We start from the raw sequence: 56,169 nt of genomic DNA on the forward strand, positions 1-56,169 counted from the left end.
CCCTTGGGCGTGGAAAAACTTGGACAACAGGTCGAGAAAATCGTCTCGATCGAAGCCGTTGTCATGCTCCGCCGGGCCCAGATCGCGCTCGAACCCGGCCCAGCTGACCTCGGCGCGGATATAGGGCGTGAAGCCTTCGACCTCCTGCAGGATGCGATAGCGCGAGATCCCCGACAGCGTGATCATGTAGCGTCCGTCCTCAGTCTCGGAAAACCCGGTCAGACGGCCCGCGCAGCCAATCGTGTTGAGGTGGTTCTGCCCCTCCGGCCCCTTGATCGGCTGGATCATCCCGATCAGTCGAGACTTGGTCTTCATGCAATCTTCGATCATCTGCAGATAGCGCGGCTCGAAGATGTGCAGCGGAAGCCGCGCCCGGGGCAGCAGCAGCGCACCGGGCAGCGGAAAAAGCGGAAGGATTTCGGGCAAGTCGCCTTTCTTCATCATGCGGATGAAACTAGCGCGCCCAAGTCCTCAGGCAAATATCATCGACGACAGACGACGGCGACCTTTTGCGACGATCGGATCGTTCGGCTTGAGCGCGTCGAAAATGGTGAAAAGCTGCGTCTTCGCGGCCTCGTTGTCCCATTCGCGATCCCGCCGGAACAACTCGAGAAGTTGATCCACGGCCTCTTCGGCATTCCCGGCCGCGTAGAGCGCCTGAGCATAGTCGAAGCGGGCCTGATGATCGTTCGGATCTGCCTCGACCTTGGATTTCAGATCGTCGAGCGGACCGGCCGATTGCGCCTGTTTCGCCAGATCGAGCTGCGCGCGCGCTGCCTCTACCGGGGCACTGTCGGCGAGCTTCGGCGGCACCGCGGCCAAGGCTGCACCTGCCGCATCCAGTTGATCGAGCGCGATGCGTGCGCGGATCAGGCCGCCATGCGCCTCCGCCAGCTCGCCATCTTCTTCGAGGATCGCCGCGAAGGTTTCCGCCGCATCTTCTGCCGCGCCTTCGGCCAGCATGGCTTCCGCCGCCGCGACCGCATCGCCCAGACCGTTGCCCGCCTCACCGCCGGACGCTTCGATCAGCTTGGCCACGAAGCTTTTGATCTCGGAGGGGGGCAGCGCGCCCTGGAACCCGTCGATCGGCTGGCCCTGCCAGAAAGCGTAGACGGTGGGGATCGACTGCACGCGCATCTGGCCCGCGATCATCTGGTTTTCGTCGACATTGACCTTGGCCATCACGACCGCGCCTTTCGCGGCTTCGACCTCGGCTTCCAGCGCCGGGCCGAGCTGCTTGCACGGGCCGCACCACGGCGCCCAGAAATCCACGATGACCGGCACGGTCTGCGATTTCTCGACCACCTCGGCCATGAAGTTGGCTTCGGTCACGTCCGTGACGTATTCGCTCTTGCTTGCGGCCTTGGCGCCGCCACCCAGTTCCAGCATGTCCGTCTCCCGAAATTGCGGAGGATTTGCTTTCCTATATGGCCTCGGAAGGGCCGAACGCAAACCCGTTTGACCGCGGCGCGCTGCCGCAAGCGATTACAGATCGAAAGTCGCGAAAACCGGCGCATGATCGGAGGGCTTCTCCCAGCCCCGCGCGGCACGCAGCACCCGGCTGCCATGCGCCGCGTTCGAGATGTCCGGCGTCGCCCAGATGTGATCGAGCCTGCGGCCCTTGTCGGCGGCATCCCAGTCGCGCGCCCGGTAGGACCACCACGAATAGAGAAGTCCCTCGGGAATGTCCTGCCGGGTGATGTCCACCCATTTGCCCGCCTCCATCGCGTCATGCAGATGCTCGACTTCGATCGGGGTGTGGCTGACGATCTTCAGCAGTTGCTTGTGGCTCCAGACGTCATCCTCGCGCGGGGCGATGTTCAGATCGCCGACGAGGATCGACTTCTTCGGCCCTTCCGCTTTGAAGTGATCGCGCATCTGGGTGAGGTAATCCAGCTTTTGGCCGAACTTCTCGTTCACCTCGCGATCCGGCACGTCGCCGCCTGCGGGGACATAGAAGTTGTGGATGGTGACGCCATTCTCGAGCGTACCCGCGACATGGCGTGCATGGCCGAGATCGGCAAAATCATGGGCGCTGTTCTCTTCCATCGGAATTTTCGAGAAGATCGCGACGCCGTTATAGCCCTTCTGGCCGCGCGCGATCATGTGCGTGTAGCCCAGTTCCTTGAAACCTTCGACCGGGATCTTCTCGACCGGGCTCTTGCATTCCTGAAGGCAGAGCACGTCGGGCGCCTCTTCCTCCATCAGCTTGCGCACCAGCCCCTCGCGCAGCCGCACCGAGTTGATGTTCCAGGTCGCCAGCGTGAAGCTCATCTCATTCTCCCGTTCCAAAAGCCGCGCGATCATGTCGAAGGGCGGCCGCTTGCGCAACCGCCCCTGTTCTTCTCAATAAAAATATCGGCAGGTGAAATGGCCGATAGGCCAAGAGGGGCAGCGCCCCTTATTCCGCCCAGCCGGAGATCGACTTCACGTCGCAGAATTCCTCGATGCCCCAACGGCCACCCTCGCGCGCCCGGCCCGAGGAGCCGACGCCGCCGAACGGTGCCCCCGCCCCGCGGTCCTGACCGTTCATCTCGACCATGCCCGAGCGCAACTGACGCGCCAGCCGGTTGCGTCGCGCGCCGTCGCCCGATTGCAGGTAATTGGTCAGACCGTATGGCGTGGCGTTGGCCACCTCGATCGCCTGCTCCTCGCTGTCGAAGGGCATGATCGACAGGACTGGGCCGAAGATTTCCTCGTTCATGATCGTCATCGAGGGATCGCAGTCGGCGAAGACCGTCGGACGGACATAGAAGCCGCGATTGAGATGTTCGGGCCGTCCGGGACCGCCCGCGACGAGTTTCGCGCCTTCCGCGATGCCTGTCTCGATCAGGCCCTGGATCTTGTCGAACTGCGCCTTGTTGATGACCGGACCGATATGCTTGCCCTCCTCGCGAGGGCTGGCGACCTGCGTGGCTTCGGCGGTCTGCCGCGCGACCTCGACCGCGCGGTCATAGGCCGAACGCTCGACCAGCATCCGCGTCGGCGCGTTACAGCTTTGCCCCGAATTCTGGAAGCAATGCTTCACACCGCGCGCCACCGCATCTTCGTCCGCATCGGCGAAGATCAGGTTGGCGCCCTTGCCGCCAAGCTCCAGCGTCACGCGCTTGAGCGTATCGGCCGCCGCCTTCGAGATCGCGCGCCCGGCACGGGTCGAGCCGGTAAAGGAAATCATCTCGACATCCGGATGGGTCGAGAGCTGCGTGCCGACGCCCGCGCCGTCGCCATTCACGAGGTTGAACACGCCCTTGGGCAGCCCCGCCGCATCAAGGATTTCCGCGAAGATCAGCGAAGACAGCGGCGCTTCCTCGGACGGCTTCAACACCATCGTGCAGCCCGCGAGGATCGCCGGGATCACCTTGAGCGTCACCTGATTCATCGGCCAGTTCCACGGCGTGATCAGCCCGACGACACCCACCGGCTCATAGGCGATCATCGCGCCCGGCGTGCCGTCGCCCAAAGGATGCACCCACTCGAACGCCTTCGCCGCGTCGATGAAATTCTTGATGTGATAGGCGCCCGCGCCCCACTGGTTCTTGCGCGCGAGATCGATCGGCGCGCCCATCTCGAGGCTGATCGCCTGCGCCATGTCCTCGGCGCGCTCGGCATAGACCTTGGCGATCCGCTCGACCGCCGCGATCCGCTCTGCCGGGTCGGCCGCTTTCCAACCGGGCAGCGCCGCCTTCGCTGCCGCGACTGCCGCGTCCGTGTCGGCCTGATCGCCCAGCGAGATTACTGCACAGGGATCTTCGGTCGATGGATCAATCACCTCGTAGTCCTGCGCAGCCTTGGGTGCGACCCATTCCCCGTCGATATAGAAATTCCGCTTCTCGATCATTTCAGCCTCCCGCACACAGATATTGCGCAAGAGCGTTTCACCACTCTCGGCCCTGCGCAAGGCCTGACGATAGGTCGCAGACCCCAAGTTTGAAAAGATTCTAAACTGGCTGGAATGGACCCCGGCGAGGACTTATATCCCGCAAAGACGTAATTTTACGCAAACACAGGAGGTTTTTCATGGGCCTGCGTATCAACGACACCGCTCCCGATTTCACCGCCGACTCGACCGCTGGCGAGATCAAATTCCACGACTGGATCGGCGACGGTTACGCCATCCTGTTCTCGCACCCGAAAGACTTCACCCCGGTTTGCACCACCGAATTCGGCGCTGTGGCGCAGCTCGCCCCCGAATTCGAGAAGCGCAACACCAAGGTCATGGGCGTCTCGGTCGACAGCGTCGAAGAGCACGTGAAGTGGAAATCGGATATCGAGCAAGTCGCCGGCGCGCCCGCGAATTTCCCGATCATCGACGACACCTCGCTGGCCGTGTCGAAAGCCTATGACATGCTGCCCGCCGACGCCTACCTGCCCGACGGTCGCACCCCGGCGGACTCGGCGACCGTGCGCACCGTCTTCATCATCGGACCCGACAAGAAGGTCCGTCTGACCATGTCCTACCCGATGTCGGTCGGCCGCAACTTCGCCGAGATCATCCGCGCCCTCGATGCCGTTCAGGCCACCGACGGCAAACCCTTCGCGACCCCCGCGAACTGGGTCCCGGGCCAGGACGTCATCGTCGCCCTCTCAGTGTCGACCGAGGAAGCGAAAGAGAAATTCGGCGAAGTCGACGTCAAGCTGCCCTATCTGCGCACTGTGAAAGCGCAGGGCTGAGAGCAGTCTCGTCCGATTGCGGAAAAGCCCCGGCAACGCCCGGGGCTTTTTCATTTCCGCCCGACCCCGAAGGACCAAAAGCAAAAGGCCCCGGATCGCTCCGGGGCCTTCTTTAATCGTCTAGCGGATCAAACCGATCAGTCGGCTTTCTCTTCACGCTTTTCCGGCGCGATCTCTTCGCCGGTTTCCTGATCGACCATCTTCATGCCAAGGCGTACCTTGCCGCGATCGTCGAAGCCCAGAAGTTTTACCTTCACTTCCTGACCTTCCTTGAGCAGATCGCTCGGGTGGTTCAGGCGCTTGTTGGCGATCTGGGAGACGTGGACGAGACCGTCACGCTTGCCGAAGAAGTTCACGAAGGCGCCGAAATCGACGAGCTTCACGACCTTGCCGGTGTAGATCTGGCCTTCTTCGGGCTCAGCCACGATAGCGTGGATCATGTCATGCGCTTTCTTGATGGCCTCGGCATTGGCCGAAGCGATCTTGATCACGCCGTCGTCGTTGATGTCGACCTTGGCACCCGAGACTTCCACGATCTCGCGGATGACCTTGCCGCCCGAACCGATCACTTCGCGGATCTTGTCGGTGGGAACGGTCATCGTCTCGATGCGCGGAGCATGGGCGGAGAATTCCGAACGGCCTGCGGAGAGCGCCTTGTTCATTTCGCCAAGGATGTGCATGCGGCCAGCGCGTGCCTGCTCCAGAGCTTTCTCCATGATCTCGGCGGTGATGCCGGCGACCTTGATGTCCATCTGCAGCGAGGTGATGCCTTCCTCGGTACCTGCGACCTTGAAGTCCATGTCGCCGAGGTGATCCTCGTCGCCAAGGATGTCGGTCAGAACGGCCCAGGAGCCATCCTCTTCCAGCACCAGACCCATCGCGACACCCGCCACGGCCGACTTCAGCGGAACGCCCGCGTCCATCATTGCCAGCGAGCCACCGCAGACCGACGCCATCGAGGACGAGCCGTTCGACTCGGTGATCTCGGAGACGAGGCGGATCGTGTAGGGGAAGTCGGTCGCAGCCGGGAGAACCGCCTGAAGCGCGCGCCATGCGAGCTTGCCGTGACCGATCTCACGACGGCCGGGCGAACCGACGCGGCCCACTTCGCCGACCGAGTAGGGCGGGAAGTTGTAGTGCAGCAGGAAGTTCGAGCGCGAATTGCCGTGCAGCGCGTCGATGATCTGCTCGTCGTCGCCGGTGCCCAGCGTGGTCACGACCAGCGCCTGCGTCTCGCCGCGGGTGAACAGCGCCGAGCCGTGGGTCCGCGGCAGCAGACCGGTTTCCGCCACGATCGGGCGAACCTCGTCCAGCGCACGACCGTCGATGCGGCGACCGTTCTTCACGACGTCACCACGCAGAACAGCCGATTCCAGCTTCTTCATCGCGGTGCCGAGGGTCGGATCTTCGAGCTGCTCTTCGGTGAGCTGCGACTTGATCTCTTCCTTGGCGGCGTTGACGGCGGCCACGCGCTCCTGCTTGTCGGAGATCGCATATGCAGCACGCATCTTCTCTTCGCCCAGAGCTTTGACGGTCTCGAGCATCGCCGAGTAGTCGGGCGCCTGGAAGTCGAAGGGCTCTTTCGCGGCGGCTTCAGCGAGGTCGATGATCAGGTCGATCACCGGCTGCATCGCGTCATGGCCGAACTTGACCGCGCCCAGCATCTCCGCTTCGGACAGCTCGTAAGCTTCCGATTCCACCATCATCACGGCGTCCTTGGTGCCCGCGACGACGAGGTCCAGACGCTGCTCGGGGTTCTCCCGCAGCTTCTGCATGTCGTCGACTTCGGGGTTCAGGATGTATTCGCCATCGGCGAAACCGACGCGCGCAGCGGCGATCGGGCCCATGAACGGAACGCCCGAGATCGTCAGCGCGGCCGACGCGGCGATCATCGCGACGATGTCGGGCTCGTTGACGAGGTCGTGCGAGAGAACGGTGCACATCACGAGCACTTCGTTCTTGAAGCCTTCCGCGAAGAGCGGACGGCACGGACGGTCGATCAGGCGCGCGGTGAGCGTCTCTTTTTCGGACGGACGGGCCTCGCGCTTGAAGAAGCCGCCCGGCACTTTACCGGCGGCATAGTATTTCTCTTGGTAGTGAACCGTGAGCGGGAAGAAATCCTGACCCGGCTTCGGTTCCTTGGCGAAGGTCACGTTGGCCATGACGGAGGTTTCGCCCAGCGTGGCGATAACCGAGCCGTCAGCCTGACGTGCGACCTTGCCGGTCTCCAGCGTGAGCTCTTCTTCGCCCCACTGGATCGATTTTTTAACGGTGTTGAACATTCAGCGTATCCTTCTGGGAGCTCTCACAGGCGTATCCCGTGTCTCCCGATTTGCATGGCGGCCCCATTGCCGCCGCCCCCTTATCCTCTTGCACGCGCCCGGGGGCTCGAGGCGTCACGTCTCAGATGGGCCTGCCAATACAGGAAATGAAGGGGTTTGGGAAGCAAAGAGTCCTTGGGGAAGGAAACGGCCCGCGCCCAATTCTGGCCAGATTGGCGCGCCATCCTCAGCCCGTAGTTATTAAGATTGAACATTGTGAGACCATGAGCAAACCCACAGCCCTTTTCATCGACGGCGAGAACATCTCCGCCTGCCACGCGCCGAAGATCCTATCCTTCGCACCCGGCGCGTTCATCCGGCGCGCCTATGGCGATATCGCGCAGATCAAGAATTGGGGAGACGTGCCGTCGATCCGGCTCATACATTCGGGCACCGGCAAGAACGCGTCCGACCTGCTGCTTGCCCTCGACGCGCTGGAGATCGCTTTCGAAGGTTTGGCCGAACGTGTCGTGATCGCAAGTTCTGATGGAGACTTCACGCATCTCGCGACCCGCCTTCGCGAGAAGGGTTTTGAAGTCATCGGCATCGGCGAAAAGAAGGCGCCCGCGGGGTTTCGGAAAAGCTGCTCCGTGTTTCACGAAATCGGCCTACCGAAGAGCAAGCCGAAGGAGGTGGCCCCGCCCGAAAGCAAACCCGGCCAACTCGACCAAAAGATTCGGCAGGTCATCGCGCAGAACAGCAAGGAAGGCCGGGGAATGAAGATCAAGGACCTCGCGTGCGAGATGAAGAAGTCTCACGATGTGCTGATAAGCGAAACGCCGGAAAAGCGCTGGCGCCCCTATCTTGCCGGGCGTCCGCATCTTTACGACCTCGACCCCAAGGGCCCGGAGGCGTTCGTCCGCTACCGCGCGAAGGGCTTCGCACAGCTAGTCATCGCCGCCCAATAGTGTCCCCGCCCCGCGATCTCGGGATCAATGCGGCGCCCCTCTGGAGGGCATGCGCCGCTTGCCCTGAGGTGCTCCGGGCTACCTTAAACGGACAATCACGCCGAGAGCCGCCCCATGACCGTTCTGCAATTCGCCGCCGCCCTCATCGTGCTCGCTGGGTTGTTCGGCGTCATCAATCACTTCGTTTTGCGCCTGCCGCCGACGATCGGGATTCTGATCGTCGCTCTGATGACCTCGATCGGACTGATGATCGTCGATCGCATTTTCGGGCTGAACCTCGCGCAGCAGGTACAAGATTACGTCAAGAGCATCGACTTCTCGAAAGCGCTGCTCGACGGGATGCTGGGGCTGATGCTCTTCGCGGGGGCGCTGCATGTGAAGCTGTCGGACCTGCGGGCGGTCTGGCCGACGGTTCTGGTGATGGCGACAATCGGCGTCGTGCTGTCGACCCTCGTAGTGGGCTTCGGTTTTCACTGGCTGACCGGCGCGCCGATCATGGTCGCGCTGACCTTCGGGGCACTGATTTCGCCGACTGATCCCGTCGCCGTGCTGGGCGTACTGCGCTCGGCCAATCTGCGCCGCACGCTCGAGACCGTGATCTCGGGCGAGAGCCTGTTCAACGACGGCGTCGGCTACACGGTCTTCCTGATCCTCTCGGGCCTCGCCTTTACCAGCGGCCACTCCGAAGCCTCAAGCCTGTCCGGGGCGGGCACCCTGTTCTTCCGCGAAGCGGTGGGCGGCGCGGCGCTCGGCCTCGCGATGGGCTGGGGGCTGTTTCGCGTGATGCGCCTCATCGACGACCCCTCGTTGGAAGTACTGTTGACGCTTGGCCTCGCGTTCGGTGGCTATGAGCTGGCGCTGTTCCTGCATGTCTCCGGCCCGATCGCCGCGGTCTGCGCCGGGCTTCTGATCGGAGATGTCGGGGCGCGGTTCGGCATGTCCGAGGAGACCCGCAAGTACGTCGATGCTTTCTGGATGCTGGTGGACGAGATACTCAACGCCGTGCTTTTCCTGTTGATTGGGGTGGAGATTTTCGCGATCCGGTTCGACGCGGATATCCTGACGACGTCGGTCGCCTCGATCGGCCTAGCGCTGGTCGGCCGGCTGGTCGCGGTGGTGGTGCCGATCCTCGCGCTGCGCCCGTTCCGCAACTTCGGCCCCGGCGTGACCCGTGTGATGACATGGGGCGGGCTGAAAGGCGGCATCTCGGTCGCCCTCGCGCTGTCCCTGCCGGACTCGCAGTGGACGGATGAAATCCTCTCGGCCACCTACGTGATCGTCGTCTTCTCGATCGTGGTGCAGGGGCTGAGCGTCGGCTGGCTCGCGAGACGCGCTGCGAAGGAGTAACGCAAAAGGCCCGCCACATCGGGCGGGCCTTTCACATCTCAAGTCGCGAGGATCATTCGATCGGGCGGAACTCGCCCCGATCTTCGCTTGCGAGGCTCACCACGATGATGGCGATGAAGGCCGCGATGAAGCCCGGGATGATCTCGTAGAGGAACGAGCCCCAGCCCAGCGAAATCCAGACGATCACGGTCAGTGCGCCGACGACGAGGCCAGCCACGCCGCCGAGACCCGTCATCCGTTTCCACGTCAGCGACAGGATGATCAGCGGACCGAAGGCGGCACCGAACCCGGCCCAGGCATTCGAGACGAGGCCAAGCACTTTGCTGTCCGGGTTCGAGGCGATGATGATCGCCGCGATCCCCACGGCCAGCACCGCGAGACGACCGACATTCACCAAGGCACGGTCCGAGGCCTCCTTGTTGAAGACGATCTTGTAGAAGTCTTCGGTCAGCGACGAGGACGACACCAGGAGTTGGCTCGACACGGTCGACATGATCGCCGCCAGAAGCGCGGCATACAGGAAGCCCGTCACCAGCGGATGGAAGAGCAGGTTCGACAGGATGATGAAGATCGTCTCCGGATCCTGCACGTCGAGCCCGTTACGCTGTGCATAGGCGCGGCCGAAGATCCCGACCGAGATCGCGCCGATCAGCGAGATCGCCATCCAGCCCATGCCGATATTCCGCGCTTTCGGCACATCGGCGACCGAGCGCACGGCCATGAAGCGCACGATGATGTGCGGCTGGCCGAAATAGCCCAGCCCCCAGGCGACGGCCGAGAGCCAGCCCGCGAAGGTCAGCCCGTTCGTCATCGACAGGAAGTTCGGGTCGATATCGCTCAGTCGGCTCGCAGCCGCGTCCACGCCGTCGCCCTGACCGGTCGTGAGGATCACGATCGGCATGATGACGAGCGCGAGCATCATGATGCAGCCCTGCACGAAGTCGGTGAGCGACACGGCGAGGAAGCCGCCGATCACCGTGTAGACCAGCACGACACCAAGCGTGAGGATGACCCCGGTCATGTAGCTGCCACCGAAGGCGCTGGCAAAAAGCTTGCCGCCGCCGACGAGACCCGAGGCGGTGTAGACCGCGAAGAAGACCACGATGATCACCGCCGAAACCATCCGCAGCAATGTCGCGTGGCTCGGAAAGCGATTGGCGAGGAAGCCCGGGATCGTCAGCGCGTTGTCATAACGCTCGGTCTGCTCGCGCAGGCGCGGCGCCACGACGATCCAGTTCACGAACGCACCGACGAAAAGACCGATCCCGATCCAGCTTTGCGTCAGGCCCGACACGAAGAGCGCGCCCGGCAGACCCAGAAGCAGCCAGCCCGACATGTCCGATGCGCCTGCCGAGAGAGCTGCAACCGCGGGGGGCAGGTTGCGCCCACCCAGCATGTATTCCTCGGAACTCGACGTGGACTTGCGCCACGCGTAGACCCCAATGGCCAGCATCAGCACGAAATACAGTGCCAAGCTGATCCAGACTCCGATCTGCATTTTGTATCCTCCCTGTTACCGCATCTGCAAACTAGGGCAGATGCGCGCGTTTTCCCGTTTGGAGCGGACGATACAGGAGGACAAGAAGTCGAACCGACCAAAGTTTTTTCATTGGAAGGTCATTCGCCCAAAAATCTCGCCAATCATGGGAACAGAGCCCAATCATGTCATTTCAGGCAATTCACACGGAATTACGCAAATGAAAACGCCCGCGCGGTATGCGCGGGCGTTTCGAATTCCAATCCTAGGCGGATTAGCGACGCAGGCCGAGGCGCTCGATCAGCGACTGGTAACGTGCGACGTCTTTCGCCTTCAGGTAGTCGAGCAGCTTGCGGCGCTGCGCGACGAGCATCAGAAGACCACGACGCGAGTGGTTGTCTTTCTTGTGCTCTTTGAAGTGCTCGGTCAGGTTCGCAATGCGCTTGGTCAGGACTGCGACCTGAACTTCGGGGGAACCGGTGTCACCTTCTTTGGTGCCGTATTCCTTGATAAGCGCGTTCTTGTCTTCAACAGTGATCGACATCGGGATCTCCTTACATTGAGGGTTCGGGCGCAAGCCGGGATGTCGTCCAGCAAGGTCCATAGACTGCCCCTTTCGGAACAGATGCGCGCGTATAGACGCGAATCGGCCTGTTGAAAAGCCTTATTTCAAAGCGCCTACCGCCTGTTGCGCCGCGAATTGCTCGGGCGTGAAGAGTGCGATGTCCTGCGCGCTCAACTCCGGCGCGTCGAGCACTTCGGCCAGCCGTATCCCATCGAGCAGGATCCACGCCGCACCGGAATGAACCTCCGAGGGCTCGACACTGATCTGCGGCAAGGCCGCGCCCTGCGGATCGTAGATCACGGCCAGCCGATCCTCGCCCGCCGTGTAATCGGCGATCGTTGCGGGCGTCGCCGGGTCGATCCAGTCGCTCAGCGCAAAGCTGTCGGGATCTTCGCCACCATGCAGCCAATCGCCGGAGCCGCCAAGGAGCACATCCTCCCCTGCCCCGCCATTGAGGGTATCGGCATCGGCCGTCCCCAGATCGCGCGTCTGCAGCGTGACGCCGCGCAGCAGATCGTTTCCCGCATTGCCATTCAACTCGTCGCGCCCGGCATCCCCGGTCAGCGTGTCTGCGCCATCCGCTCCGACCAACGTATCGCCCCCAGTGCCGCCCGCAAGTGTATCGTCTCCCACGCCACCGATCAGCGTGTCGCCCCCCGCGTCACCAGAGAGCCGATCCGCCCCTGACCCACCGGAGAGGAAATCCGGATCCGCGCCACCTGCGAGCACATCCGCGCCGTCGCCGCCGATCAGCGTGTCCGCCCCCGCCTCTCCGCGCAGCGTATCGTTGCCGGCCGCCCCGAGAAGCTCGTCATCACCGCTGCCGCCAAGCAGGCTGTCATCGCCACCATATCCATCGATCTGGTCATCGCCCGCCGCCCCCGCGATCGCATCGTCGGACGCATCACCCCAGGTCATGTAATCCTCCGGGCCCGGCGCTGGGGGATCGACCGGTACCGGCGAAGCCTCTCCGGCACTGACCAAGGTAAGAAAGTTGCCCTCACTCTCCATGGACGTGCAATCCGGATCACCCTGCGGCGGCTCATCCTCCTCATTGTCGGAGGAAACCACCATGAGACCCGCCGTGGCACCCGCCATCAGCAGACCCAGCAATCCCGACAGAAACAACATTTCGAGCACCCCTGCGAAGATGCGCGGACGTTACGGTCGCGGAGAAGAAATCCCTAGGACTTAAGCGTTAAATGCTTAACGATACGCTCACCCTTCCGGGGCGAACCACAGCTCGGGCTGATGCTCGTACGCGATGTAGAGCGGATGCTTCGGCGCGCCCGCCTTGGTCAGCCCGAGATGGTGCAGCGCCCGGCCACTGGCGCGCAGCAAGTCCTCTACTGCGGCGCCCCGTTGAAGATGCGCCCCATGCGCGCCCCAGGCACAGATGATCCGGTCTTCGGGACCGCTCGCCCAATCGAGGCTCTCGCGGATCGACGCATCATTCTCCGGACCGACCGGATCTTTCTGCGCCCGCATCACCTTCGGATCGGTTGCGCGATAGGCGAAGATATTGGTCACACGGAACGCCCCGAAACCCAGCGCCCGCGCGCGGCGCTCGCAGCGCTCCACCGTGGGGTCGTTCTGCACTTCGGTCGCGGTCGAGGGGTTGAGCATGATGAAAAGCGCCCGGGGTTTGCTGTCGTCCCAGACCCGCGTCAGCAGGTAGCGGTAGTTCTCGCAATCCGAATAGACCGCGATGGAGGGGGCGTCGCCTTTAATATGCTCGCGGGTGATCATCTCTCGTCCTGACCGTTGCGTGTGTGGCAGAGGGCGGAGGCCTCCGGCGGGGATATTTGGACCAAGGGGAAGGGCGCGTCAAAGATTGAAGACGCGGCTCGGATGGACCTCGCCGGATTTGTAGATGCCGACGGCGAGCGGTTTGCCCTCATGGCTGACCCAGACTTCCTCGCCCCATTCGGCGTCACCCGGCAGCACCATGCCCGGATTGCCGTTCTTCAGCCGCACCGCGCCCTCGGGCGTGGCTTTCAGCTGCACCAGATCGTCAAGACCAAGTTCCACAGGCAGCAGTTTCGCATCGAGTTCGGGCGTCTTTGCCAGTTCGTCGATCTCCGCCAGCGTGATCCCGTCGCTCGCCTCGAAAGGCCCCGACCATTCGCGGCGCAGCCAGAGGACGTGGCCGAGACAGCCCAGCTTCTGCCCCAGATCGCGCGCGATGGAGCGCACATAGCCGCCCTTGCCGCAAACCAGTTCCAGCTCGACCGTATCGGCATCGGGCCGGCCCAGCATCACGAGGCTTTCGACATAGAGAGGCCGCGCGGCCAGTTCCATTTCCTCGCCCGCCCGGGCCAGGGCATAGGCGCGCTCGCCATCGACCTTCACCGCGGAGAATTGCGGCGGCACCTGTTCGATATCACCTTCGAAAGCGGTCAGCGCGGCGGCGATCTCTTCATCGGTGGGGCGCAGATCGGAGGTCTCGATCACCTCGCCCTCGGCATCGTCGGTCTTGGTCGCAGCCCCCAGCCGCACCTGAAACCGATAGCACTTCAGCGCATCGGTGATGAAAGGCACCGTCTTTGTGGCCTCGCCCAGCGCCACCGCCAGAACCCCGGTCGCCGCCGGGTCGAGCGTGCCCGCGTGGCCCGCCTTCTTGGCGCCCAGCGCCCAGCGCACCTTGTTCACCACCGAGGTGGAGGTGATGTCCGCGGGCTTGTCCACGATCAACCAGCCGGAAATGTCGCGACCCTTCTTGCGTGCCATGAGGCCTCCGTAGTCAACAGGGGCCGCCTGCTAGCCCAAGCGGCGCGAGCCGTCAATCTCCAGCAGCGGGGTCCGCGGGCGCGATCAGCGCCACGATCGGCCCCATCGGCAGGCCCATATCCTCGCGCCCCTGGCCGGGAATGGTCAGCCGAGATATCTTTCCGTCGAGATAGAGCGCGTTGGGCACCTGCATCTCGTCACGGAAGAAACGACCGAATTCGTGAAAGCTCACCGGCGCATCGGAGATCGCGAAATAGGCGGTCTTGCCATCGGCGGAGACACCCACCCCGTTGCGGATGTTCTTCGAGGTACCGTCGGCGAGGAATTTCGGATGCAGCGCGCCGTCGATCACCAGCATCGGCCCCGATTGCGTCGCATAGGTGCAGTCCTTCGGGTCAGCGGCGAAGGCGCGCGATTCCGTCACCGAGAATGTCTCGCCGATGCAGAAGACACCATTTGGCAGCAGGCCGAAATTGCCCGGCCCTTCGGAGGTGACGATCGAATGCAGTTCCTTGCCGTTCTCGATGAACAGGCCCACCGGCTTGCGATCGGGATGGTACATCCCCGCATTCATCGCGAAGATAACGCGGTCGCCTTTGGGGACGACTTCGGAAAGCCGCTCGGGCGTTCCGATCAGATTGCCATCGGGATCGTCGAGGAACAGCTTCAGGTCCTGCCCGAGCTGCGCTTCGCAGACCGTGTAGGTCACGCCGTCGAAGCTGCGATCCGCGCAAGGAGCGTCGGCCAGCGCAGGCGTGGCCAGCAGCATCAGCGCGGCAGCATTAGTTGCGATCGTCTTCATCGTCTTCGTCATCGTCCCGCGCAGCGATATCGCGCTGCACCGTCTCGTCCGAAAACATACGGCGCGTCTCGTCCAGCCGGTCATAAGTCTCGTCCAGCCGGAAGCGCAGATCGGGGCTGTATTTCGCGGTCATTTCTTTGCCCAGCAGACGCCGCAGCTCGCCCTTGTTGCGCGCGAGCGCCGCGATCAGCTCTTTGCCGCCTTCCCCGCCCAAGGGCGTGACATAGGCGGTCGCGACCTTCAGGTCTGGAGAGCAGCGCACTTCGCCCACCGTCACCGAGAAGCGGCTGAGATCGGGATCATGCACGTCGCCGCGCATCAGGAGGTCCGACAGCGTGCGTCGGATCAACTCGCCCATGCGAAGCTGACGTTGCGATGGGCCATCGCCCGAGGAGAAACGGTTCTTTGCCATGGCGCTCACATAGGGCGTCTGCGGGTTTTGCGCAACGGGGGCTTTGCCAAGCACGCCTGCGCAAGCTAGATAGCGCGAAACCGTGAAGGAGAAAGACATGAGCGACCTGCCGGGCATCGTGATCACCGGGGCGTCGGGCCGGATGGGCCAGATGCTGATCCGCACCGTGAGCGAGAGCGACAAGGCGCGCCTTGTGGGCGCCGTCGAACGCACGGGCCACGACTGGGTCGGACAGGATCTGGGCGAGGCGATGGGCGGCGCACCGAACGGCGTGATCGTGACCGACGATCCGCTGGAGGCGTTTTCCGGGGCGCAGGCCGTGATAGACTTCACCGCGCCTGCCGCCACCCGCGAATTCGCGAAGATTGCGGCGCAGGCACGCCTGACCCATGTGATCGGCACGACCGGCATGGACGAGGACGACATCGCGGCGCTCAAGCCATGCGCGCGCCATGCCGTGATCGTGCGGGCGGGGAACATGAGCCTCGGGGTGAACCTGCTTACGCAGCTGACGAAAAAAGTCGCACAGGCGCTCGATGCCGACTGGGATATCGAGGTGATCGAGGCGCATCACAACAAGAAGGTCGATGCACCCTCTGGCACCGCGCTGATGCTGGGCGAGGCGGCGGCGGAAGGCCGTGGCGTCTCGCTCGAAGACAATCGCGAGTCGGGCCGCGACGGTATCACCGGCGCACGCCAGCATGGCGCGATCGGCTTCTCGGCCATTCGGGGCGGCGATATCGTGGGCGAGCATGACGTGCTGTTTGCCGGCACGGGCGAGCGGATCATCCTGCGCCATGTCGCGACCGATCGGGCCATCTTCGCGCGCGGCGCGCTCAAGGCCGCGCTCTGGGGGCAGGACAAACGCCCCGGCGAATACGACATGCTGGACGTGCTGGGGCTCTGAGTCACAGCAGTTTCGGATTGGCTCAAATATCCTGGGGGTGAGGCGCAACGCGCCGAGGGGGCGACGCCCCCTGCCCCGGCATCAAAGGGCGCCGCGATCAAAAGTCGATCGCGAGGCCCTTCTTCTCCCAATCGCCGTAGCGCACGGGCTCGGGACCGTCGCGACCGCCAAGCTCGGTTGGGAGTTCCGCCGCCTGCGCGTTCTTGCGGCGCTCCTCGGCTTCGGCGAGCGCGCGCAGGGCTGCGGGCGGCAAGTCGCGCTTATCTTCGGGCTGATCGGACATGGCGCGTCCTTTCTTGTCTGTGGATCGGGGCATGATATAGGCCTGCGCTTAAGCCGCAACAAGCCAGGAAGCCGCAGCCCATGTCCAGACCCGACCCCGCGCGCCGCGCAGCCCTTGGCCTGATCGTGGGCGTTCTCGAGGATCGCGAAAGCCTCTCCGAGCAAATCGGCGCGGAAGCGCTCGACGGGCTGGAGCCTGCGCAACGCGCTCGCGCCCAGCGCCTCGCGACGACGACGCTGCGCCATCTGGGCCGCGCCGACCGGATTCTCAAACCGCATCTGCGCCGTCGCACGCCGACGGACGTGATGGCGATCCTGCGGCTGGCCACGGTCGAGCTGCTGGAAGAAAAGCAAGCCCCGCATGGCGTCGTCGATGCCGCCGTAACGCTGGTGAAATCGGCCGGGCCGAAGTTGCAGAGCTTCTCGGGACTGGTGAATGCCGTGCTGCGCAAGGTCTCCGAGGAGGGTGAGAAATGGGCCACGACGCCTGCGCCCGAAATGCCGGGCTGGCTGCGCGGGCGCGTCATGTCGTCCTTCGGCAAGAAGACCGCGCAGGCGATGGAAGTCGCGCATCTGGCCGGTGCGCCGCTCGACCTGAGCGTGAAGGACGATGCCGCAGGATGGGCCGAGACGCTGGGCGCGACGCTTCTGCCCACTGGGTCGCTGCGGCTGACCGATCCGGGCAAAGTGTCCGAGCTAGCCGGTTTCGAAAACGGCGCGTGGTGGGTGCAGGATGCCGCCGCCGCGCTGCCCGCGAAGCTGCTCGCTCCGGCATCTGGTGCGCACGTCCTCGACCTTTGTGCAGCACCCGGGGGCAAAACGCTGCAACTCGCCGCGATGGGGGCCGATGTTACCGCGCTCGATATTTCCGAGGCGCGGCTGGAGCGGCTCGCGGAAAACCTCGACCGGACGCAGATGGAGGCCGAGATCGTCGCCGCCGACGCGCTCGAATGGGAGCCGGATGCGCCTTTCGACGCGATCCTGCTCGATGCGCCCTGCTCGGCCACCGGCACGATCCGCCGCCATCCCGATCTGCCCTTCATCAAGGACGGCACCTCGATCAAGCCGCTCTTCGCGCTTCAGGAACAACTCCTCGACCGCGCGCTGCAATGGCTCAAACCCGGCGGCATGCTGGTCTATGCGACCTGCTCGCTTCTGCCCGAAGAGGGTGAGGCGCAGATCAAGGCGGCGCTCACCCGGCATCCGGACCTCACCGTGATCCGCCCCGATCTGCCCGGCGTCGATCCCGCGTGGATCACCGAGGAAGGCGGGCTGCGCCTGCGGCCCGATTTCTGGCCTGATCTCGGGGGGATGGACGGATTCTACATGGCGCGACTGCAACGCTCTGCGTGAACTGGCACCGCAGGCGGTGACAGCGCGCCTGCCTCCCAGTAACGTGACCGCATTCCCCGACAGAAGGGCATGCAAGCGGCGACGGAATGGGCAAGGACAGAACCCGATCATCGGCAAAATTCGGCATGGCGCTGAACCGGCTCGCTGCTGCGCGCGCGGGCCGTGCGCAAACCGTGACCGGCTTCGTCAGCCAGCCGGAACCGCGCACGATCGGCTCTTATGCCAAGGGGCGGCAACTCGTTCAGGGCAATTTCCTGTTCGCCGGCTTCCTGATCGAAGGCCCGGGGGTCAACATCTGGGATCTGCCGATGCCTGACCCCGCGTTCGAGGATGCGCTTCACGGTTGCGGTTGGCTGGACGATCTCGCCGCGCTGGGCACCCGCGAGGCCCGGATCCGCGCGCAGGATTGGGTCTTCGGCTGGATCGACCGCTTCGGCGACGGCAAAGGGCCGGGCTGGACGCCCGATCTGACCGGGCGCCGCCTGATCCGCTGGATCAACCACGCGGTCCTGCTTCTGAACGGGCGCGAGCGCGTGGATGCCGACCGCTTCTTCCACGCCTTGGGCAAGCAGACGATCTTCCTTTCGAAGCGCTGGTCCGGCGCGGTGCAGGGGCTGCCCCGGTTCGAGGCGCTGACCGGTCTCGTCTATGCGGGACTTGCGCTGACCGGGATGGAGCGGCACGCCGCCCCCGCGCTCGAGGCGCTGTCGCGCGATTGCGCGCAGGAAATCGACGCGGAGGGCGGGATCGCCAGCCGGAACCCCGAGGAACTGCTCGAGATCCTGACGCTTCTCAACTGGGCAGCCGAGGCATTGGAAACGGCGGGGCGCACGCCGACGGGTCCGCTCCTCGATGCGATCGCTCGGATTGCGCCCACCCTACGCGCACTGCGCCACTCCGATGGGGCGCTGGCGCGGTTTCACGGCGGCGGACGCGGCCCCGAAGGACGTCTCGACGCAGCGCTTTCGGCGACCGGCATCCGCAGCGTGCGGCGCGAACCGATCGCGATGGGCTATGTGCGAATGCAGGGGGGGCGCGGCTCTCTCATCATCGACGCGGCGCGACCTCCGCAGGGCGAGGCCTCGGCCAATGCCCATGCGTCGACGCTGGCCTTCGAGCTGACCTCCGGTCGTCGCCCGCTGATCGTCAATTGCGGCTCGGGCGCGCAGTTCGGCGCGGATTGGCACCGGGCGGGCCGGGCCACCGCCAGCCATTCGACCCTCTCGATCCGCGGCTATTCCTCGTCGCGCCTCGGCCCCGAGCGCCTCTTCGGACGGGCACCGCGCGCCTTTCTCGACAAGACGCCGAAAAACGTCTGGTTCAAGCCCGACGACCTGTCCGAGACCGGGATGATCTTCGGCCATGACGGCTATGCCGAGACCCACGGCATGTCGCATATCCGCGAGCTGGACCTCTCCGTCGACGGGCGCGAATTGCGCGGGCGCGACACGCTGGGCGCGATGACGCCTCAGGATATCGAGCGCTTCGACCAGATCTTCGAGCGTGAAGGCCTGCGCGGCATTCCCTTCGACATCCGCTTTCACCTGCATCCCGATTGCGACGCGGCACTCGATCTCGGTGGCACCGCCGTTTCGGTCGCGCTGCGCACCGGGGAAATCTGGATTTTCCGCCATGACGGGGTCGCCGATCTGGCATTGGAACCCTCGGTTTACCTGGAAAAAGGGCGCATTCGCCCGCGTCCTGCACAACAGATCGTGCTTTCCAGCAAGGTTCTGGACCGGGCCTGCCAGATTGGCTGGACCTTTTCGCAAGCACGCGATAACCCCTCGGCCATCGACGCGCCCTGACCTTGGGGCAAATCCCCCAAGGATGGCCGGGCGCCCCTGACCTGAGCCTTGCGAGGAGCTGCCCGTGACCCGCCCGATCCCCCTGACCCGTGCGCTGATTTCCGTTTCCGACAAGACCGGACTGGTCGACTTCGCCCAAGCGCTCGCTGCGCGCGGTGTGGAACTGCTATCCACCGGCGGCACCGCCAAGACCCTGCGCGAAGCTGGCCTCAGCGTGCGCGACGTGGCCGATCTGACGGGCTTCCCGGAGATGATGGACGGTCGCGTTAAGACGCTCCACCCGAAAGTGCATGGCGGCCTGCTGGCGCTGCGCGACAACGAAGAACACCTCGCCGCGATGGAAGCGCACCAGATCGAGGCGATCGACCTGCTGGTGGTGAACCTCTACCCGTTCGAGGAAACGGTCGCGACGGGCGCCGATTACGACACCTGCATCGAGAATATCGATATCGGCGGCCCGGCGATGATCCGGGCTGCGGCGAAGAACCACGCGTTTGTCTCGACCGTCGTGGATGTCGAAGATTACGCCGCCGTGCTGGAAGAGCTCGACGCGAATGATGGCGCGACCTCCTACCCGTTCCGCCAGCGCCTCGCCCAGATCGCCTATGCGCGCACCGCGGCCTATGATGCCGCCGTCTCGACTTGGATGGCCGGCGCTATCGGCGAGCAGACCCCGCGCCGCCGCGCTTTCGCGGGCACGCTCGCCCAAACGCTGCGCTATGGCGAAAACCCGCACCAGTCGGCGGCCTTCTACCTCGACGGTACGAACCGCCCCGGCGTCGCGACCGCGAAGCAGCTGCAGGGCAAGGAACTGAGCTACAACAACATCAACGACACCGATGCCGCCTACGAGCTGGTCTCGGAATTCGGTACCGAGAAGCCCGCCGTCGCGATCATCAAGCACGCCAATCCCTGTGGCGTGGCGACCGGCGAGACCGTGATCGAGGCCTATAAGCGCGCCTTCGACTGCGATCGCACCTCGGCCTTCGGCGGCATCATCGCGCTGAACCAGACGCTCGACGCGGCAACCGCCGAAGAGATCACCAAGATTTTCTCCGAAGTCATCATTGCGCCATCGGTGGACAAGGCGGCGAAAGAGGTTATCGCGAAGAAGAAGAATGTGCGCCTTCTCGAAACCGGTGGCCTGCCCGACATCACCGCACCGATCACGACCTATCGTCAGGTCGCGGGCGGTTTCCTCGTACAGGACAAGGACAACGGCGTGATCTCGCTGGACGATCTGAAAGTCGTGACCGAGCGCCAGCCCTCCGAGCAGGAGCTGAAAGACCTTCTGTTCGCGTGGAAAGTCGCGAAACACGTCAAGTCGAACGCGATCATCTACGTCAAGGACGGCGCGACCGTCGGCGTGGGCGCGGGCCAGATGAGCCGCGTCGACTCGACCCGGATCGCGGCGCGCAAAGCGGAAGACATGATGGAAGCCGCTGGTCTGAGCGAGACTCCCACCAAGGGGTCAGTCGTGGCCTCGGACGCCTTCTTCCCCTTCGCCGACGGCCTGATCACCGCGGCTGAGGCAGGCGCCACCGCGATCATCCAGCCCGGGGGCTCGATGCGCGATCAGGAAGTGATCGACGCGGCGAACGAGCGTGGTCTTGCGATGGTCTTCACCGGAATGCGCCATTTCCGCCACTGATCCGCCCGTATCTTTGCGTAGCCCGGTGGATGCCGGGCTGCACCTTCTGGCATGAAGACGTGACGAGAAACAAACGAGGGCCAGATGCGGCTAGCAGCGAAAGTGACAGCGGGCGTCCTGCTCCTCGACCAGGTGTCGAAATATATCGTGGTGCAGGGGATGCATCTCGACCAGCGCGGGGCGATCGACGTGGTGCCGCCCTACCTCAACTTTCGCATGGCATGGAATCGCGGCGTCAATTTCGGCCTGTTCTCCGGCGAAACCGACTGGATGCGCTGGGTGCTGATCATCGTGGCGCTGGTGATCTCGCTCTGGGTCTGGGTCTGGATCGCGCGTGAGCCGCATTCGCGCCGGGTGAATATCTCGGCCGGGCTGCTGGTCGGTGGCGCGCTCGGAAACGTCGTCGACCGGCTCGTTTACGGCGCGGTGGCGGATTTTCTCAACATGTCGCTACCGGGTTGGGAGAACCCCTATTCTTTCAACGTGGCAGATGTGGCAATTTTCCTTGGCGCTGTCGGTCTGGTGCTGTTCAGCGGCAAGGACCATCGCGCCAACGAAGGCTAGCCTGTTTTTCGCAGGTGACGACGCTCCAATGTTGCGTTAAGACGGGGGCGGAACTGGCAAGGGAGTGGTTCATGCAGGCGAAGATCGGCACGCTCGGACTCGCGTTTACAGCGGTACTGACGCTGGCTGCCTGCGGCAATTCCCGCGACCCCAGCCTGATGAATCTGCGGTCTTCGCACCAAGGCCCGGACGAATTCGGCGTAATTCCGACGAAGCCGTTGGAGATGCCGGAGAACCTGGATGCCCTGCCGCCGCCCACGCCGGGCGGCGCGAACATCACCGATCCCACGCCCGAAGCCGATGCCGTCGCCGCCCTTGGTGGCAATCCGCGCCGCCTCGATCGGAACGGCCAGGTGCCGACGTCGGATCGGGCGCTCGTCTCCGCGGCTTCGCGTTACGGCAGCCAGGCGGGCATCCGCCAGACCCTCGCCGCCGAAGATTACCAGTGGCGCAAGGATCACGACGGTCGCCTGCTCGAACGTCTGTTCCAGGTTTCGGTCTACTACAAAGCCTACAAGCCGATGGAGCTCGACCAGTCGGCAGAGCTCGAGCGCTGGCGCCGTCTCGGCGTCGTCACCCCGGGCGCCCCGCCCTCGGGTGAAGCGCAGCAAGCGGTCAAGTAATCCGAAAAATCATCACGAGAACGTCACCGGCGTTTGCACGCGAAGCGAGAGTGCTTATCTTCGCCGAAACTGTGTCTTGTGAGGAGTTGGGCATTGCGTGCATTCCTGTTCGCCCTGCTGACATTGGCAGGTCTGAGCCCGGCGGTGGCCGGTGACGTCTCTACTTTCGAGTTGGAAAACGGTCTGAAAGGCGTCGTGATCGAAGATCACCGCGCGCCCGTCGTGGTCCATATGGTCTGGTACAAAGCCGGATCGGCCGACGAGAAGCGCGGCAAATCCGGCATCGCGCATTACCTTGAACACCTGATGTTCAAGGGCACCGACACCATGGCCCCCGGCGAGCTGTCGAAGACGGTCGCCGCCAATGGCGGTTCGGACAACGCCTTCACCAGCTTCGATTACACCGCCTATTTCCAGCGCATCGCCGCGGACCGACTGCCGCTGGTGATGAAGATGGAAGCGGACCGGATGCGCAATCTGCGTATCTCGCCCGACGACGCGAAGACCGAGCTGCAGGTGATCCTGGAAGAGCGTGCGCAGCGTACCGATTCCAACCCGCAGGCTCTGTTCAACGAACAGGAACGCGCCGCCCAGTTCCTCAACTCGCCCTATGGCACGCCGGTCATCGGCTGGCGCAAGGAAATGGAAGGCCTGACCCGGCAGGACGCGCTCAAGTGGTATCACGAATATTACGCGCCCAATAACGCGGTACTCGTGGTCGCGGGCGATGTGAAGCCCGACGAGGTGAAGGCGCTGGCCGAGAAGTATTACGGCAAGCTGAAACCGACCGAGGACCTGTCGCCCCGCGCCCGCCCGCAAGAGCCGCCGCAACGCGCCGCGCGCCACCTGACCTTCGAGGACGCCCGCGTCGCCCAGCCCTATCTGGTCCGCACCTATCTCGCCCCCGAGCGCAATCCGGGCGATCAGAAGCGCGCGGCCGCCCTGACCGTTCTGTCGGAGATTCTCGGCGGCAATCAGGCGACCTCCGTACTTGGCCGAAAGCTGATCTACGGCGACGGCACCGCGATCTACGCGTCGAGCTATTATGACGGCATGTCGATCGACCCGACGACGTTCAACCTCTCGGTCATGCCCGCCAAGGATGTGAGCCTCCCCGAGGCTGAAAAAGCACTCGACAAGGCGCTGGCGCAATTTCTGAAGGAAGGCATCGACCCGGAGCAATTTGCCCGCATCAAGACGCAGGTGAAGGCCTCCGAGATCTATTCGCGCGACAACACGCAGGGCCTCGCACGGCGCTATGGCGAAGCACTGGCCTCGGGCTTCACGGTGAAGGATGTCGAGGACTGGCCGGACGTTCTGATGTCGGTGACCGAGGAGGACGTGATGGCCGCGGCCCGCGATCTGTTCCAGAACAAGTCCTCGGTGACGGGTTATGCCAAGCGTCCCGATGACGCCCCCGCCGAGACTGCGGCCCCCGCCGCGCCGCCCGTGACCGCGCAGGAGATCACGCAATGATCCATACCCGTTTCCCGATCACCGCGCGCCTCGTGATGGCGTCGCTCTTTGCCTTCGTGCTGGCCCTGCCCGCCCGTGCGATCGACATTCAGCAGGTCACCTCGCCCGGCGGCATCAAGGCGTGGCTAGTGGAGAACCACGACATCCCCTTCACCGCGCTCGACATCGCCTTCCGGGGCGGCGCGAGCCTCGACGCCAAGGGCAAACGCGGCGCGATCAACCTGATGACCGCCACGCTCGAAGAAGGCGCGGGCGAGAAGAACTCGCAGCAATTCGCCGAGGCCGAGGAAGCACTGGCCGCACAGTTCGGCTTCGATGTGGGCGACGACTCGCTCGACATCTCGGCCCGGATGCTGACCGAGAACCGCGACAAATCCGTGGACCTTCTGCGCGAGGCGCTGGTCAATCCGCGTTTCGATCAAAGCGCAATCGAACGCGTGCGCCAGCAGGTGCTCGCCGTGATCGCGTCGAGCAAACAGGACCCGAACGACATCGCGGGCGAGAAATTCCGCGAGATCACCTATGGCGATCATCCCTATGGTAGCTCGCTCAACGGCACCACCGAGAGCGTGAAGGGCCTGACGCGCGAGGACCTGTTCGAGGCCAAGGACCGTGTGATGACCCGCGATCACATGGTGGTCTCCGCAGTGGGCGACATCACCCCGGAAGAACTCGGCCCGATGCTCGACAAGCTTCTGGGCGATCTGCCCGCCAAGGGCGCCGACATGCCACCCCCCGCGGATCCGAGCTTCAAGGGCGGCGTGACCACGGTCGATTTCGACAGCCCGCAATCGGTGGTGATGTTCGGCCAGAAGGGGATCGGGCTGAAAGACCCCGATTTCTTCGCGGCCTATGTGCTCAACCAGATCCTCGGCGCGGGCGGGTTCTCGTCGCGCCTGATGGACGAGGTGCGCGAGAAACGCGGCCTGACCTATGGCATCGCCTCCTATATCGTCGACAAGGATCTGGCGAAGACTTGGCAGGGCAGCTTTGCCTCCGCCAATGAGAAGGTCGCAGAGGCGATCTCGGTCGTGAAAGAACAGTGGAAGAAAGCGGCGACCGGCAAGGTCACCGACAAGGAGCTGGAGGACGCCAAGACCTACCTCACCGGTGCCTATCCGCTGCGTTTCGACGGCAATGGCACGATCGCGGGCATTCTCACGGGGATGCAGCTCAACGACATGGCGCCGAGCTATATCGACACCCGCAACGACAAAGTGAACGCGGTCACGAAGGAGGATATCCAGCGCGTGGCCAAGCGCATCCTGAACCCCGACAACCTGACCTTCGTCGTCGTCGGACGCCCGCAGGGCCTGAACTGATTTCGCTGGGGATAGCTGGCGCGAATCTCTTTAGATGAGCGTCGCGCCATGCTATCCCTAGTGGAATGAACCAGCACAACCGCAATATCGGCGCGTCTGAGCGTCCCGTGATCCGTCAGCTCGATGACGCTGCGGCAAACCGCATCGCGGCAGGCGAAGTGGTCGAACGCCCGGCCTCTGCCGTGAAAGAGCTGGTGGAGAACGCGCTGGATGCAGGCGCCTCGCGGGTCGCGGTGGAATATTGCGATGGCGGCAAGACGCTGATCCGCGTGACCGACGACGGCTGCGGGATGACCGCCGAGGATCTGCCGCTGGCGCTCTCGCGCCATGCCACCTCGAAGATCGACGGCTCGGATCTTCTGAACATCCACACTTTCGGCTTTCGCGGCGAGGCGTTGCCCTCGCTCGGCGCGGTCGGACGGCTGACGATCACCTCGCGCGTCGATGGTCTCGACGCCTTCCAGATCAGCGTGGCGGGCGGCCAGATCGGCCCGGTGAAACCGGCGGCGCTGAACCGGGGCACCGTGGTCGAGCTGCGCGACCTGTTCTTCGCCACGCCCGCACGTCTGAAATTCATGCGCACCGACCGTGCCGAGGCGCAGGCGATCGCCGATGTGATGAAACGGCTGGCGATGGCGGAGCCCTATGTCAGCTTCACCCTCACCGATGTGTCCAACGGCAAATCGCGCGAGATTTTCCGCGCCGATGGCGAGCAGGGCGAATTGTTCGACGCGCTCGCGGAACGACTGGCTCGGGTGATCGGGCGGGCCTTTTCGGACAACGCGGTGAAGATCGACGCTGAGCGCGAAGATATCCGTCTGACCGGTTATGCCGCGCTGCCCACCTATTCGCGCGGCGCGGCGGTGGAGCAGTTCCTCTTCGTCAATGGCCGCCCCGTGCGCGACAAGCAGCTGACCGGGGCACTGCGCGCGGCTTACATGGATTTCCTCAGCCGCGAGCGTCACCCCGCCGCCTGCCTGTTCCTGACCTGCGAGCCCGAGCGCGTCGACGTCAACGTCCACCCCGCAAAGGCCGAGGTCCGCTTCCGCGAGGCCGCGACCGTGCGCGGGCTGATCGTGACGGGGCTACGCCATGCGCTGGCGCAAGCGGGGCATCGGGCGTCCTCGACCGTCTCGGATGCGACGCTCGGCGCGATGCGCCCCGAACCGACCGCCGATCAGCCGCCGCGCATTTACCAGATGGATCGCCCGAGCCTTGGCGCGATGCGGTCGTCCTACTCCGCACAGGCGCCGCTGCCCGATCCGGCCTATCAGCCCCCATCCTACCCGCAGCCGTCCTTCCAGGAGGCCCCTGCGCCCAGCTTCGACTATGCGCCCTCAGCGCGGGCCGAGGCCCCGGCCCCCGCTGAGCCCGCGCTGACCGAAAAGCCCTTGGGGGCTGCCCGCGCGCAGGTGCATGAGAATTACATCATCGCCCAGACCGAGCGCGGCATCGTCATCGTCGATCAGCACGCGGCGCATGAGCGGCTGGTCTATGAGAAGCTGAAGGGCCAGATGGCCGAGAACGGCGTGCCCGCGCAGGCGCTGTTGATCCCCGAGATTGTGGAGCTTTCTCAAGGCGACGCCGCGCTGCTCCTGGAACATGCCGACGCGCTTTCCCGCCTTGGGCTGACCATCGAACCCTTCGGCGGCAGCGCGATTGCGGTGCGCGAGACCCCTGCCGTTCTGGGCGAAATCAATGCCGAGGGGCTGCTGCGCGACGTGCTCGACGAGTTGTCCGATCTGGGCGACAGCCAGTTGGTGCAGGCCAAGATCGAAGCGGTACTCAGCCGCATGGCGTGCCACGGCTCGATCCGCTCGGGCCGCCAGATGCGCGCCGACGAGATGAATGCGCTGCTGCGCCAGATGGAGGCCACCCCCCATTCCGGCCAATGCAACCATGGGCGTCCGACATATGTCGAACTGAAGCTCAGCGATATTGAAAGACTGTTTGGCCGCACATGATCCAGCTCGGTTCCCTCACTCTCGACCTCAACGATCCCGTGGTTCAGGCTCTGATCGGCGCAGTCGTCGTCGCGCTGATCTTCGCCGGGCTGTGGCTGTCTGCGCGCAAGCGCGCGGCGGAACTGGATGCCGATCTGGCCGCGGCCGAACCTTATCGCGAAGAGGCCCAGAACCTGCGCGAGGCGCTCGCTGCCTCTGAAGCTGCGGCAGAACGTCTGCACGAGGTCGAGGCCACGCTGGAGCGTACGCGAAACGCGCTCAACGACGAATACCGGGCGCGCGTTGCCAAGTCCGAGGCTTATGAGAGCCTGCAGCGCGAACATGCGGCGCGCCTCGAAGAATTGCGCGGCATGAAGAAGGAGATCGAGGATCGGTTCTCCTCGGTCGCCTCCGGCGTGCTGCAGAAGAACTCCGAGGCTTTCCTGTCGCTCGTCTCGGAACGGTTCAAGACCCATGAGAAGACCGCGCAGGAGGAACTCGACCGCCGCCGCGACGCGATCGAGCATCTGGTGAAGCCGCTCAACACCCGGCTCAACGAGTTCGGCGAGCAGATTCAGTCGATCGAGAAGGCCCGCAACGAGGCTTACGGCGCGATCCATGCGCAGGTGAAGACGCTGGCCCAAGGGCAAGCGCATCTGGGGCAGGAGACCCGCAAGCTTGTGCAGGCGCTGCGGGCGCCGAAGACGCGGGGGCGGTGGGGCGAAATGCAGCTGCGGCAGGTCTTCGAGATGGCGGGGATGTCCGAGAACGTGGATTTCCACCTCGAGCAGCATTTCGAGACCGATGCAGGCGCGCGCCGCCCCGATGCGATCGTCCATATCCCCGGCGGCAAGAGCATCGTGATCGACGCCAAGACCCCGCTCGAGGCTTATCTCGATGCGCTGGAGGCGGAGACCCCGGAACTGCAGAACGCGGCCATCACCCGCCACGCGCAGCAGGTGCGTCAGCATGTGAAGCTGCTGTCCTCGAAATCCTATCAGGACCAGCTGCACGAGACGCCCGATTTCGTCGTCATGTTCATCCCCGGCGAGACCTTCGTGGCCGCCGCCGCCGAGGCCGATCCGGGCCTTATCGAATACGCGTTCGAGAACAAGGTGCTGATCGCCTCGCCGACGACGCTGATGGCGCTGGTGAAAGCCATCGCCTATGGCTGGCAGCAGGAGAAGATGGCCCGCAACGCCATTGAAGTGCAGAAGACCGCCAAGGATCTCTACGAGCGGATCAAGACCTTCGGCGGCCATGTCGAATCCGTCGGCAAGGCGCTGACCCGCTCGGTCGAGAGCTACAACAAGGCGGTGGGCTCGCTGGAAAGCCGCGTGCTGCCTTCCGCCCGCCGCTTCGAACAGATGGGCGTCGTGCCCGATGGCGGCACGCTGGAGACGCCCGCGCTGGTCGACAGCCATCCGCGCGCGGTCTCCGCCCCGGCGCTCGTGCAAGAGGAAGACTGACACCTATTGCCGCTTGCGCAAGAGAGGGCGGAGGCGCAAACTCAAGCCTCAGGAGGGATACATGCTCACCATCAGCCCCGCCAAAATCGCCCATGTCATCATCCGCGCCCGCAAGTTCGACGCGGGCGTGCCCGGCTCCGGCCAAGCCCGTGAGCTGCGTGCCTTCATCGCCGCGCTGAACGAGGATGAGCAAGCAGGTCTGACTGCGGTGATGTGGGTCGGGCGCGACACTTATGACGCGTCGGAACTCGATGAGGCGATCGCCACCGCCAAGGCCGAAGCCACCGCGCCCACCGAAGATTACCTGCTGGGCAATCCGATGCTGGCCGATCATCTCGAAGACGGGCTGAATGCGCTTGGTATCTCGCTCGAAGAGGCCGAGGAAGACATCTACCCCACGGTCTGAGCCGCGCATCCCAAGCGCCGCATAAGGAAAAGGCGGCCCCCGCAGGAGCCGCCTTCCTCATTTCCAACCTTGGCGCGCGTCACGCAGCCCATGCCGCGCGAAACGCTTCAGTTCAGGCCACCAGACGATAGCCGCCCGATTCCGTCACCAGCAGGCGTGCATTCGAGGGATCGGGCTCGATCTTCTGACGCAGGCGATAGATATGCGTCTCGAGCGTGTGGGTGGTGACACCCGCATTATAGCCCCAGACCTCGTGCAGCAGCACGTCGCGCGGCACCACGCCGTCGGTCGCGCGATAGAGGAACTTGAGAATATTGGTTTCCTTCTCGGTCAGACGCACCTTGCGGTCCTTGTCGTCGACCAGCATCTTCATCGCGGGCTTGAACGTATACGGGCCGAGCTGGAAGACGGCGTCTTCGGACTGTTCATGGGTGCGAAGCTGGGCGCGCAGACGGGCCAGAAGCACCGGGAACTTGAAAGGCTTGGTGACGTAGTCGTTGGCGCCGGAGTCGAGGCCGAGGATCGTATCGGCGTCGGTGTCATGCCCGGTGAGCATCACGATCGGACATTTCACACCGCTTTTGCGCAGCTTCTTGCACAGTTCACGGCCATCGGTGTCGGGAAGGCCCACATCCAGAACGACGAGGTCGTAAAGCGTCGATTTCGCCTTATCTACAGCTTCGTGACCATTGCTGGCCTCGAACACCTCGAAATCATCGGTCGCGACGAGCTGCTCGGCGAGCGCCTCGCGCAGATCGTTGTCATCGTCAACCAAAAGGACCTTCTTCAATGATGCCATGTCCTGAGCCTCCATTTGCGTTTGACGAATAGCTGTTGCCCTTTCACAGCGATGGCAAGGGTGGTGAAACCTATCTCACGCTGACGTGTCGAATCACCGGCAGATATTTCAATTTGTTACAGTCGAGGCTATCTCAGAGCGCATGACCGGTACCTATTCCCTCGGGCCGAGCCCGGCTGAACGACTGAATCGCGCCCGCGCCGATCTGCGCATGGGGCTGCCCGTCTTGCTGTCAGATCACCTCGCGGTGGCGGTCGAAACGCTCTCGCCCGAGCGGCTAGCGGCGTTGCGCGCGCTGGGGCCGTTGACGCTGGTGCTGACCGCGCGCCGGGCCGAGACGCTGAAAGCCCGGGTCTATGACGCCGATATTGCCCGGATCGAAGTGCCTGCAGACGCCGATCTGCTCTGGCTGCGCGCGCTCGCCGATCCGGCAGACGATCTGCGCGTGCCGATGAAAGGCCCGCTCAAGGCCCTCCGCGGCGGCGATGCGGATCTCTCCCGTGCCGCTATCCGGCTGGCAAAGTCCGCCCAGCTTCTGCCCGCAGCGCTGATGGTCGCAGCGCCCGACCCCACGCCGACGGATCTGACCTGCATTACCGCCGAAGAGGCGCTCGCCGCTGCCGACATTCCGCAGGCTTTCGCCCCGGTCTCTGCCGCGCGCGTGCCGATGCGCGCCGCCGAAGCGGGGCGCCTGCATATCTTCCGCCCCGACAATGGCGCCGAGGAGCATTACGCGATCGAGATCGGTCGCCCCGATCGCTCGAAACCGGTTCTCGCGCGGCTGCATTCGGCCTGTTTCACCGGCGACGTTCTGGGCTCTCTGAAATGCGATTGCGGCCCGCAGCTGGACGCGGCGCTGACGCTGATGGGCCATGAGGGCGCGGGCATCCTGCTCTATCTCAATCAGGAGGGGCGCGGGATCGGGCTTGCCAACAAGATGCGCGCCTATTCGCTGCAAGATCAGGGATTCGACACGGTGGAGGCGAACCACCGCCTCGGCTTCGAGGATGACGAGCGCGATTTCCGGATCGGCGCGGCGCTGCTGCGCAAGCTCGGGTTTTCGCAGGTGCGGCTGCTGACCAACAACCCCGCCAAGGTTGCGATGCTGGAGGCCAACGGCATCGACGTGACCGAGCGCGTGCCGCTGAAGGTCGGCATGAGCCGCCATAACGAAATCTACCTGGCCACCAAGGCGGCGAAATCGGGGCATATCCTGTGATGCGCCTGACGCCCACGGGCCTGCTGTTTCGCGGTCGCCGTTTCCCGGTCGAGATCGGCCGCGGCGGCATCACCGGCAGCAAGCAGGAGGGCGACGGCGCGACCCCCTCGGGGCGGCTGCACATCCTGCGGATGTTCTACCGCGCGGATCGAATTGTCGCGCCTCAAGACTGGGCCGAACCGATCGGGCCGCGCGATCTGTGGTGCGACGCCTCCGAGGATTCGGCCTATAACCAATTGGTTCGCGCACCCTACCCCGCCTCGCATGAGGCGATGCGGCGCGCCGATCCGCTTTACGACATCGTACTGGTCACCGATTGGAACTATCCGCAGGCGCAGGCGGGCAAAGGCTCGGCCATCTTCCTGCATCAGCGCCGCCGCGCGGGCTACCCTACCGCAGGCTGCCTCGCCTTCCGCCGGGACCACCTGATCTGGATCGCGCGGCATGTTGCACCGGGCGAACCGCTCGACATTCCAATTCGGCTTGGAGGAAATATCCTCCGGGGGTCCGGGGGCGGAAAGCCCCCGGCGCTCGACGCCCGGGACAAAGCTTAGGAATAGTCGCGCGCACCGAAGATTGCCGAACCCACGCGCACATGGGTTGCGCCCGCCGCGATCGCTTTCTCGAAATCCGAGCTCATCCCCATCGAGAGACCGTCGAGCCCGTTGCGCCCGGCCATCTCGGCCAGCATCGCGAAATGCGGCGCAGGGTCATCGGATTCGGGCGGGATGCACATCAGGCCGACGACCGGCAGATCCTTCGCCCGCATATCCGCGACGAAAGCGTCCAGATCATCGGGCAGCACGCCCGCTTTTTGTGGCTCCTCGCCAGTATTGACCTGAATGAAAAGATCGGGAGAAGCCCCGCGCGCCTGCGCCAGATTGGCCAGCTTCATGCCCAGCGAGGGCCGGTCGAGCGTGTGAACTGCCTCGAACAGCTCCACCGCCAGCTTCGCCTTGTTCGACTGCAGCGGCCCGATCATGTGGACCTCACAGCCGGGAAATTCCTCGCGCCAGGCGGGCCATTTGCCTTGCGCTTCCTGCACGTAGTTTTCGCCGAACAACCGATGCCCTTCGCGCAGAACCGCCTCGACTCGCTCGGCGGGCTGAACTTTCGACACGGCGATCAGTTTCACCGATCCCGCATCGCGCCCTGCCGCTTGTTCCGCTTTCGCAATCCGCGCCTGAATGTCGCTCAGTCCCATCTGGCCCTCCCTCTTCAGCGCGCCCAAGAAACACCGAAGGGCCCAAAAAGAAAAGAGCGGGCGCAAGGCCCGCTCTTCCCATCGTTCTGTCCCGAAGGATTAGAACGAGAACTTCACGCCGAGGTCGGCTTGGGTGTCGGTGCCTGCGATGTCGCTGTCTGCAACACCACCGACGATCGAGGCGCCACCGCCCAGATCGTACGCAGCGCCGAGGCCGTAAGCGGTGCCTTCAGTGCCGTCGTCAGCTTTCGCGTAGTTCACGTAAGCCATGACCGAGGTCGCACCGAAGACCGAGGTCGCACCGATGCCGTAGGCTTTGTCGAGGTTATTGCTGCCGCTGCCGTCAGCATAGTAGGCTTTGACCGAGGTGTTGCCGAACTGACCAACGCCGGAGAGCGTCGCTTGCTTGGCGTTCGAACCGGTCGTCGGATCGACGATTTCGTAGCCCAGACCAACGGTGTAGTTGCCGAAGGTGTAAGCTGCGCCAACAGCGTATTCTTGGTTGTAGTTCGTCGAACCGACTTTGCCGTCCGAAAGCGAAGCGGCCACCGAGAATGCGCCGAAGGTGCCGGTGTACAGCAGGTTCGGGCCCGACGTATCGTTGGTGGTGGTGCCAGCCACAACGCTACCGCCGTTATCGCCGGTCAGGTACGGAATTTCGTTCGCACCAAGGTTCGGGCGGCCGTTGAGGCCAGCGGGAGTGGCGAGACCGGACACGTTGCCGAGGCCAGCGCCGTCGAGGTCGGTGTAGCCGACTTCCGGCAGGTCGCCGAACAGAGCTTCCGGAGCGCCGACAACGTCGCCCATCGAGAGCTTGCCGAATGCGCCCGAGATGTAGACCGAAGCAGCGGTGCCGTTGGTCGCAGCCGAAGCTTGGTCAGCGCGGACCGAGCCACCGAACTCGAGGCCACCATCGGTGGTGCCCGAAGCGGTGAACGAGACGCGGATACGGCTCGAGAAGTTCCAGTCGGAACCGTTATACATGACACCCATGCGGCCGTCACCGCCAACCGAGACCTCAGCGGCAGCGATGCCAGCCGAGAACACGAGCGCGGTCGTCGCGAAGAGAACCTTTTTCATCGTTTTCCCTCATTGTCTTACAGGTAACCCCCAACCTGGGGAATCCGAAGTTGGGTATGACGGTGTTTTCTCTCCCCACCCCCTTTATTGCAACTCAAAGCGCCCGCCCCGGCCGAATAGGGTGTTTGATGGTGCAGACATGTCACAGTAACGTCAGCCTGCCTTTGCAGCCTTTCCTTGCCACCGCCTCGCGAGAGCCCTCATGTGCGTGTATAGCGGCACAAGACCCGCGAATGGCAGCGGGTCGATCGGGCGAATTCCGGGGCGAAAAGGGAAAAACCTTGTCGGGCTTGGGGCCATGGGCTAGAGAAAAGGCAACCAATGACGCAGGCCGACGGGGACAGCTTCGCATGACTTCCAGAACCCTTTTGAAACGCACGGCAATTCTGGGCCTGTGCCTCGCGCTCGCAGGCTGCGGCAAGGGTATCTCGAGCGGCAACATCTTCTCGGGTAGCGGTGGCACCCCCGCGCAGCGCGACGCTAATCAGCTTAGCCATATGGCGGGCACCAACGAGGCCGTTGCCGACGGGCCCTCGCGCCGCGTTCAGAAGAAATCCACCGTTTGGGACCTCTTCAGCGGCAAGGGCGATCCGAACATCACCGTCGAGGTGAACAAGTATCTCTGGCAGGCTTCGCTCGAAGTGCTCGACTTCCTGCCGATTCAAGAGGTTGACCCCTTCTCCGGCGTCATCGTGACCGGCTACGGCACCCCGCCGGGCGGCGGTCGCGCCTACAAAGCCACTGTTTACGTCACCGATCCGGCGCTCGATGCGCGCTCGCTGAAAGTGTCGATCCGCACCCGGGGCGGAGCAGTTTCCGCCGATACGCAGCGCGCCGTGGAGAACGCGATTCTCACCCGCGCACGTCAGCTGCGGGTCCGCGACTCACAACTCTGATCCCGAAAGTCGACCGCAGGACGCATTCAGATCCCCGCCCGAGCCAGCCTCCGGCGGGGATATTTCTGTCCAAATGAGCGCGGCGGCTGGACCTCGCCCCCAAGGCCAGTGTAGCAAGCTCGCGCAGAATTCGACGTGATGAGGGGCCCGACATGGCACGCTACGAACCGAGCCAGAGCGAGACGAAATGGCAAGAGGCCTGGAACGAGGCGGATCTCTTCGCCGCGCGCCGTGATCCGGCCAAGCCGAAATATTACGTCCTCGAGATGTTCCCCTACCCGTCGGGCCGCATCCATATGGGCCATGTGCGCAACTACACGATGGGCGACGTCGTCGCGCGCTACAAGATGGCGAAGGGCTTTTCCGTGCTGCATCCGATGGGCTGGGATGCTTTCGGGATGCCCGCCGAGAACGCCGCGATGGACAATGGCGGTCACCCGAAGGACTGGACCTACGGCAATATCGCCGTAATGAAGGACCAGATGAAGCCGCTGGGCCTCTCGATCGACTGGTCGCGCGAATTCGCGACCTGCGACCCGGACTATTACGGCCAACAGCAGGCGATGTTCATCGACATGCTCGAGGCCGGTCTCGTCTATCGCAAGAACGCGGTGGTGAACTGGGACCCGGTCGACATGACCGTGCTTGCCAATGAACAGGTGATCGATGGCAAGGGCTGGCGCTCTGGCGCCGAGGTCGAACGCCGCGAGCTGACGCAGTGGTTCTTCAAGATTTCCGACTATGCCGAAGAACTGCTCGACGCGCTCGACAACCTGAAAGACTGGCCCGAGAAGGTGCGCCTGATGCAGGCAAACTGGATCGGGAAATCGCGCGGCCTGCAATTCGCCTTCTCGACCGTCGATGCGCCGGAAGGTTTCGACCGGCTGGAGGTCTACACGACCCGCCCCGACACGCTGCGCGGTGCTAGCTTTGCGGCGATCTCGCCCGATCATCCGCTCGCCAAACATCTGGAACGCCACGATCCCAAGGTCGCGGAATTCGTCGCGAAATGCCGCGCGGGCGGCACGACAGAAGAAGCCATCGAGACTGCCGAGAAGCTGGGGATGGATACCGGCATCAAGGTCCGCCACCCGCTCGACACGAGCTGGGAACTGCCGGTCTATATCGCGAACTTCATCCTGATGGATTACGGCACCGGCGCGATCTTCGGCTGCCCGGCGCATGACGCGCGCGACTTCGAATTCGCGACGAAATACAAGCTGCCGATCACGCCCGTTTTCGAGCCGCTCGAAGGTGACTATCCCGACGCCGAATACGTCCCGCTGAAATCGGAAAAAGTCCGCTATATCCGAGGCTTCGCGGGCGACCAAGTGCAGACCGGCGAAGAGGGCGTCGCAACCGCGATCGCCTTCTGCGAGGAAAACGGCATCGGTCAGGGCGTGACCAAGTTCCGCCTGCGCGACTGGGGCCTGAGCCGCCAGCGCTACTGGGGCTGCCCGATTCCGGTCGTGCATTGCGAGACCTGCGGTGTGGTGCCGGAGAAGAAGGAAAACCTGCCCGTCGAGCTGCCTTACGACGAGGACGGCCAGAAGATCGACTTCTCGATCCCTGGCAACCCGCTCGACCGTCATCCCAGCTGGCGCGACTGCACCTGCCCGAATTGCGGCGGGCCGGGTCAGCGCGAGACCGATACGATGGATACCTTCGTCGATTCGAGCTGGTATTACGCGCGCTTCACCTCGCCCGGTGCCGCCACGCCGACCGATCCGGCCGAGGCCGAGTATTGGATGAACGTCGACCAATATATCGGCGGCATCGAGCATGCGATTCTGCACCTGCTCTATTCGCGCTTCTATGCCCGCGCGATGCACAAGACCGGCCACCTGCCAGCGAAAGCGATCGAGCCGTTCGATGCGCTGTTCACGCAAGGCATGGTGACGCACGAGATCTACCTCACGCGCGACGCCAAGAATCGCCCCGTCTACCACCTCCCCGAAGAGGTCGAGGACGGTAAGCTGAAGGCGACCGGCGAAGCGGTCGAGACCATCCCCTCGGCCAAGATGTCGAAATCGAAGAAGAACGTCGTCGATCCGATGAACATCATCGCCGAGTTCGGGGCCGATACCGCCCGCTTCTTCGTGATGTCCGACAGCCCGCCCGAGCGGGACGTGGAGTGGACCGCCGCTGGCGCCGAAGCCACGTCGAAATTCCTCGCCCGCGTGCACCGCATTGCCGACGATATCGCCAATTCGGATGCGCCCGCGAACGAGGCCGAGGATACGGCGCTGCTTAAGGCCACCCACAAGGCGATCGACGAGGTCACCAAATCGATCGAGGGCTTCACCTTCAACAAGGCGGTCGCGACGCTCTACGGCCTGACCAACACGATGTCGAAATCGAAGGCCGGGGCCGAGACCAAGCGCGAAGCGATGAAGCTGATGGCGCAGCTGATGGCGCCGATGGTCCCGCACCTCGCCGAAGAGGTCTGGTCGATGCTGGGCGGCGAAGGTTTCGTGATCGCAGCGCCTTGGCCCGAGGCGGACCCGGCCCTGCTGGTCGAGGATTCGGTGACGCTGCCGATCCAGATCAACGGCAAGCGCCGCGCCGAGATTTCGGTGCCCAAGGACATGCCGAAGGAAGAGGTTGAAAAGCTGGTTCTGGCCGACGAAGCTGTGGTCAAGGCGCTGGCCGGTGGCCAGCCCAAGAAGCTGATCGTTGTGCCGGGGCGGATCGTCAATGTGGTCATCTGACAGACGCGGATTTCTGGGGCTCGCGGGGGCCGCTGGCCTGCTCGCGGGCTGCGGCTTCACCCCGGCCTACGGGCCTCAGGGCGGGGCTGCGAAACTGCTCGAAGGGGTCGAACCGGCTGCGCCCACGACGCGCGACGCCTTCGCCCTCGTTCAGCAGCTGAATGCCAGGCTCGGCCCGTCGCAGGCCACCCGCTACCGCCTCGATTACAAGATCGACACCGAGGCGGTCGGTCAGGGCATCTCGCCCGACAACGCGACGACGCGCTACCAGTTGAACGGCACTGTGGATTACACGCTGCGCGATGCGGCCGATAACGCCGTGCTGCTGACCGGACGCGTCACCTCCTTCACCTCGTGGTCCGCCACCGGCACCGTGGTCGCCTCACAGGCCGCGCAGGAAGACGCGCATCGCCGTCTGATGGTGATCCTTGCCGATCAGATCGTGACGCGCCTGCTGTCCCAAGCACCGAGCCTTCCGGAATGAAACTGACCGGCGTAGCAGCGACCCGCTATTTCGCCAAACCCGAGCCCGAGCGCACCGGCCTGCTGATTTTCGGGGGCGATGCGATGCGCGTGGCCCTGCGCCGTCAGGAAGTCATCGCCGCAATGATCGGCCCAAAGGGCGAAGAGGAGATGCGCCTGAGCCGGATCGCGGGCGGCGATCTGCGCAAGCAACCCTCGCTGCTGCTCGATGCGATCAAGGAGGTCGGCTTCTTCCCTGGCCCGCGCGTGGCCTTCGTCGAAGACGCGACCGACGCGGTAGCCGATGCAGTGAAAAACGCGCTCGACGCATGGCGCGAAGGCGATGCGCAGATCGTGATCACCGCAGGCTCGCTCGCCGCGAAATCGAAGCTGCGCAAAGCTTTCGAGGGTCACAACAACGCCTATTCTGTAGGGATTTACGACGACCCGCCAAGCCGCGAGGAAATCGAGGATATCCTGCGCCGCGCCGGTCTGCGCGACATCTCGAACGACGCGATGACCGATCTCGTGGCGCTGTCTCGCGCGCTCGATCCGGGCGATTTCCGCCAGACCGTCGAGAAGATCGCGCTCTACAAATTCGGTGACACTACGCCGCTTGCCCCTGCCGATGTGGCTGCCTGCGCGCCGTCTTCGGTCGAGGCAGGCGTCGATGACGTGCTCTCCATCGTGGCCGAGGGCCGCGCGCCCGAGCTTGGTCCGGTTATGCGGCGGCTGGAAAGCCAAGGGGTGCAGCCCGTGCAGCTCGCCATCGCCGCGATGCGCCATTTCCGCGCGCTGCATGCCGCGGCCTCCGACCCGCAAGGCCCCGGTGCAGGCATCGCCCGGATGCGTCCGCCGATCTTCGGCCCGCGCCGCGACCGGATGCAGCGGCAGGCGCAAAGCTGGGGCATGTTCAAGCTGGAGACCGCGCTGAAGGAACTGGTCGAGACCGACCTGACCCTGCGCTCCGCCAGCCGCGCGCCGCAGATGGCGGTGATGGAGCGCGCGCTGATGCGGCTCGCGATGCTGGCCCGGCGGTGAGCGCGGCGGCGAAATCCGCGCTCGTCATCGGTGGCGGCCCGGCGGGACTGATGGCAGCCGAGGAACTGGCGCGGGCCGGTGTCGCCGTGACATTGGCAGAGGCCAAGCCGACGCTCGCGCGCAAATTCCTGATGGCGGGAAAGTCCGGGTTGAACCTGACCAAGGATGAGCCGCTCGACGTCTTCCTGTCCCATTATTCCCACCCGCAGATCGCCGCGATCACGCGCGCGTTCGGCCCCGAGGCTACGCAGAGTTTCGCCCGCGATCTGGGTATCGAGCTGTTCACCGGCTCCACCGGTCGGGTCTTCCCGACGGTGATGAAAGCCTCGCCGATGCTGCGCGCCTGGATCGCGCGACTCGAATCTCTCGGCGTCACGATCCACACCCGCTGGCGCTGGCAGGGCTTCGATGGCGACGCACTGATCTTCGACCCGCCCGAGGGGCGCCAGAGCTTGAGCCCCGATGCCACGATTCTCGCGCTTGGCGGCGCAAGCTGGCCGCGGCTTGGCTCGGATGCGGCATGGGTGCCTTGGCTGAGCGCGAAGGGCGTAAAGATTGCCCCCTTTGCCCCCGCCAACATGGGGTTCGAGATCGACTGGTCGGCGCATATGGCAAGCCAGCTCGGCCAGCCCGTGAAAGGGGCCGCGCTGATCACGCCGACCCGGCGCACGCGCGGGGAAATCGTGATCTCGGAGCGTGGCCTTGAGGGCGGCGGCATCTATGAACTTTCCGCCGAATTGCGCGAGGGCGCGCCGCTGAGCCTCGATCTCGCCCCGGATCAGAGCGCCGAAGACCTCGCCGCGCGGCTTGCGAAGATCCCGCCCAAACAGAGCCTGACGAACCGCCTGCGCAAAGGCGCGAAGCTGGACCCGGTGAAACTCGCGCTCGCTCTGGAATGGGGACGCCCGCTACCCAAGGACCCGACGCAACTTGCGACAACGCTCAAATCCTTGCCCGTGCCTCTCGGCGCGCCGCGCCCGATCGCCGAGGCGATTTCCAGCGCGGGCGGCATCGCGTGGGACAGCCTCACCGACGATCTGGAACTGACCGCCCTGCCCGGCCTCTACGCCGCAGGCGAAATGCTCGACTGGGAGGCCCCGACGGGCGGCTATCTGCTGACCGCCTGCCTCGCCTCCGGCCGCCATGCCGGACGCGCCGCCGCGCGACAGCTCGCTTCTTCTTGATAGAAAATCCCGGGGGAGGTCCGTAGCACCGGGGGCAGAGCCCCCTTACTCGTCCCGCTTCGCCACCGCGCGCTTATAGGCGGGGCGCGCCCGCATCCGGTCGTGATATTCGCTCAGCCGATGCTCGACGATCGGGAATTTCGCCATCAGCGCCCAGTCGAGGCAATGCGTCAGGATGATATCGGGCACGGTCATTTCCTCGCCCATCACGAACTCCCCATCCCCCATTCGGTGGATGAGCGTGCGCTGCGAGCGCTCGAACTCCCAGCGCAGGGAATTCTTGATGCCCGACAGCCGCAGCTCTTCGGGCAGGACGAAACTGTGGCGCGCGGCGGTCCAGAGATTCGCATCGAACTCGTCGAGCAGGAATTGCGTCAGGCTGTCCTGCCGCGCACGCTCCAGCGTACCCGCCTCATGGGTGAACTTCCCATGCGCATCAGCAAGATAAGTGAGGATCGCGGTGGAATCGGTGATCGGCGTGCCGTCGACAACGAGCACCGGCACCTTGCCTGCCGGGTTGAAGGCCACGACATCCTCCGAGCGCGGCGCGGCCCGCACGTGCTGATACTCCGCGCCCAGCTCCTCCAGCATCCACAACACGCGCAGCGTCCGCGAGCCGACCGTTCCGATAACCGTATACATCCTGCCTCCCCTCGAAAGTCACGCCATTGGGCCATGGCTGCGGGGGAGGTTCAAGAGCGGCTCTGGGGCATTCCCGCGCGATTGTGACCGAGACAAGCTCGCGATTGACGCGCTGCAGCATCCATGGCGATATGCCGCCCGCGCGGAAGGAAGATCCGCCGGGAGACGTAGAATGACGCAAGCCAGACTGTTCACGCCGGTTCTGATCGGAGGGGCCGTGATCCTGATGCTGAGCTTCGCCATCCGGGCGAGCTTCGGCGTTTTCCAGATTCCGATCGCCAGCGAGTTTAACTGGCCACGCGCCGAATTCTCGCTCGCCATCGCGGTGCAGAACCTCGCCTGGGGCATTGGTCAGCCGATCTTCGGCGCGATTGCCGAGCGCTGGGGCGACCGGCTGGCGATCATCCTCGGTGCGCTGGTCTATGCGCTCGGCCTCGTGCTCTCGGCCTTCGCGGTGGAGCCGGGACAGCATCAACTTCTGGAAATCCTCGTGGGTTTCGGCATCGCGGGCACCGGCTTCGGCGTGATCCTCGCCGTGGTAGGCCGCGCGACCTCGGACGAGAACCGCTCGCTCGCGCTTGGCATCGCGACGGCGGCAGGCTCGGCCGGTCAGGTCTTCGGCGCGCCGATGGCGGAGCTGCTGCTAGGCCATTTCCCGTGGCAGACCGTCTTCGTGATCTTCGCCGCCGTGATCCTCGCCTCGCTGGCCTTCCTGCCGCTGATCCGCGCGCCTGAGCGCGCCAGCCGCGAAGAGATGGCCGAGAGCATGGGCAGCGTTCTGATGCGCGCCTTCCGCGATCCGTCCTACACGCTGATCTTCCTCGGCTTCTTCTCCTGCGGCTATCAGCTGGGCTTCATCACGGCGCATTTCCCCGCGATGGTCACCGAGATGTGCGGCGCGGTGCCGCCCGGATCGTTGCTGGCCGGGATCGGGATCGAGACCACCTCGGCGCTCGGCGCCGCCGCGATCTCGGTGATCGGCCTCGCCAATATCGCTGGCACGATCTATGCGGGTTGGGCGGGCAAGCGCTGGTCGAAGAAATACCTGTTGGCGGGAGTTTACCTGCTGCGCACCTTCGTCGCCGCCGCATTCATCTTAACGCCGATGACGCCCGCGACGGTGCTGATGTTCTCGCTCGCGATGGGGGCGCTCTGGCTCGCGACCGTGCCGCTGACCTCGGGGCTGGTCGCGCATATCTACGGGCTTCGTTACATGGGCACGCTCTACGGGATCGTCTTCTTCTCGCACCAGGTCGGCGCCTTCCTCGGCGTCTGGCTGGGCGGCAAGCTCTACGACATCTACGGCGATTACACGCTGGTCTGGTGGGTTGGCGTGGGCGTGGGTGCGTTCTCCGCCATGGTACACCTGCCCGTGCGCGAGAAGCGGGTGGAGCTTCAGCCCGCCTGATAGAGAAGCGCACGCAGCCCTGCGCGGTAATCCGGATAGCGCAGCGTGACTCCGAGGTCGTGTTTGATCTTGTCGTTTCGCACTCGCTTGCTCTCCGCATAGAAGCTGCGCGCCATCGGGCTAAGATCGGCCTCCTCAAACGGCACCTCGGGCGGTAGCGGCAGGTCGAGCAGTTCCGCGGCATAGGCGATCACGTCCTGCGGCGGCGCGGGATCGTCGTCGCAGACATTATAGACCGCGCCCGGATCGGGACGGTCGATCGAGGCGAGCAGCACCTGCGCGATGTCCTCGACATGAATGCGCGAGAAGACCTGCCCCTCCTTGATAATCCGCCGGGCCTTGCCCTGCCGCACCTTCTCGAAGGGCCCGCGCCCGGGGCCGTAGATGCCCGCGAGCCGGAAGATATGCAGCGGCAGGTCATGGGCTGCGGCCAGCGCACCCCAAGCCGCCTCGGCCTCCACCCGCGCCTGCCCGCGCTTGGTCGAGGGGGTCAGCGGCGTTGCCTCATCTACCCAGCCGCCCGCGTGATCGCCATAGACGCCGACGGTCGAAAGATAGCCGATCCACTCCAGATGCCGCGATGCAGCAATTTCGGAATGCTGCGCAGCGAGAGCCGGATCACCCTCCTGTCCCGGGGCCACCGAAGACAGCAGATGCGTCGCTTGATCGAGCGGCAGAGGCCCACCTTCCCAGACCAGCGGCTCCACGCCTTCGCTGCGCAGCATTTCGGCCTTCTCGTCGCTGCGCGTGGTGCCGATCACGCGCCAGCCACGCGCCAGAAGAAGCGGTGCGAGTGCACGGGCGGAATAGCCGTGTCCGATGGAAAGAAGCGTCGGCATCACGGCCTCCTTTGCGTTTCTGTCATCCGTCATAGGTAGAGGCTGTGTGAAGGCATAACAACGTCTCTTGAACCTTCCCGCACGCAATGACAGGCTTGGACATGGAACAGAAGAACAAGATCAAATCCTGGCCCGAAGCCGCACCGCGATTGATTGCCGTGGCTGCCGGGCGCGAACCTGCCGACCTCCTGATCCGGGGTGGCAAATGGGTCAATGTCCACACACGAGAGGTTCTCGACGGCTACGATATTTCCGTGGCCGAGGGGAGATTTGCGGCCGTGGCCCCAGATCTCTCGGACAGCATCGGACCCGATACCGAAGTGATCGAGGCCGGAGGGCGCTATATGGTGCCGGGCCTGTGCGACGCGCATATGCATATCGAGAGCGGTATGCTCACGCCCGCCGAATTCGCCGCCGCCGTGATCCCCCACGGCACGACGAGCATGTTCACCGATCCGCATGAGATCGCGAATGTGCTGGGGCTCGACGGCGTGCGGATGATGCATGACGAGGCGCTGATGCAGCCCGTCAACATCTTCACCCAGATGCCCTCCTGCGCGCCCTCTGCGCCCGGGCTGGAAACGACGGGCTTCGAGATCACCCCCGAAGATGTGGCCGAGGCGATGACATGGCCCGGCATCATCGGTCTGGGCGAGATGATGAACTTCCCCGGCGTGATCAATGCCGACCCGAAGATGCTCGCCGAGATCGCAGCGACGCAGAACGCGCATAAGACCGTGGGCGGACATTACGCCTCCCCCGATCTGGGCGCGCCGTTCCGGGCCTATGTCGCGGGCGGGCCCGCCGACGATCACGAAGGCACCTGCGAGGCGGACGCGATCGCGCGGGTACGCAACGGGATGCGCTCGATGATGCGGCTGGGCTCGGCTTGGTATGACGTGGAGACGCAGATCACTGCCGTCACCGAGAAGGGTCTCGACCCGCGCAATTTCATTCTTTGCACCGACGACTGCCATTCCGGCACGCTGGTGAATGACGGGCATATGAACCGCGTCTTCCGCCATGCGGTGGAATGCGGGGCCGATCCGCTGGTCGCGCTGCAGATGTGCACGCTCAACACCGCGGCCCATTTCGGGCTGGAGCGCGAGCTGGGCTCGATCACGCCGGGCCGCCGGGCCGATGTGATCCTGACCTCGGATCTGGCGACCCTGCCGGTCGAGCAGGTCATCGCACGTGGGCGCACGGTGGCGAAGGATGGAAAGCTGCTGGCGGACTGCCCGCATTACGACTGGCCCGAGAGCGCTCGCAACACGGTGCATCTGGGCAAGACCCTTACCGCCGCGGATTTCGAGATTGCCGCGCCGGAGGGCGCTAACACAGTGACCGCCAAGGTGATCGGCGTGGTCGAGAACCAGGCCCCGACCAAGGCGCTGACCGCAGAGCTGGACGTGACCGACGGGCTCGCCCAGCCCGACACCTCCAAGGACATCGCCCAGATCGCGCTGGTGGAGCGCCATCAGGGCACGGGCGGCGTCACCAACGGCTTCGTCTCAGGCTTCGGCTACAAGGGCCGCATGGCGATGGGCTCGACTGTCGCTCATGACAGTCACCACATGATCGTGGTCGGCACTGATCGCGAGATGATGGCCGCCTGCGCCAATGCGCTTGGCGAGATGGGCGGCGGAGTCTCGGTCTGGAAGGACGGCGAAGAAATCGCCGCCGTCCCGCTGCCGATCGCAGGGCTGATGTCGGACGATCCGGCACAAACGGTCGCCGCGCGCGCCGCCAAGATGGTCGAGGCGATGGGCGCCTGCGGCTGCACCTTGAACAACGCTTACATGCAGCATTCGCTGCTCGCGCTCGTCGTCATTCCCGAGATCCGCATTTCGGATCTTGGCCTTGTCGACGTGACGCGTTTTGAACTGACGGATCTTTTTGAATGAATGAAACGCTAGACCTCATCACCCCTGACGCAGCCCCTGCGGAGAGCTTCACCGATGCCGCCGAGGCCGTGGCCCGGCTCGAGGCGCTCTATGACGAGGCGACCGCCTTCCTGCTCGAGAAATTCAACGAGACGTTGGAGAGCAAGACCGCGCGGAACCGCTTTCGCGCCTTCTACCCGGAAGTGCGCATCTCTGTGCCATCGCATATCAAGGCCGACAGCCGGCTGAGCTTCGGCCATGTGGCGCTGCCGGGTACCTACATGGCGACGATCACGCGCCCCGACCTGTTCCGCAACTACCTGACGCAGCAACTGGGCCTGCTTATCAAGAACCACAATATCCCGGTCACGGTCGGCCCGTCGGAAACCCCGATCCCGGTGCATTTCGCCGTGGCTGCGCATCCGGAAGTGACCGTGCCGCAGGAAGGCGTGCTCGATTTCAGCCTGCGCGACGTGTTCGACGTGCCGGACCTTGCGGGGATGAACGACGACATCGTCAACGGCATGGCCGGGCCGAACCCGGATGGCTCGGGCCATCTCGCGCCCTTCACCGCGCAGCGCGTGGATTACTCGCTGGCGCGCCTGTCGCATTACACCGCGACCAAGGCCGAGCATTTCCAGAACCACGTGCTGTTCACGAACTACCAGTTCTATGTGGACGAGTTCGAGGCCGTCGCGAGGCGCCTGCTGGGCGACAAGAACTCGGGCTATACGAGCTTCGTCGCGCCGGGCAATCAGGAGATTACCGACCCGCAGGACGAGATCCCGGGCCTCGCCAAACTGCCGCAGATGCCGGCCTATCACCTCAAGCGCGCCGATGGCGGCGGGATCACGCTAGTCAATATCGGCGTCGGCCCGTCCAATGCGAAGACCGCGACGGACCATATCGCCGTGCTGCGCCCGCATGCGTGGCTGATGGTCGGTCACTGCGCGGGGCTTCGCAATTCGCAGCAGCTGGGCGACTTCGTCCTCGCCCATGCCTATCTGCGCGAGGACCACGTGCTCGATGACGACCTTCCCGTCTGGGTGCCAATCCCGGCGCTGGCCGAGATCCAGATCGCGCTGCAGGAAGCGGTGGCAGAGGTGACGAAACTGGAAGGCTACGAGCTGAAGCGGATCATGCGCACCGGTACGGTAGCGACGATCGACAACCGCAACTGGGAGTTGAGAGACCAGTCAGGCCCGGTACATCGGCTGAGCCAGTCGCGCGCAGTTGCGCTCGATATGGAAAGCGCGACGATCGCGGCGAACGGCTTCCGCTTCCGGGTGCCCTACGGCACGCTTCTCTGCGTCTCGGACAAACCGCTGCATGGCGAGCTAAAGCTGCCCGGCATGGCGACCGAATTCTACCGCACGCAGGTGGCGAGCCATTTGCTGATCGGCATCCTCGCGATGGAGAAACTTCGCGAGATGCCTCTGGATCGTATTCACAGCCGGAAATTGCGTAGCTTCGAGGAAACAGCTTTTCTGTGACGTGGGAAAAACCCGCGCATTCTGGGAAAAGGGCTTGCCATGCTCAATAAAAACGTGTGGAACATGGCCCACCAACCGTGCAACGCGGACGAAATTGACCCTGGATTACCGGGGCGGAGAGAGGAACGAACATGTCGAAACCGATGACCAAGACCCAGCTGGTGGCAGCCCTCGCCGAGGCGATGGACGCCGACAAAAAGACGGCTTCGGCCGCGCTCGACGCAATCACCGACGTCGTCACCAAAGAAGTGTCGAACGGCGGCGCCGTTACCCTGCCGGGCATTGGCAAAGTCTACTGCCGCGAGCGCCCCGAGCGCATGGTCCGCAACCCGGCCACCGGCGAGCAGATGCAAAAGCCGGCTGACAAGCAGGTCAAAGTGACCGTGGCGAAAGCGCTCAAGGACAGCGTGAACTCCTGATCGCAGGACTCTCTCTAGAGAGGGACAGCCAAGTTTTTAGGGCGCCCGCGAGCAATCGGGGCGCCCTTTTTCAGGCCCGGAGGAAAGATGGATCTGCGCGCGATCGGAATGGGGCTCGCCTTTGCCCTGATGTGGTCTTCGGCTTTCACGTCCACGCATATCATCGTGGCGGAGGCGCCGCCCCTTGCGGCGCTGGCGTTGCGGTTCGCCCTGTCCGGCGGGATCGGCATCGCGCTTGCGCTGGCCTTCGGGCAAAGCTGGCGGCTGAGCCGGGCCCAATGGCGCGCCACGATCATTTTCGGTATTTGTCAAAACGCGCTCTACCTGGGGTTTAACTGGGTCGCGATGACGACGGTCGAAGCCTCGGTCGCGGCGATCATCGCCTCGACCATGCCGCTGATCGTCGGCGCGCTCGGATGGATCGTCTTCCGCGACCGGATTCCGCTCCTCGGTATCGCCGGGCTGATCGCGGGTTTCGCGGGCGTTGGCATCATCATGGGGGCGCGGCTGCAAGGCGGGATCGATCCGTTCGGGCTGGGTCTTTGCGTCGCGGGCGCCTTGGCACTGGCAGTGGCCACGCTGACCGTGCGCGGCGCGAGCGGCGGCGGCGGCGGCGTCTTGATGATCGTCGGGCTGCAGATGCTGGTGGGTTCCGTGAGCCTCGCCGTGGTCTCCGCCTTCACCGAGCATCTGGACGTGACCGTCACGCCGAAACTGGCGCTGGCCTTCACCTATACGGTAATCGTGCCAGGCCTGATGGCGACCTGGGTGTGGTTCCGCCTCGTGGGCCGCATCGGGGCGGTGCGCGCGGCGACGTTCCACTTCCTCACGCCGGTCTTCGGCGTCGCCATCGCCTGGGCTGTGCTGGGCGAGCATGTCGACTGGCACGACGCGCTTGGGGTGCTGGTGATCGCAGGCGGCATTCTCGCCGTGCAGATATCAAAGCAAGAGGCGCGGAGGTAAGCCCCCGCGCCCCTGCACTTCGCGTTCGCCAATTCACGAACCGCGCAGCACCTGCAGCAACTCCAGCGTAGCGTAGCCATCGGGCGGCAGACCGCGCGATTTCTGGAAGGCCACGATCGCCTTCGACGTATTCGCACCGACCTTGCCGTCCGTGCCGTCCGTATCGAAGCCCGCCGCGGTCAACCTCTCCTGCAGCTCGACCTTCTGCTTCGAATTGAGCGGCTTGCCCGTGCGGGGCCAATCCTGCACGAAGGGCCCCTTCCCTTTCAGACGATCCGACAGATGCCCGACGCCGATCACGTAGCTGTCGGCGGAGTTGTAGCGCGAGATGGCGCGGAAGTTTCCGAAGATCATGAAGGCCGGTCCCTTCGCGCCTGCGGGCACGAGGATCGACGCCGAGCCATAATTCGGCACCGTGCCGCCCGTGGCCGAGCGCACGCCAAGCGCCGCCCAATCGGCAGGGCTCTTCTTCGTGCCCTTGCCGGTGAGGCCGTAGTTGAAGCCAGAGGGCAGGATGACCTCGACGCCCCAGGGCTGCCCCTTCGACCAGCCCGAGCGCGCCAGATAGGCCGCCGTCGAGGCCAGGGCATCGGTTGGATCTTCCGACCAGATATCGCGCCGACCATCGCCGGTGAAATCAACCGCATAGGACAGATAGGAGGTCGGGATGAACTGCGTGTGGCCCATCGCCCCGGCCCAGGAGCCGGTCATGTGCCGCGCATCCACGTCGCCGGACTGGATGATCTTGAGCGCGGCGATCAGCTGCTTGGCGAAGAACTCGCCGCGTCGCCCGTCATAGGCCAGCGTCGCGAGCGCCGGGATGATCGCCGTCTTCCCACGATAGGCGCCGTAACGGCTCTCCATGCCCCAGATCGCGACGACAACTTCCTTGTCGACCCCGTATTTGCGTTCGATCGCATCCAGCTGCGGGCCATATTGGCGCAGCATCTGCTTGCCGGTGGCGACGCGCTCATCCGAGACCGCGCTGTCGAGGTAGTCCCAGATCGACTTGGTGAATTCCGATTGGTAGCGGTCGCGTTCGATCACCTTGGGATTGTAGCGCACGTCGGCCATCGCGCGGTTCCAGGTGTACTCGGTGATGCCGTTCGCCAGCGCGCGTGATTTGAAGCCCGCGAGCCAGGACTCGAAACGCGCTTCCGTTGCGGCGTCCGTCGGCGGGATCGGATCCGCCACGGGCGCGCTGCCCCGCGCCAGCGGCCGAGGCGAGGATTCGGGAGGCCCCGCACAGGCCGAGAGCGCGGAAAACGCCATGAATGTCAGTGGGATAATCTTGCCCGGAATTGCCATGTTGCCTGCTCGCTGTTTTGCCCTTTGAACCACTGTATCAACGGTTCGTGAGGTTTCAACGGGCGTCAAAAGACACTCTATGGCTTACTGCAGCGGCTTCTTGTCGTTGCCGAAAAACGGCTCCATCTGGGCGATTATCACGGAGTTCTCGTCGAGCGCCCGTTGCATCAATTCACGTTCAGCGTCGTCGATCTCGTGCCCCTGTTTTTCGCGTTCCGCGAGCGTGCCGTAACCCGTGACGTCAAGCGGCGCCATCTCGGCCTGCTTGAGGATCGCCACGGTCTCGCGCACGGCCTCTGCCTCGTCCACGCCCGATGCGTAGCAGAGCAGCCCCGCCCCGGACGCGCCTTTCGGCAGACCGTCATTGGGCGAGCGACCGACCTCGACCAGCAGGGTGAAGACCTGCTGGCGCGAGGGTTTCTTCTTCGGCTTTTCCGGCTTGTCAGTCACGCAGCAGCTCGTTGATGCCGGTCTTCGACCGGGTTTGTGCGTCGACGCGCTTCACGATCACCGCGCAGTAGAGGTTGATGCCGTTCTTGGACGGCATCGAGCCCGACACGACGACCGAATAGGGCGGCACTTCGCCATACATCACGTCGCCGGTCTCCCGATCAACGATCTTGGTCGACTTGCCGATATAGACGCCCATGCCCAGAACCGAGCCTTCGCGGACGATGCAGCCTTCGACGACTTCCGAGCGCGCGCCGATGAAGCAGTTGTCTTCGATGATGGTCGGGCCGGCCTGCATCGGCTCCAGCACCCCGCCGATGCCAACGCCGCCCGAGAGGTGAACGCCCTTGCCGATCTGCGCGCAGCTGCCGACGGTGGCCCAGGTGTCGACCATCGTGCCCTCGTCGACATAGGCGCCGAGGTTCACGAAAGAGGGCATCAGCACCACGCCCGGTGCGATGTAGGCCGATTTACGCACGATGCAGTTCGGCACGGCGCGGAAACCGCCGGCTTTCCACTCGTTGTCGCCCCAGCCCTTGAACTTGCTGTCGACCTTGTCCCACCAGTGACCGCCCTGCGGGCCGCCATCCTGCTGCTCCATGTCCTTCAGGCGGAATCCCAGCAGAACCGCCTTCTTGGCCCATTGGTTCACATGCCAATCGCCGTTCTCGCGCTTTTCGGCCACACGCAGTTCGCCGCGATCCAGCGCGTTGAGCGTGTCCTCGATCGCCTCGCGGGTCTCACCGCCGGTTGACGGGGTGATCGTGTCGCGGGCTTCCCAAGCGGCTTCGATTGCAGTTTCGAGCGCGGCGTTCGACATGGGCAAATCCTCTTTCAGGTGGCCTTTACAGCGTTCAGCCTATAGTTGGTCAGAGCCAATCGCGCAATGAGCAGGTGCCCCTATGAAGGACGACACGACGCATTCGTTCCGCCACTCGCGGGAAGACGCGCAGACCGCAAAGAACATTCCCGACACGCCACAGACCCGCGCGCCCGCCTATCGGCTGGCCTATACGGACGTGGATTTCATGCTGCGCGACGAACTGCGCCCGGTTCGGCTGCAGCTCGAATTGCTCAAGCCGCAACTGATCATGGACGAGCGCGGCATCGAGTCGACCATCGTCATGTTCGGCGGCGCACGCATCCCTGCCCCCGAAAACAAGGCGAGCGCCAAGACCGAATATCTCGCGGAACTGTCGGGTTACTACGAGGAGGCCCGCAGCTTCGCCCGCGCGATGACGGAGCGTTCGATGCAGGAATATGGCCGGGAGAACGTGATCTGCACCGGCGGTGGCCCCGGGGTGATGGAGGCTGGCAACCGCGGCGCGCATGAAGCGGGCGGACAGTCCATCGGTCTCAATATCGTGCTGCCGCACGAGCAGGCGCCGAACGAATTCGTGACGCCCGATCTGACGTTCAACTTCCACTATTTCGCGATCCGGAAGATGCATTTCCTGATGCGCGCCCGCGCGGTCTGCGTTTTCCCCGGCGGCTTCGGCACGCTCGACGAGATGTTCGAGGCGCTGACGCTGATCCAGACGGGGCGGATGTCGAAGATCCCCTTCATCCTGTTCGGGCGAAAATTCTGGGAAGAGATCATCAACTGGGATCGTCTGGCCGAGGCCGGGACGATCTCGCCCGAAGATCTCGAGCTCGTCAGCTTCGTAGAGACCGCAAAAGACGCAGTCGCGATCATCGACGGCTGGGATTACGACAACTGCTGAGGCGTGGGCTCAGACCTTCGCCTCGGCGCTGACCTCGGGAAGCTGCGCGCGATGTTCGACACCGGCGCGCGCGGCCGCCACCAGCGCCCGAAACAGCGCCCGTTGCCGGTGCGCATAGGTCAGGTATTCCGGGTGCCACTGAACGCCGAGGGCGAAAGGTTCCTCGATCCGCTCCACCGCCTGCACCATGCCCGAGCCGTCGCGCGCCGCGACCCGTAGGCCGTCGCCCAACCGATCCACCGCCTGACTGTGGAGCGCGTTGACCCGCATCGGCTCCAGGCCGGCCAGCGCACCGAGGCGGGTGCCGGGTTCGATCCGCACATCCTTTTTCGGCAAGAGCGTCGTGTGTTTGCGCGCGTTGTAATGGTCGTAGGCGTCCTGATGCAGATCACCGCCGAGCGCCACGTTGATCATCTGTGCGCCGCGGCAGATCCCCAGCACCGGCTTTCCCTGCGCCATCGCCTCCTCGACCAGACATTTCTCCAACTCGTCGCGCGCCGGATCGAGGACCGCGCTCGCGATCAGATCGCCGCCATACAGCTCTGGAGAGATGTCGTCGCCCCCGCCCACGATGACGCCATCGACATGGCGCACCTCGGCGCGTTTGCCTGCTACCCAGCGCACCGAATGCCCGCCCGCAAGCCAGACACCGAAGGCGATGAAAGGATAGACCCGCCACCCGGTGCGACGCGAGGTCGATATGCCGATCAGAGGCTTCATTTATGCCCGGCAAGCCTCAGAATTTTCTCGCAGGTTTCGAGCCATTTCCCACCCAGCAGATGAAATTCGGTTTTCGCCGTCAACCATTCGCGACACATCAGACCCAGCAGTTCAGGGTCTGCCGCGAGCGTCTCCACGAACCACCAACGCTTCCATTCGTTATCGAGCGACCATGTCTCATCGTCGATGCGGCAATCGGGCAGCCGGAAATGGAAGGCGGGACGCGGCGAAACGGTGCCACCCTTCCCTTCTTCCGGCGCGATCAGGTCGGGTCGCAGTTCGCAGAAGATCGGAAGCATGTCGAGCCCGTGGTTCCGCGACAGCGTGTGCTTGCGATAAGCCAGGATCACCGCGTCGAGCGCGGCATCCGGGCCGAGCCGCGCCAAATCTTCGATCAGCTTCTTGGGGTAAGGGGCGGTGAAGGGCAGCACTTCGCGGGTCGCCTCGATCGGCCATGTCTCCCGCATCCACTCCTCGATCAGCGCGAAGGCCAGTAGAGGGCGGACGATGTCCTCTGCGTTGCTGGACGCGATCTCCGGGTTTAGGTGAAGCCCGAAACCATAAAGCAGCGACCGACCGGTTCCTTGCGCGCCCTCGCTGCGCAGCAAGTCAAGGAAATCAGATAGCTGCAGGAGCCCTTCGCGGTCCAGCGGATCGGTCACGATCTCGACCGGAATGACCTCGCGCCCGATGCGTAGACCAAGCTCTTTGAGCGTCCCACCGGCTTGTTTGCGCAGCGAGATATCGAGATAGACCTGCAGATCGCCGAGCTTCGTACCGGTGACTTCCCAGTCCTGACCGTCGCTGCGCTGCGCCTCGCCCCCCAAGGCCCGCGCAGCGATCTGCGCGATGCGCGCCTCGGTCAGCCCCGCGAACTCGATCTCCACGCCGGTGCGGCGCGGTTTTCCCTCGGCATTGCAGGGCTTTGGCAGCGGGGCGATGGCCTCTCGCGTCATGACGTCTCCGGAAACTAGCCACACCCAGCGTCAATGCGGACCCGGCGAAGCGGGTTCCTTAAAGACCCGCCTCCGCCTGAATTTGCGCCCGCGACTTGCGCGCCCGCTCGGTCGCCGATTTCAGCTGACCGCAGGCGGCCATGATGTCCTCGCCGCGCGGCGTACGGATCGGCGAGGCATAGCCCGCTTTGTAGATGATGTCGGCGAAGCTCTCGATCCGCTCCCAGTCGCTGCGCTCGTAGGGCGCGCCCGGCCATTCGTTGAACGGGATCAGGTTGATCTTCGCGGGGATGCCGCGGATCAGCTTCACCAGGCGCCGCGCGTCCTCGTCGCTATCGTTCACCCCCTTGAGCATCACGTATTCGAACGTGATCCGCTCGGAGTTCGACAGGCGCGGATATTCCCTCAGCGCGTTCAGCAGCGTCTCGATATTCCAGCGCTTGTTGATCGGCACCAGCTTATCGCGCACTTCGTCGGTCGTGGCGTGGAAGGACACCGCCAACAGACAGCCGATCTCCTCGGCGGTCTTCGCGATCTCCGGCACCACGCCCGAAGTCGAGAGCGTGATCCGGCGGCGGCTGAGGCTCAGCCCCTCGCCATCCATCACGACCTTCATCGCGTCGCGGACATTCTCGAAGTTGTAAAGCGGCTCGCCCATGCCCATCAGAACGACGTTCGACACCAAACGGGTCTCGTTCTTCGGGCTGTTCTTCTCGGGCCATTCGCCCAGATCGTCGCGTGCGAGCATGACCTGGCCGACGATCTCGCCGGGCGTCAGGTTGCGCACGAGTTTCTGCGTGCCGGTGTGGCAGAACGAACAGGTCAGCGTGCAGCCCACCTGGCTCGAGATGCACAGCGTGCCGCGGCTTTCCTCGGGGATGTAGACCGCCTCGACTTCGTGGCCGCCCGCGATCCTCAGAAGGTATTTCCGCGTGCCGTCCTCGGAGACCTGCTTCGAGACGATCTCGGGCAGGGTAATCTCGAACGTCTCGGCCAGCATCGCCCGGTAATCCTTGGCGAGGTTGGTCATCGCCGCGAAATCGCGCACACCCCAGTAATAGATCCACTGCCAGATCTGGCCGACGCGCATCTTAGCCTGCTTCTCGGGCGTGCCCGCCTCGATCAGCGCCGCGCGCAGCTGGTCACGGGTGAGGCCGATGAGATTCACCTTGCCGCCTTCGGGCAGCTTGCGCGGGATCGTGTGCACGTCTTGCGTGATCGGAGCCTGAGACTGGGTCATCGCATGTTTCCTTGAAATGAGGCGCCTCATATAGGGGATTCGCCCCTGCATTAACAGGGGGCGTCGCGCTTTTGGCTCGAACGCGAAAACCCCGGCGCATGGCCGGGGCTCCAATGTCAGGCGCGAGGGTCGCTTACTTGCAGCGCTGCTCGGCTTCATCGGTCGCGGCGGTGAAGCCCATCAGCGAGAACGTGTCCTCGGTCTGGGTGCCGCGGCTCGAACGACCGGTCAGTTTCACGTCTGCGCCAGCCTTGAGGGCGGCGATGATCTTCGCGTCCTCTTCCGGCGATCCGGCCCAAGCGCCGCCACCGTCGGTGAAGAGGGTGTATTTCTGCCCCCCGACTTCCAGATCGACGGTCGAGCCATCCGCGAAAGGATAGCCGCCCATGAAGGAAATCTCGGGCGCCTTACCCGGACGATAGGTCACGAAGAGCAGGATATCCCCGCGGTTCACCTGTACGACCTTCCCAGCCTTGGTGTTGACCGTTTTCTTCGGCTTCGACACGCCCCAACATTCTTTCGGATCGTTATCGACGAAGACGCTCCAATCGGTATTCGCAGCGACGCGGTTGGTGCTTTCCTGCGCAATTGCGCCGTGCCCCGCCCCGATCATGAGCGCGGCGACCGCCGCGATCCGCAGACCCTTCATCATCATGCTTACAGCCTCCAGCTGTCACGTTGCCTCTGCATCGCCCGGGCTGGTCACCCTGTTTTCGGTGGCGGATGCGTTTTCCTCTCGATAACACTCATTTAACCCTAAAAAGCCTAGGGGGAAAACCCCGCGACGGCGAGATTTCGCGCATAGGAGGCAGGCGATGACGGCACCCGAGGCAATGATTGAGCTATGGCGCGGAGGGATGTGTGAATCCGTCCATCATGGCCATGCAGTGATCTTCGGCCCCGAGGGCATCGAAGCGGCTTGGGGCGATCCCGAAACAGTAATTTTTCCGAGATCGTCCGTGAAGATGATTCAGGCTTTGCCGCTGCTGGAAAGCGGGGCGGCGGAGGCGGCTGGCCTGACCACTTCCCAGTTGGCCCTGTCCTGCGCGAGCCATTCCGGCGCTCGCATGCACCGCGCCGCAGTCGAAGACTGGCTCGCGACGCTCGGGATGAAGGACGATGATCTGCGCTGCGGGGCCCATCTGCCGCGCGACAAGGCCGAGAAGAAACATCTGATCTGCGCGGACGACGCGCCTTGCCAAGCACACAACAATTGCTCGGGCAAACATGCCGGCTTCCTGACGCTGAACCGGCATCTGAGCGGCGGGCCGGACTATATCGATATCGATCACCCGGTGCAGCGCGCCGTGAAATCCGCCTTTGAAGAGGTGACCGAAGAGAGCTCTCCGCGCTATGGGATCGACGGATGCTCGGCCCCGAATTTCGCGACCAGCCTCGCTGGCCTCGCGCGTGCGATGCAATTCTTCGCGTCGGCGAAACCGGACGGCGATCTGCGGGCGCGCGCTGCCGCCCGACTGGTCGACGCGATGATGGAGTATCCTGAAATGGTCGCGGGCGAAGGGCGCGCCTGCACCGAAATCATGCGCGAGGCGAACGGGCGTGTCGCCGTCAAAACCGGTGCGGAAGGCGTCTACGTCGCCATGCTTCCGGATCAGAAGCGCGGCGTCGCCCTGAAAATCACTGATGGCGCAACCCGGGCCTCGGAAGCGGCGATAATCGCGCTGCTGATCCGCCTTGGTGCGCTCGATGCCAACGCGCCCGTGGTGCATCGCAGATTGACCGGGCCAATCACCAATTGGCGCGGCCTGAAAACGGGCGAGCTGCGCCGTGCAGCGCAGTTCCCCTAAAGCCTAGAGTCGAAGGGACAGGCCCTGCGTCCCTGTGTTCCGCAACAGGCTGAGCGCGACATTCTGCGGAGAGACGCTGGCCATGTTCGAAAGCCGCGCGCGCAGTAGATAGTCCCGCGTCAGGGCAGCCAGCTTCTCCGGCGCGGCGAGTTCAGCCGGATCGGAGGTGCCGTAGACGCGTTGCGCCTTGGACATGTAGATGTCGCGCTGCTGCTCGACATCCAAAGCGCCGACACTCGGCGGCAGGTTGAGCGCGGTCTGGAAGACCCGGCTCAAAGCGGGCGATCCGATAATCGTGTACCATTTCGCAGGCTCGGACATGTCCCTTGCCGCGAGTGCGGGCAGATCACGCTGAAGGGACATCGCCATGCGCATGTCGTTGTCGACCCCGCCGACCGCGACTTCGAATTCCCGGCTCTCGAATTGGTTCAGGATCTCATCCGCGAATGTTGAGAGCTTGGTGCGCGGAATAGCGAAATCTCCAAAACCGAATGCCTTGGTCAGTGCGAGATAGCTTTTATCCGACAGCTTATTGGCAAGCGCCGTGCGATCCAAAGACCCCTCTTCGAGTACTTTGCGGATGAAGTACTTGTTGTCGAGATCCGCATCGAGACCGAACGCGCCCAGCGCCACGCTCAAAAGGCGCCGGTCATCGACCAGTTCCTGTGCCGCATCGATGCTTC

General features: G+C 64.2%; 54 protein-coding genes (2 of these 54 running past the window's edge). 28 read left to right on the forward strand and 26 right to left on the reverse strand.

The genetic code is table 11. The features are described 5' to 3' along the window. The 4 genes from B6V76_RS16730 to B6V76_RS16745 form a co-directional block, all read right to left on the reverse strand. On the reverse strand, positions 1-444 hold the 5' portion of the coding sequence (locus tag B6V76_RS16730) for an LON peptidase substrate-binding domain-containing protein (protein ID WP_075776834.1). Its footprint begins 195 nt before the window's first position; only the first 444 of its 639 coding nucleotides appear in the window; the start codon lies at positions 442-444; the stop codon falls past the left edge of the window. 27 nt (positions 445-471) lie between these two features. Further along, positions 472-1,389: a co-chaperone YbbN gene (locus B6V76_RS16735; protein ID WP_088720521.1), complete on the reverse strand. Its 918-nt coding sequence runs from the start codon at positions 1,387-1,389 to the stop codon at positions 472-474. A gap of 96 nt (positions 1,390-1,485) precedes the next feature. Then, positions 1,486-2,274 carry an exodeoxyribonuclease III gene (locus tag B6V76_RS16740; protein WP_075776890.1) on the reverse strand — a complete coding sequence of 263 codons (789 nt, stop codon included), beginning with the start codon at positions 2,272-2,274 and terminating at the stop codon, positions 1,486-1,488. Between the two features lie 127 nt (positions 2,275-2,401). After that, a complete protein-coding gene (locus B6V76_RS16745; RefSeq protein ID WP_075776832.1) occupies positions 2,402-3,838 on the reverse strand; it encodes an aldehyde dehydrogenase family protein in 1,437 nt (478 codons plus the stop codon). 179 nt (positions 3,839-4,017) lie between these two features. Between B6V76_RS16745 and B6V76_RS16750 the strand changes: the two genes are divergently transcribed. Beyond that, positions 4,018-4,671 carry a peroxiredoxin gene (locus B6V76_RS16750; RefSeq protein ID WP_088723429.1) on the forward strand — a complete coding sequence of 218 codons (654 nt, stop codon included), beginning with the start codon at positions 4,018-4,020 and terminating at the stop codon, positions 4,669-4,671. A 137-nt stretch (positions 4,672-4,808) separates the two neighbouring features. Here B6V76_RS16750 and pnp read toward each other — a convergent pair whose 3' ends face one another. Then, the gene (gene pnp, locus B6V76_RS16755; protein ID WP_075776830.1) at positions 4,809-6,953 is read right to left on the reverse strand and encodes a polyribonucleotide nucleotidyltransferase; all 2,145 of its coding nucleotides are present in this window, start codon (positions 6,951-6,953) and stop codon (positions 4,809-4,811) included. A gap of 125 nt (positions 6,954-7,078) precedes the next feature. Between pnp and B6V76_RS16760 the strand changes: the two genes are divergently transcribed. Together B6V76_RS16760 and B6V76_RS16765 are read left to right on the forward strand one after the other, a co-directional pair. Continuing rightward, positions 7,079-7,900 carry an NYN domain-containing protein gene (locus B6V76_RS16760; RefSeq protein WP_240497131.1) on the forward strand — a complete coding sequence of 274 codons (822 nt, stop codon included), beginning with the start codon at positions 7,079-7,081 and terminating at the stop codon, positions 7,898-7,900. Between the two features lie 114 nt (positions 7,901-8,014). Next, complete coding sequence (locus tag B6V76_RS16765; protein WP_088720523.1) at positions 8,015-9,247, forward strand: sodium:proton antiporter; 1,233 nt, start codon at positions 8,015-8,017, stop codon at positions 9,245-9,247. Between the two features lie 52 nt (positions 9,248-9,299). Here B6V76_RS16765 and putP read toward each other — a convergent pair whose 3' ends face one another. From putP to rbfA, 7 genes are all read right to left on the reverse strand, one after another. Further along, positions 9,300-10,745: a sodium/proline symporter PutP gene (gene putP, locus B6V76_RS16770; RefSeq protein WP_075776827.1), complete on the reverse strand. Its 1,446-nt coding sequence runs from the start codon at positions 10,743-10,745 to the stop codon at positions 9,300-9,302. A 253-nt stretch (positions 10,746-10,998) separates the two neighbouring features. Continuing rightward, entirely contained in the window at positions 10,999-11,268 is a 270-nt protein-coding gene (rpsO, locus tag B6V76_RS16775) for a 30S ribosomal protein S15 (RefSeq protein WP_075776826.1), read from the reverse strand. Positions 11,269-11,388: 120 nt separating this feature from the next. After that, on the reverse strand, positions 11,389-12,420 hold the full coding sequence (locus B6V76_RS16780; RefSeq protein ID WP_088727982.1) for a calcium-binding protein: 1,032 nt from the start codon (positions 12,418-12,420) through the stop codon (positions 11,389-11,391). An 87-nt stretch (positions 12,421-12,507) separates the two neighbouring features. Continuing rightward, the gene (locus tag B6V76_RS16785; protein WP_088727983.1) at positions 12,508-13,038 is read right to left on the reverse strand and encodes a DUF1643 domain-containing protein; all 531 of its coding nucleotides are present in this window, start codon (positions 13,036-13,038) and stop codon (positions 12,508-12,510) included. A 78-nt stretch (positions 13,039-13,116) separates the two neighbouring features. Further along, positions 13,117-14,019 carry a tRNA pseudouridine(55) synthase TruB gene (gene truB, locus B6V76_RS16790; RefSeq protein ID WP_075776823.1) on the reverse strand — a complete coding sequence of 301 codons (903 nt, stop codon included), beginning with the start codon at positions 14,017-14,019 and terminating at the stop codon, positions 13,117-13,119. A 52-nt stretch (positions 14,020-14,071) separates the two neighbouring features. Then, complete coding sequence (locus B6V76_RS16795) at positions 14,072-14,821, reverse strand: phosphodiester glycosidase family protein (protein ID WP_088728014.1); 750 nt, start codon at positions 14,819-14,821, stop codon at positions 14,072-14,074. Next, positions 14,802-15,233 carry a 30S ribosome-binding factor RbfA gene (gene rbfA, locus B6V76_RS16800; RefSeq protein ID WP_075776888.1) on the reverse strand — a complete coding sequence of 144 codons (432 nt, stop codon included), beginning with the start codon at positions 15,231-15,233 and terminating at the stop codon, positions 14,802-14,804. The genes B6V76_RS16795 and rbfA overlap by 20 nt, the downstream gene beginning before the upstream one ends. Before the next feature lie 97 nt (positions 15,234-15,330). On the opposite strand from rbfA, the gene dapB reads away from it, so the two are divergent. After that, complete coding sequence (dapB, locus tag B6V76_RS16805; RefSeq protein ID WP_088727984.1) at positions 15,331-16,140, forward strand: 4-hydroxy-tetrahydrodipicolinate reductase; 810 nt, start codon at positions 15,331-15,333, stop codon at positions 16,138-16,140. Between the two features lie 97 nt (positions 16,141-16,237). Here the strand turns inward: dapB and B6V76_RS16810 are convergent, their stop codons facing one another. Next, positions 16,238-16,423 carry a DUF1674 domain-containing protein gene (locus tag B6V76_RS16810; RefSeq protein ID WP_075776821.1) on the reverse strand — a complete coding sequence of 62 codons (186 nt, stop codon included), beginning with the start codon at positions 16,421-16,423 and terminating at the stop codon, positions 16,238-16,240. 80 nt (positions 16,424-16,503) lie between these two features. Between B6V76_RS16810 and B6V76_RS16815 the strand changes: the two genes are divergently transcribed. The 10 genes from B6V76_RS16815 (at position 16,504) to B6V76_RS16860 (ending at position 29,037) form a co-directional block, all read left to right on the forward strand. After that, a complete protein-coding gene (locus B6V76_RS16815) occupies positions 16,504-17,775 on the forward strand; it encodes a transcription antitermination factor NusB (protein ID WP_088727985.1) in 1,272 nt (423 codons plus the stop codon). 86 nt (positions 17,776-17,861) lie between these two features. Next, a complete protein-coding gene (locus tag B6V76_RS16820; protein ID WP_240497888.1) occupies positions 17,862-19,583 on the forward strand; it encodes a heparinase II/III family protein in 1,722 nt (573 codons plus the stop codon). Between the two features lie 64 nt (positions 19,584-19,647). Next, positions 19,648-21,234, forward strand: a complete 1,587-nt coding sequence (purH, locus tag B6V76_RS16825; protein ID WP_088727987.1) for a bifunctional phosphoribosylaminoimidazolecarboxamide formyltransferase/IMP cyclohydrolase — start codon at positions 19,648-19,650, stop codon at positions 21,232-21,234. A gap of 84 nt (positions 21,235-21,318) precedes the next feature. Continuing rightward, entirely contained in the window at positions 21,319-21,798 is a 480-nt protein-coding gene (lspA, locus tag B6V76_RS16830; protein ID WP_088727988.1) for a signal peptidase II, read from the forward strand. A 71-nt stretch (positions 21,799-21,869) separates the two neighbouring features. Further along, complete coding sequence (locus B6V76_RS16835; protein WP_075776816.1) at positions 21,870-22,421, forward strand: DUF3035 domain-containing protein; 552 nt, start codon at positions 21,870-21,872, stop codon at positions 22,419-22,421. Between the two features lie 93 nt (positions 22,422-22,514). Further along, on the forward strand, positions 22,515-23,897 hold the full coding sequence (locus B6V76_RS16840) for a pitrilysin family protein (protein WP_077701340.1): 1,383 nt from the start codon (positions 22,515-22,517) through the stop codon (positions 23,895-23,897). Beyond that, positions 23,894-25,219 carry a pitrilysin family protein gene (locus B6V76_RS16845; protein ID WP_075776815.1) on the forward strand — a complete coding sequence of 442 codons (1,326 nt, stop codon included), beginning with the start codon at positions 23,894-23,896 and terminating at the stop codon, positions 25,217-25,219. The genes B6V76_RS16840 and B6V76_RS16845 overlap by 4 nt, the downstream gene beginning before the upstream one ends. A gap of 65 nt (positions 25,220-25,284) precedes the next feature. After that, a complete protein-coding gene (mutL, locus tag B6V76_RS16850; RefSeq protein ID WP_088727989.1) occupies positions 25,285-27,183 on the forward strand; it encodes a DNA mismatch repair endonuclease MutL in 1,899 nt (632 codons plus the stop codon). After that, positions 27,180-28,631: a DNA recombination protein RmuC gene (rmuC, locus tag B6V76_RS16855; RefSeq protein ID WP_088727990.1), complete on the forward strand. Its 1,452-nt coding sequence runs from the start codon at positions 27,180-27,182 to the stop codon at positions 28,629-28,631. The genes mutL and rmuC overlap by 4 nt, the downstream gene beginning before the upstream one ends. Positions 28,632-28,692: 61 nt before the next feature. After that, positions 28,693-29,037, forward strand: a complete 345-nt coding sequence (locus tag B6V76_RS16860) for a DUF3775 domain-containing protein (RefSeq protein ID WP_075776813.1) — start codon at positions 28,693-28,695, stop codon at positions 29,035-29,037. Positions 29,038-29,149: 112 nt separating this feature from the next. Here B6V76_RS16860 and B6V76_RS16865 read toward each other — a convergent pair whose 3' ends face one another. Further along, positions 29,150-29,836 carry a response regulator transcription factor gene (locus B6V76_RS16865; protein WP_075776812.1) on the reverse strand — a complete coding sequence of 229 codons (687 nt, stop codon included), beginning with the start codon at positions 29,834-29,836 and terminating at the stop codon, positions 29,150-29,152. Positions 29,837-29,978: 142 nt separating this feature from the next. Here B6V76_RS16865 and ribA point away from each other — a divergent pair, with 142 nt between their 5' ends. Continuing rightward, the gene (gene ribA / locus B6V76_RS16870) at positions 29,979-31,055 is read left to right on the forward strand and encodes a GTP cyclohydrolase II (RefSeq protein WP_088727991.1); all 1,077 of its coding nucleotides are present in this window, start codon (positions 29,979-29,981) and stop codon (positions 31,053-31,055) included. Next, positions 31,055-31,609 carry a L,D-transpeptidase family protein gene (locus B6V76_RS16875; RefSeq protein ID WP_075776810.1) on the forward strand — a complete coding sequence of 185 codons (555 nt, stop codon included), beginning with the start codon at positions 31,055-31,057 and terminating at the stop codon, positions 31,607-31,609. The genes ribA and B6V76_RS16875 overlap by 1 nt, the downstream gene beginning before the upstream one ends. Here the strand turns inward: B6V76_RS16875 and B6V76_RS16880 are convergent. Both B6V76_RS16880 and B6V76_RS16885 read right to left on the reverse strand, forming a co-directional pair. Further along, positions 31,606-32,259 (reverse strand): YggS family pyridoxal phosphate-dependent enzyme, encoded by a 654-nt coding sequence (locus tag B6V76_RS16880; protein ID WP_088727992.1) that lies wholly within the window; start codon positions 32,257-32,259, stop codon positions 31,606-31,608. The two genes, B6V76_RS16875 and B6V76_RS16880, sit on opposite strands and share 4 nt — an antisense overlap. A gap of 99 nt (positions 32,260-32,358) precedes the next feature. Then, positions 32,359-33,339: a porin gene (locus B6V76_RS16885; RefSeq protein ID WP_088727993.1), complete on the reverse strand. Its 981-nt coding sequence runs from the start codon at positions 33,337-33,339 to the stop codon at positions 32,359-32,361. 350 nt (positions 33,340-33,689) lie between these two features. Here B6V76_RS16885 and B6V76_RS16890 point away from each other — a divergent pair, with 350 nt between their 5' ends. The 5 genes from B6V76_RS16890 to B6V76_RS16910 all read left to right on the forward strand — a co-directional run bounded on the left by B6V76_RS16890 (position 33,690) and on the right by B6V76_RS16910 (position 39,633). Further along, positions 33,690-34,235 carry a DUF3576 domain-containing protein gene (locus tag B6V76_RS16890; RefSeq protein WP_088720537.1) on the forward strand — a complete coding sequence of 182 codons (546 nt, stop codon included), beginning with the start codon at positions 33,690-33,692 and terminating at the stop codon, positions 34,233-34,235. A gap of 152 nt (positions 34,236-34,387) precedes the next feature. Beyond that, the gene (gene leuS / locus B6V76_RS16895; protein WP_088727994.1) at positions 34,388-36,946 is read left to right on the forward strand and encodes a leucine--tRNA ligase; all 2,559 of its coding nucleotides are present in this window, start codon (positions 34,388-34,390) and stop codon (positions 36,944-36,946) included. After that, entirely contained in the window at positions 36,933-37,430 is a 498-nt protein-coding gene (gene lptE / locus B6V76_RS16900; protein ID WP_088723414.1) for an LPS assembly lipoprotein LptE, read from the forward strand. Before leuS ends, lptE begins: the two co-directional genes overlap by 14 nt. Continuing rightward, a complete protein-coding gene (gene holA / locus B6V76_RS16905; RefSeq protein ID WP_088727995.1) occupies positions 37,427-38,449 on the forward strand; it encodes a DNA polymerase III subunit delta in 1,023 nt (340 codons plus the stop codon). The genes lptE and holA overlap by 4 nt, the downstream gene beginning before the upstream one ends. Beyond that, the gene (locus B6V76_RS16910; RefSeq protein WP_166504621.1) at positions 38,446-39,633 is read left to right on the forward strand and encodes a TIGR03862 family flavoprotein; all 1,188 of its coding nucleotides are present in this window, start codon (positions 38,446-38,448) and stop codon (positions 39,631-39,633) included. The genes holA and B6V76_RS16910 overlap by 4 nt, the downstream gene beginning before the upstream one ends. A gap of 45 nt (positions 39,634-39,678) precedes the next feature. On the opposite strand, the gene B6V76_RS16915 is transcribed toward B6V76_RS16910, so the two are convergent. Beyond that, entirely contained in the window at positions 39,679-40,275 is a 597-nt protein-coding gene (locus tag B6V76_RS16915; RefSeq protein ID WP_088720540.1) for a glutathione S-transferase family protein, read from the reverse strand. Between the two features lie 172 nt (positions 40,276-40,447). Between B6V76_RS16915 and B6V76_RS16920 the strand changes: the two genes are divergently transcribed. Beyond that, on the forward strand, positions 40,448-41,683 hold the full coding sequence (locus tag B6V76_RS16920; RefSeq protein ID WP_088727996.1) for an MFS transporter: 1,236 nt from the start codon (positions 40,448-40,450) through the stop codon (positions 41,681-41,683). Here the strand turns inward: B6V76_RS16920 and B6V76_RS16925 are convergent. Further along, positions 41,671-42,522: an SDR family oxidoreductase gene (locus B6V76_RS16925; RefSeq protein ID WP_088727997.1), complete on the reverse strand. Its 852-nt coding sequence runs from the start codon at positions 42,520-42,522 to the stop codon at positions 41,671-41,673. The genes B6V76_RS16920 and B6V76_RS16925 overlap by 13 nt on opposite strands. Positions 42,523-42,623: 101 nt before the next feature. On the opposite strand from B6V76_RS16925, the gene ade reads away from it, so the two are divergent. From ade to B6V76_RS16945, 4 genes are all read left to right on the forward strand, one after another. Further along, a complete protein-coding gene (gene ade / locus B6V76_RS16930; protein WP_088727998.1) occupies positions 42,624-44,426 on the forward strand; it encodes an adenine deaminase in 1,803 nt (600 codons plus the stop codon). Next, complete coding sequence (locus tag B6V76_RS16935) at positions 44,423-45,898, forward strand: AMP nucleosidase (protein WP_088723411.1); 1,476 nt, start codon at positions 44,423-44,425, stop codon at positions 45,896-45,898. Before ade ends, B6V76_RS16935 begins: the two co-directional genes overlap by 4 nt. Positions 45,899-46,029: 131 nt before the next feature. Continuing rightward, positions 46,030-46,317: an HU family DNA-binding protein gene (locus B6V76_RS16940; RefSeq protein ID WP_075776797.1), complete on the forward strand. Its 288-nt coding sequence runs from the start codon at positions 46,030-46,032 to the stop codon at positions 46,315-46,317. A gap of 87 nt (positions 46,318-46,404) precedes the next feature. Next, positions 46,405-47,280 carry a DMT family transporter gene (locus B6V76_RS16945; protein WP_075776796.1) on the forward strand — a complete coding sequence of 292 codons (876 nt, stop codon included), beginning with the start codon at positions 46,405-46,407 and terminating at the stop codon, positions 47,278-47,280. 33 nt (positions 47,281-47,313) lie between these two features. Here B6V76_RS16945 and B6V76_RS16950 read toward each other — a convergent pair whose 3' ends face one another. The 3 genes from B6V76_RS16950 to dapD form a co-directional block, all read right to left on the reverse strand. After that, positions 47,314-48,474, reverse strand: coding sequence for a lytic murein transglycosylase (locus tag B6V76_RS16950; protein WP_240497889.1), 1,161 nt, complete (start codon positions 48,472-48,474; stop codon positions 47,314-47,316). A gap of 198 nt (positions 48,475-48,672) precedes the next feature. Further along, a complete protein-coding gene (locus B6V76_RS16955; protein ID WP_075776794.1) occupies positions 48,673-49,038 on the reverse strand; it encodes a hypothetical protein in 366 nt (121 codons plus the stop codon). Continuing rightward, a complete protein-coding gene (gene dapD / locus B6V76_RS16960; RefSeq protein WP_075776793.1) occupies positions 49,031-49,858 on the reverse strand; it encodes a 2,3,4,5-tetrahydropyridine-2,6-dicarboxylate N-succinyltransferase in 828 nt (275 codons plus the stop codon). The genes B6V76_RS16955 and dapD overlap by 8 nt, the downstream gene beginning before the upstream one ends. An 82-nt stretch (positions 49,859-49,940) precedes the next feature. On the opposite strand from dapD, the gene B6V76_RS16965 reads away from it, so the two are divergent. Further along, a complete protein-coding gene (locus B6V76_RS16965; RefSeq protein WP_075776792.1) occupies positions 49,941-50,762 on the forward strand; it encodes an LOG family protein in 822 nt (273 codons plus the stop codon). 9 nt (positions 50,763-50,771) lie between these two features. Here the strand turns inward: B6V76_RS16965 and B6V76_RS16970 are convergent, their stop codons facing one another. From B6V76_RS16970 to B6V76_RS16985, 4 genes are all read right to left on the reverse strand, one after another. Beyond that, on the reverse strand, positions 50,772-51,482 hold the full coding sequence (locus tag B6V76_RS16970) for a gamma-glutamyl-gamma-aminobutyrate hydrolase family protein (RefSeq protein ID WP_088728000.1): 711 nt from the start codon (positions 51,480-51,482) through the stop codon (positions 50,772-50,774). After that, positions 51,479-52,438 carry an amidoligase family protein gene (locus tag B6V76_RS16975; protein ID WP_088728001.1) on the reverse strand — a complete coding sequence of 320 codons (960 nt, stop codon included), beginning with the start codon at positions 52,436-52,438 and terminating at the stop codon, positions 51,479-51,481. The genes B6V76_RS16970 and B6V76_RS16975 overlap by 4 nt, the downstream gene beginning before the upstream one ends. A gap of 58 nt (positions 52,439-52,496) precedes the next feature. Further along, positions 52,497-53,678, reverse strand: a complete 1,182-nt coding sequence (gene rlmN, locus B6V76_RS16980; RefSeq protein ID WP_088728002.1) for a 23S rRNA (adenine(2503)-C(2))-methyltransferase RlmN — start codon at positions 53,676-53,678, stop codon at positions 52,497-52,499. Positions 53,679-53,811: 133 nt separating this feature from the next. Then, positions 53,812-54,327 (reverse strand): invasion associated locus B family protein, encoded by a 516-nt coding sequence (locus B6V76_RS16985; RefSeq protein ID WP_075776885.1) that lies wholly within the window; start codon positions 54,325-54,327, stop codon positions 53,812-53,814. 166 nt (positions 54,328-54,493) lie between these two features. On the opposite strand from B6V76_RS16985, the gene B6V76_RS16990 reads away from it, so the two are divergent. Beyond that, positions 54,494-55,486, forward strand: a complete 993-nt coding sequence (locus tag B6V76_RS16990) for an asparaginase (RefSeq protein WP_088728003.1) — start codon at positions 54,494-54,496, stop codon at positions 55,484-55,486. Between the two features lie 3 nt (positions 55,487-55,489). Here the strand turns inward: B6V76_RS16990 and B6V76_RS16995 are convergent, their stop codons facing one another. Beyond that, positions 55,490-56,169, reverse strand: the 3' portion of a protein-coding gene (locus B6V76_RS16995) for a DUF1217 domain-containing protein (protein ID WP_088728004.1). It continues 139 nt past the right edge of the window; 680 of the gene's 819 nt are visible here — the last part of the coding sequence; its start codon lies off the right edge, out of view; its stop codon occupies positions 55,490-55,492.

Origin of the sequence: Thioclava sp. IC9, assembly GCF_002213225.1 — a bacterium.
GTDB lineage: Bacteria > Pseudomonadota > Alphaproteobacteria > Rhodobacterales > Rhodobacteraceae > Thioclava > Thioclava nitratireducens.

Bases quoted from the DNA above. Each gene is read 5' to 3' on its own strand.
- putP (WP_075776827.1), bottom strand. From the start codon at position 10,745: ATGCAGATCGGAGTCTGGATCAGCTTGGCACTGTATTTCGTGCTGATG.
- B6V76_RS16865 (WP_075776812.1), bottom strand. From the start codon at position 29,836: ATGGCATCATTGAAGAAGGTCCTTTTGGTTGACGATGACAACGATCTG.
- B6V76_RS16940 (WP_075776797.1), top strand. From the start codon at position 46,030: ATGTCGAAACCGATGACCAAGACCCAGCTGGTGGCAGCCCTCGCCGAG.
- rpsO (WP_075776826.1), bottom strand. From the start codon at position 11,268: ATGTCGATCACTGTTGAAGACAAGAACGCGCTTATCAAGGAATACGGC.
- B6V76_RS16760 (WP_240497131.1), top strand. From the start codon at position 7,079: ATGGGCCTGCCAATACAGGAAATGAAGGGGTTTGGGAAGCAAAGAGTC.
- B6V76_RS16780 (WP_088727982.1), bottom strand. From the start codon at position 12,420: ATGTTGTTTCTGTCGGGATTGCTGGGTCTGCTGATGGCGGGTGCCACG.
- B6V76_RS16935 (WP_088723411.1), top strand. From the start codon at position 44,423: ATGAATGAAACGCTAGACCTCATCACCCCTGACGCAGCCCCTGCGGAG.
- B6V76_RS16990 (WP_088728003.1), top strand. From the start codon at position 54,494: ATGACGGCACCCGAGGCAATGATTGAGCTATGGCGCGGAGGGATGTGT.
- B6V76_RS16875 (WP_075776810.1), top strand. From the start codon at position 31,055: ATGCGCCTGACGCCCACGGGCCTGCTGTTTCGCGGTCGCCGTTTCCCG.
- leuS (WP_088727994.1), top strand. From the start codon at position 34,388: ATGGCACGCTACGAACCGAGCCAGAGCGAGACGAAATGGCAAGAGGCC.
- dapD (WP_075776793.1), bottom strand. From the start codon at position 49,858: ATGTCGAACGCCGCGCTCGAAACTGCAATCGAAGCCGCTTGGGAAGCC.
- holA (WP_088727995.1), top strand. From the start codon at position 37,427: ATGAAACTGACCGGCGTAGCAGCGACCCGCTATTTCGCCAAACCCGAG.
- ribA (WP_088727991.1), top strand. From the start codon at position 29,979: ATGACCGGTACCTATTCCCTCGGGCCGAGCCCGGCTGAACGACTGAAT.
- B6V76_RS16745 (WP_075776832.1), bottom strand. From the start codon at position 3,838: ATGATCGAGAAGCGGAATTTCTATATCGACGGGGAATGGGTCGCACCC.
- rlmN (WP_088728002.1), bottom strand. From the start codon at position 53,678: ATGACCCAGTCTCAGGCTCCGATCACGCAAGACGTGCACACGATCCCG.
- B6V76_RS16880 (WP_088727992.1), bottom strand. From the start codon at position 32,259: ATGGGACTGAGCGACATTCAGGCGCGGATTGCGAAAGCGGAACAAGCG.
- mutL (WP_088727989.1), top strand. From the start codon at position 25,285: ATGAACCAGCACAACCGCAATATCGGCGCGTCTGAGCGTCCCGTGATC.
- B6V76_RS16890 (WP_088720537.1), top strand. From the start codon at position 33,690: ATGACTTCCAGAACCCTTTTGAAACGCACGGCAATTCTGGGCCTGTGC.
- truB (WP_075776823.1), bottom strand. From the start codon at position 14,019: ATGGCACGCAAGAAGGGTCGCGACATTTCCGGCTGGTTGATCGTGGAC.
- B6V76_RS16845 (WP_075776815.1), top strand. From the start codon at position 23,894: ATGATCCATACCCGTTTCCCGATCACCGCGCGCCTCGTGATGGCGTCG.
- lspA (WP_088727988.1), top strand. From the start codon at position 21,319: ATGCGGCTAGCAGCGAAAGTGACAGCGGGCGTCCTGCTCCTCGACCAG.
- B6V76_RS16860 (WP_075776813.1), top strand. From the start codon at position 28,693: ATGCTCACCATCAGCCCCGCCAAAATCGCCCATGTCATCATCCGCGCC.
- B6V76_RS16740 (WP_075776890.1), bottom strand. From the start codon at position 2,274: ATGAGCTTCACGCTGGCGACCTGGAACATCAACTCGGTGCGGCTGCGC.
- B6V76_RS16750 (WP_088723429.1), top strand. From the start codon at position 4,018: ATGGGCCTGCGTATCAACGACACCGCTCCCGATTTCACCGCCGACTCG.
- rmuC (WP_088727990.1), top strand. From the start codon at position 27,180: ATGATCCAGCTCGGTTCCCTCACTCTCGACCTCAACGATCCCGTGGTT.
- B6V76_RS16785 (WP_088727983.1), bottom strand. From the start codon at position 13,038: ATGATCACCCGCGAGCATATTAAAGGCGACGCCCCCTCCATCGCGGTC.
- B6V76_RS16945 (WP_075776796.1), top strand. From the start codon at position 46,405: ATGGATCTGCGCGCGATCGGAATGGGGCTCGCCTTTGCCCTGATGTGG.
- rbfA (WP_075776888.1), bottom strand. From the start codon at position 15,233: ATGGCAAAGAACCGTTTCTCCTCGGGCGATGGCCCATCGCAACGTCAG.
- pnp (WP_075776830.1), bottom strand. From the start codon at position 6,953: ATGTTCAACACCGTTAAAAAATCGATCCAGTGGGGCGAAGAAGAGCTC.
- B6V76_RS16915 (WP_088720540.1), bottom strand. From the start codon at position 40,275: ATGTATACGGTTATCGGAACGGTCGGCTCGCGGACGCTGCGCGTGTTG.
- B6V76_RS16920 (WP_088727996.1), top strand. From the start codon at position 40,448: ATGACGCAAGCCAGACTGTTCACGCCGGTTCTGATCGGAGGGGCCGTG.
- B6V76_RS16810 (WP_075776821.1), bottom strand. From the start codon at position 16,423: ATGTCCGATCAGCCCGAAGATAAGCGCGACTTGCCGCCCGCAGCCCTG.
- B6V76_RS16925 (WP_088727997.1), bottom strand. From the start codon at position 42,522: ATGCCGACGCTTCTTTCCATCGGACACGGCTATTCCGCCCGTGCACTC.
- lptE (WP_088723414.1), top strand. From the start codon at position 36,933: ATGTGGTCATCTGACAGACGCGGATTTCTGGGGCTCGCGGGGGCCGCT.
- B6V76_RS16820 (WP_240497888.1), top strand. From the start codon at position 17,862: ATGGGCAAGGACAGAACCCGATCATCGGCAAAATTCGGCATGGCGCTG.
- B6V76_RS16885 (WP_088727993.1), bottom strand. From the start codon at position 33,339: ATGAAAAAGGTTCTCTTCGCGACGACCGCGCTCGTGTTCTCGGCTGGC.
- B6V76_RS16765 (WP_088720523.1), top strand. From the start codon at position 8,015: ATGACCGTTCTGCAATTCGCCGCCGCCCTCATCGTGCTCGCTGGGTTG.
- B6V76_RS16735 (WP_088720521.1), bottom strand. From the start codon at position 1,389: ATGCTGGAACTGGGTGGCGGCGCCAAGGCCGCAAGCAAGAGCGAATAC.
- B6V76_RS16835 (WP_075776816.1), top strand. From the start codon at position 21,870: ATGCAGGCGAAGATCGGCACGCTCGGACTCGCGTTTACAGCGGTACTG.
- dapB (WP_088727984.1), top strand. From the start codon at position 15,331: ATGAGCGACCTGCCGGGCATCGTGATCACCGGGGCGTCGGGCCGGATG.
- B6V76_RS16970 (WP_088728000.1), bottom strand. From the start codon at position 51,482: ATGAAGCCTCTGATCGGCATATCGACCTCGCGTCGCACCGGGTGGCGG.
- B6V76_RS16965 (WP_075776792.1), top strand. From the start codon at position 49,941: ATGAAGGACGACACGACGCATTCGTTCCGCCACTCGCGGGAAGACGCG.
- B6V76_RS16815 (WP_088727985.1), top strand. From the start codon at position 16,504: ATGTCCAGACCCGACCCCGCGCGCCGCGCAGCCCTTGGCCTGATCGTG.
- B6V76_RS16975 (WP_088728001.1), bottom strand. From the start codon at position 52,438: ATGACGCGAGAGGCCATCGCCCCGCTGCCAAAGCCCTGCAATGCCGAG.
- B6V76_RS16795 (WP_088728014.1), bottom strand. From the start codon at position 14,821: ATGAAGACGATCGCAACTAATGCTGCCGCGCTGATGCTGCTGGCCACG.
- ade (WP_088727998.1), top strand. From the start codon at position 42,624: ATGGAACAGAAGAACAAGATCAAATCCTGGCCCGAAGCCGCACCGCGA.
- B6V76_RS16985 (WP_075776885.1), bottom strand. From the start codon at position 54,327: ATGAAGGGTCTGCGGATCGCGGCGGTCGCCGCGCTCATGATCGGGGCG.